Raw genomic sequence first — 57,671 nt, forward strand, 5'->3', positions numbered from 1 at the left:
ACGCAGATCCGTATCTGCCGTTATCGCCCTTTTCCCAGCAACGATCGCGCTGATGCGCTGCGGCGGCACCCCGATTTCCCGTGAGAGCCGGTACTGTGAGATCCCCATGGGTTCAAGGAACTCATCGCGCAGAAGTTCGCCAGGGGTTACAGGCTTCAAGCGCTTCATATATCGCCTCCACCACTCAGCGGTGGTAGTCCACAATCTCGACGTCTTCAGGCCCAGCGTCAGTCCATCGAAAACAGATCCGGAACTGGAGGTTGATTCGGATGCTGTACTGACCTTCACGGTCTCCTTTCAGTTTTTCCAAACGGTTCGCTGGCGGAATCCTCAGGTCATCCAGGCACTCGGCCACCTCCAACTGACGAAGCTTACGAAGAGCCACGCGTTCAAGATTCGCGAACCGATTGACCCGGCGCCGATTCGCCAGCGCCTCCGTGTCCGCGCACTTGAATGACCGAATCATGGTTGCATGATAACGCGATGCGTTATGCACGCAATGCGTTATAGGTTGGTCATAATGGACGTATAAGGTCCATCCTGCGTAAGACGACAACTGGCGGTCTGCTCCCGGCGCGTGCAAGGTCACGGGGTGCGTAGCCGCGACACTCCACGCCCCGCAGGAGAGCGGCGCAATCTGCGACCATACCCCCGGATCCCCGGCGCAACATGCCCTCACCAAGGCTATTCCTCGCACCTGACCCACCCTGGCCACGGAAATGTGAACCCGTTCACACCGCCACTCATTCCGGGTGTCTGCTGTAACGGTTATCTATACAATACCGGTACGTCATGTGGGAGCACCCCTCGCTGCATGATCATACAACCCGGTCTGCACAGCGGTGCAGCGTTTTTGCGAGGTGAATCATGGAAGTAGTGCAGTTCGGCAACGACAACATCGAGAACACCCTGGCCAACATGAAAGACGGCGACCTGGATCAGCTTGCCTTCGGCGCCATCCAGCTCGACGGCAGCGGCAAGATCCTTCAGTACAACGCCGCCGAGGGCGACATCACCGGCCGTAACCCGAATTCGGTTATCGGCAAGAACTTCTTCACGGACGTCGCGCCCTGCACGGACTCCAAGGAATTCCGCGGCCGCTTCGAGGAAGGCGTCAAGAGCGGCGAAATGAACACCATGTTCGAGTACGTGTTCGACTATCAAATGAAGCCCACCAAGGTGAAGGTGCACATGAAGAAGGCACTGGTGGGCAACAGTTTCTGGATCTTCGTCAAGCGCGTTTGAGAAGTCTCTGACGGTGGCCGGCCGTGACCCGCGGCCGGTCTGCCGCAAGCAGGTGCCCCTTGGAACTCGATCATAATTTCCTCCAGCCCGCGATCTGCAGCCTGATCGCGGAGGAGCTCGCGGAGCTGCGCGGCATCAGTCTGCTGGACCTGGATGCAACCCGCTGGGACGGCGAAACCGTCATCGGCAGCGACGCACTGCCGGTGGACTCCATCGAGCTGGTCTCCCTGGCCACCAACTGCGCCGAGCGCTTCGGACTGCAGGACATGGGCGCGGGGGACTACCTCCTGCGCCACCGGCGCATCATCGACTGGGCCGATCTTGCCGCCACCGGCATGCGGGAGACCGGTACGGTCACGTTCCGGACGTCCGGGACCACCGGCCAACCCAAGCGCGTCACCCACCGGCTCGAGGATCTCGAGCAGGAGATCGCGGTGCTGGCCGATTTGCTGGCCGATGCGCGTCGCATCGTCTCCCTGGTGCCGGCCCACCACATTTACGGTTTTCTGTTCACGGTGCTGCTGCCCATGCACCGGAACCTGCCCCTGTCCCGGGCGGGCAGCATCTCCGGCATGCCGCCCGCCGATCTGCAGGCCGGCGACTGGCTTATCGGGTTTCCGTTGCGCTGGCGGCAGATGAGCCGCCTGGGGCGTCCACTGCCCGCCGGCGTCTCGGCGGTCACCTCCACCTCGCCCTGCCCGCCGGAGCTGATCCGCGACATGACCGCGCTGGGGCTGGAGCGGATGCTGTCCATCTACGGCTCCACGGAAACCGCCGGCGTCGGCTTCCGCTTCAATGCCGATGAACCGTACACCCTCTTCGACTACTGGCGCTGGGACGGACATGCTCTGGAACGGCGGCGCCCGGTCAGCGGCGCGACTGTCCGCATCGAGCCGGAGGACATCCTGGAGTTCAGCGATGACCGCCGCTTCCGGCCCACGGGGCGCAAGGACGCCGTTGTGCAGGTGGCGGGGCGCAATGTGCGGCCGGCCCATGTCGCAACCCGCATCGCCGGCCACCCGCTGGTGGAGCGCTGCAGCGTGCAACTGGATGACGGCGGCGAGGAACCACGCCTTAGCGCCGCCATCGTGCTGGCTGCGGGCACCGAAGAGACTGCGGCCGAAGCCGCACTGCGTGACTGGGCGGGCAACGAGCTCGCCAGCGCCGAACGGCCGGCGCGCTGGCGCTTCGTCAACGAACTCCACTTCACCACGACGGGCAAACCCCACGGCTGGGAGGCCTCCACTTGAGCACCATCCACATCAGAGGCGAGCCGCTGGACGGCAGCGACATCGAGCGGATCGCCCTGGGCGCAGGCGTGGTGCTGGATGCGGATGTTCTGCGGGCCGCCGAACGGGGACGGCAACAGCTCGATCACCTCATCGACGAGCGCCGGCTGATCTACGGCGTCACCACCGGCTACGGCCCGCTGGCCGGGCGCCATATCGACCCATCCAAGGCCGGCGAACTGCAACGCAACCTCATCTACCACCTGGCCAGCGGCACCGGGCCGGAACTGGAGCGAACCTCCGTGCGCGCCATCATGGCGGTCCGCCTGAACACCCTGGCCCAGGGCCACTCCGCGGTGCGCCCGGAAACGCTGGACCGCCTGGCACAGTGGCTCAACGCCGACCTCGTGCCCATCGTGCCCTGCCGCGGCACCGTAGGTGCCAGCGGTGATCTGACGCCCCTTGCGCACATCGCACTGGCACTGATGGGAGAGGCCGAGGTCTGCGACAACGGAACCCGAAAGCCCTCGGCAACGGCACTGGCCGAGCGAGGCTGGACACCACTGACCCCCGAAGCGAAGGACGCCCTGGCGCTGGTCAACGGCACCGCAGCGATGACCGGCATCGCCGCCCTGAACGGCCAGGCGGCGCTGCGCAGCGTGGACACCGCCCTGCGCTGCACCGTCGCCTATGCCGAATGCCTGCACGGCCGCCTCGAGGCATGGCAGTCAACGCTCGGAGCCGTGCGCCCGCACCCCGGGCAGCAGGAGGCGCACCGCCGGCTGCTGGCATTGTCGGAAGGCAGCGAGCGGCTGATCCCTGCGCAGCCTCAGTACCTGCCCAAGCAAGTGGACGACGCCGCACCGGTGCACGACAGCCACGCCGTACTGCAGGACCCCTACACCATCCGCTGCGCACCCCAACTCTTCGGCGCGATCCTGGATGTCATCGACTTCCACAACACCACCGTCAACCGCGAGATCAACGCAGTCACGGACAACCCCATCTTCGACCCGGACGAGGACGCGGTGCTCCATGGCGGCAACTTCTACGGTCAGCACATCGCATTCGCGGCGGACAGTCTGAGCAACGCAGTCATCAAGCTCGCCGTGCATACCGAGCGCATGATCGCCCGAATTACGGACGAACGACAGAACGGAGGGCTGCCGGCATTCCTGCAGGGCACCGACACGGGGCTGCACAGCGGACTCATGGGCGCCCAGGTATCGGCCTCCGCCATCGTGGCGGAACTGCGCAGCCTTGCGCACCCGGCCTCAATCCAGTCCGTGCCCACCAACGCCAACAACCAGGACGTTGTCACCATGGGCACCATCGCCGCCCGCAAGACTGCCGATGCGCTCGTCCAGTTGCACGAGCTGCAGGCCATCGGCGCGCTGACCATGGCCCAGGGGATGGATCTTCTCGGCAACGACGGCTTCAGCCCGGCGTCGGTTGCACTGCGTGACTGGGTGCGGGAGCTCTCACCACCGATCACCACCGACCGGCCGCTTTACAAGGACATCCACCGCGTCGCGCAGGCGTTGCGGGGTGGTAGCAGGCAAACGCCGATGGCCGAACGCAGGAGCGACGTCAGTCGCGATATCCCAGCCTGACCAGCCTGCGTAGGGCGGACCTTCAGGTCCGCCGTTCCCGCGACTTGGGAACCCCTATGGCCGGATCCGGGCGGCCGAATGATCCGCTGAGACGGTAGATCTGAAGGTCTACCCTACGGAGTGCGTGCTTGGGTGAGCGGTTGTTTGGCGGACCTGAAGGTCCGCCCTACGGTCCTACGCTAAACGCCAATCCTCATGACACCTTCTGGGCCTGGTGCTTGGACTGCACGAAATCCACGAGGGTGCCCACGGTCTCGAAGGTCTCGGCGGTGATGTCGTCATCGTCGACGACGATGCCGAAGCGCTCTTCCATGGCGGCGATCAGCGAGACCACGGCCATGGAGTCAAATTCCGGAACGCCGCCCAGCAGTTCGGTATCCCGGTCGAATTCCAGCGCGCGGCCTTCCAGCGCCAGCGCTTCATCGAGAATGCTTTTGACTTCTTCCTGCGTGGGCATGCGTGAATAGTCCCCTCGACGCTGCGCATTCAGCCACCGGTTCGCAAAGCGCTTCACAGGGCGACACTGTCGCCGATTCAAGACGCGTCCGGATTATCAACGGCGCGCCGGTGAAGATCAACGCGCCGGGTGGGCATGTTACCGTTCCCCCCGCAGGGCAACCCGTCGACCCCGTCGCAAATCAGGAACGTCGACGCCGGTTGCAAGAACGACGGGCAGGACGTGACGGCGCGGTACGCTTGATGATCACACTCTTCCACGACATCCCGCTGGCATCGGCACGGCGCACACCCGATGTCACCGCGCTGGAGACGCGGCGCGGACACTGGTCCTACGCCGAACTGGCGGATTACCTGCTGCGCGCCGGCCGCAGGCTGCACGAGCGCGGGCTGGCCCCGGGCGAGCGCGTCGCGGTGTACCTGGACAAACGCCCGGAAACCGTGGCGGCGCTGTTCGCCGTCACCCTGGCCGGCGGCATCGCAGTGCCCGTCAACCCCGCACTGAAACCCCACCAGGTGGCACATGTGCTCCGGGACTGCAGCGCGCAGGGGCTGATCACTTCCCGGCAGCGCTTGAAACTCCTGCAAGACGGTGACGCCATCCCGGAGAGCGTCGCCGACCAACTCACGATTGCCGTCGACTGTGAGACGGCCGGCTGGCAGGCACTCACCGACACGCCGCCAACGGCGCCCCTGCCCCGCCGCGTGGAGACTGACCCGGCGCTGATCCTCTACACCTCCGGCAGCACCGGCCCGCCCAAGGGCGTGGTGCTGAGCCACCGCAACCTGGTGGCCGGCGTGGAGAGCGTGGTGGCGTACCTGGCCAATACCGCCGATGACCGGATCCTGGCCGCCCTGCCGCTGAGTTTCGACTACGGCCTGAACCAGGTCACCACCGCCCTGTACGCCGGCGGCACGGCGTTCCTGTACGACTACCTGTGGCCGAAGGAGCTGCTGCGGGTGATGGAGGAAGCGCGCATCACCGGCCTCGCCGGCGTGCCGCCGCTGTGGAACCAGCTCGTACAGAGCAAGTGGCCCGCCGGTATCGCGGCACATCTGCGTTACATCACCAACTCCGGCGGCAAACTCCCCCGCACCACGCTGGACCGGCTGCGCAGCACGCTGCCGGAGACCCGCGTGTTCCTGATGTACGGGCTCACCGAGGCGTTCCGCTCCACCTACCTGCCGCCGGAGGAACTGGACCGCCGGCCGGATTCCATGGGCCAGCCCATCCCCAATGCCCGCATCCAGGTCGTACACCCGGACGGCGCCCTCTGTGGCCCGGGCGAAACCGGCGAGCTGGTACACGGGGGCCCGCTGGTGGCCCTGGGCTACTGGAATGCCCCGGAACGCACCGCCCAGCGGTTCCGTCCCGCACCGGCACCTGCGCCCGAACTGCCGCTGGAGCAAACCGCCGTGTGGTCCGGGGATCTCGTGCAACAGGACGAAGACGGCTTCCTCTATTTCATGGGCCGCCGGGACGACATGATCAAGAGCTCCGGCTACCGCATCAGCCCCACGGAAGTCGAGGAAATCCTCCACGGGACCGGCCTGGTGGAGGATGCCGCCGTGGTGGGCGTCCCGCACCCGGTTCTCGGTGAAGGCATCCTCGCCATCACCACGGGCACTGACGACATCAACGCCCTGCGCAAGGCCTGCCAGAAGGAGCTGCCGGCCTTCATGGTGCCCGGCGATTTCGTACCCGTGGAGGGCTCCCTGCCCCGCGGCCCCAATGGCAAAATCGATCGAGCCGCGCTGCGCCAGCGCCACATCCACCACTTCACAGCGGAAAGCGCCTGAACCATGGCCAGTCAGCCCGATACCGCGCGCATTCCCCCGGCGTTCGCCAGTACCGACGCGGTGCTGCACATCGGCGGCCGGAGCGTTGAAGCGCTCGCGGAGCGCCACGGTACCCCGCTCTACGCCTACGACGGCGCCGTGATCGCGGATCGGCTGGACCAGCTGCGCCATCACCTGCCGGAACGAGCGCGGCTGACCTACGCCATCAAGGCCAACCCCATGCCGGAGCTGCTCGCCTGGCTCACGCCGCGAGTGGAAGGCCTGGACGTGGCCTCCGGAGGCGAGATTGAACGGGCTCTCGCCGCGGGCGCCGCCCCTGCGGACATCTCCTTCGCCGGTCCCGGCAAGACCAGAGACGAAATCGCCCGGGCCATCGAGGCGGGCATCACCATCGGCCTGGAATCCCGAACCCAACTGGACACCGTTGCGGAGCTGGCCGCAAAAGCCGGGAGTCCCCCACGCGTGTGCCTGCGCCTGAACCCGGATTTCCAGGTCAAAGGCTCCGGCATGCGCATGGGCGGCGGTGCGCAGCCCTTCGGTGTGGACACCGAGCGGGCGCCGGAACTGCTCCGGGCCATCCACGACCAAGGCCTGGAACTCGCCGGGCTGCACATCTTCGCCGGCTCCCAGAACCTGAACGCCGAGGTCATCGCCGAGGCTCAGCAGCGGAGCATGGACCTGGCCCTGGAGCTGTTGCGCGACGCCCCGCGGGCACCGGAATTCATCAACCTGGGGGGCGGGTTCGGCATCCCCTATTTCCCGGGCGACAAGCCGCTGGACCTGGCCGCCGTTGCCGGGCGACTGCACAGCCTGGATCAGAAACTCGCCGCCGCCCTGCCGGGCACCCACATGGTCATCGAACTGGGCCGGTATATCGTTGGCGAGGCAGGCGTCTACGTCACCCGGATCGTGGATCGCAAGATTTCCCGCGGGCACACCTACCTCATCACCGACGGTGGCATGAATCACCACCTGGCGGCTTCCGGCAACCTGGGTCAGGTGCTGCGCAAGAACTACCCCGTGGCCATTGCCAACCGGCTGCGGGAGCCGGAGGCGGAGCCCGTTACCGTGAGCGGGCCCCTGTGCACGCCGCTGGACGTGCTCGCGGACCGGATCGCGTTGCCGCATGCGGAGGTGGGGGATCTGGTGGCGGTGTTTCAGTCCGGAGCGTACGGGCTCAGCGCCAGTCCGGTGGGTTTTCTCGGGCATCCGGCGCCGGAGGAGGTGTTTCTGCCGGGTGAGGGGCGTCCGGAACCGGTTGATCGCGGCTGAAGCCGCTCCCACGGCGGGCACGGCCCGGGCGTGGGGTGCACCTTGATGCACCGAAAACCGGCTCGATGCACCTTCCCCCGACACGTCGGCCGAGGCGGGTTTCCGGAGGCCATTGGCGGTGCATCAGGACGCCCCCTGATCCATTTCGCGCTTGCCCAAACCGGCCGATGGCGGCAGGCTCGGGAACATCCGTGCTGAAACAAGGACACCCGGCGCAACGTGTCTCACCGCTTCTACTACTATCTGGCACTCGCTGTCGTCGCCGGCATCGTCCCGCTGTTCTTCATTGATCTCGGGCCGTACCGGCGCATTTTCGCGCCGGAGGTGCACGCCTTCGGTCATCTCTTTTTCTTCGCCGTCCTGGCCTGGGTGGGGCTGCAACTGCCGCCGGTGCGCCGATACTCATACGCGGTGCGTGCGGCCATCGTGCTTGTGGGCGCGTTTGTGCTGGGCGGCATGATCGAGCTGATCCAGCCCTATTTCGGGCGCTCCGCCGCCTTCAGGGACGTCTGGCAGAACGTGCTCGGTGCGTCCATCACCGTGGCGCTGGCCGCGCCCGGCGGGGCGCCGCGGCGCATCCTGGTCACCGTCGTGGCCATTGTCCTGTTCCTGGAGATGCGCAACCCCGTGATCTCCCTGTGGGACCGGGGCGTTGCCCGCATCCAGTTCCCCGTGCTCTCGGATTTCAGCACCGCCTTCGAAGACCGCCGCTGGTCCTCCGGCCAGACGGATGCCCGCATCGCTCGCGTCGGCGAGCGCTCCCTACGGGTCCCCCTCAAACCCTCCCGCTACGCCGGCACCACCATGCGGCGCTCCTTCGGTAACTGGAGCGGCTACAAGACCCTGGAGTTCAGCATCTACGTCCCGGACGGCTCCCTCGCCATCACCGTCTCCATCCGCGACCATGAGCACTTCGACCGCGGGGGCGCCTACGTCGACCGTTTCAACCGCCGCTTCCTGCTGCAGCCCGGGTGGAACGATATCACCATCCCCGTCGCCGACATCCGGGATGCACCGGCAGAGCGGCAGCAGGATGTCAGCGACATCGCCGAGTTCGCGATCTTCACCTCCAACCTGGAAGAGGAGAAGACGTTCTACCTGGATCGAGTGCAGTTGCGGGAGTGAGGGCAGGTGGGTCGCGGCTTGCGCCGCTCCTACGGCCGCGGGATCCAGCCCCGTAAGAGCGGCGCAAGCCGCGACCCCTGGAACCCGTTCACAGAACCCGGCATACCCCCTGGCACCAAACGGCGACAGTGTGCACACTTGCATCGCCTGACCGTAAGGTCGCGTAGTCGTGTCGGCGAGTGCGGACGGTGCATCAAGATGCACCCTACGGCGGCGTGGCCTGTAGGGCGGACCTTCAGGTCCGCCGACCGGGCCTTGATGAGATTGTAGGGTGCATCTTGATGCACCGCCTACCACCACCCACAAACAGCACGGCCCAAACAACAACGGCCACATTATCGGCCTCTGGACCAGACACCATGTACGAGGAGTTCTACAACCTCACCGGCAAACCCTTCCAGCTCAGCCCCGATCCGTCCTTCTTCTTCGGCAGCCGTGGCCACAAGCGGGCCATGGCCTATCTGGAGTACGGGGTCGAGCAGGCTGAAGGGTTCATCGTCATTACCGGTGAGGTGGGTGCCGGCAAGACCACCCTCGTCCGCAACCTCTTCGAAGGCCTGAACCGCAATGAGGTCATCGCGGCGCAGCTCGTCAGCACCCAACTGGAAGCCGACGACATGCTGCGCGCCGTGTGTTCCGCCTTCGGCCTGGAGTTTCGCGGCAACAAGGCCGAACGCCTGCTGGCACTGGAGTCCTTCCTGCTGGAGTGCCAGCGCAAGGGCAAGCGCTGCCTGCTGGTGGTGGACGAAGCCCAGAACCTGCCCCCCGCCGCCGTGGAAGAGCTGCGCATGCTCTCCAACTTCCAGACCTCCAGCGGCTCGCTGCTGCAGAGCTTCCTGGTGGGCCAGCCGGAATTCCGCAGCACCCTGCAGAGCCCGTCCATGCGGCAATTGCGCCAGCGTGTCATCGCGACGTATCACCTCGGCCCGCTGGACGAGGAAGAGACCCGCGACTACATCAAGCACCGGCTGCAGCGGGTTGGCTGGCAGAACGATCCGGAGTTCAGCAACGAGGCCTTCGAGGCCCTGCACGAATACGCCGGCGGCGTGCCGCGGCGGATCAACACCGTCTGCGATCGCCTGCTGCTCATGGCATTCCTCGAGGAACTCCACTTCATCGACAGCGATACGGTACAGGAGGTCATCAACGAACTGGATCAGGATTTCGGCGTCCGCGGAGACGAAGACGACACCGCCCTTCAAACAACCGTCAACGAAGGCGGCCAGGGCAGCAGCGGCGTCATGGATGACGAGACCGCATCCAATATCCACGCCCGCATCGAGAAACTCGGGGCACGAGTTTCCCGCCTGGAACGCTACGTGGTGTACACCTCGAAGCTTTCGCGCCAGATCCTGACGCACGTCAACAAGAAAAAAACGGATTGATCCCGAAGAACCGCTAAGAAAGAACCGTCTTTGCGAAGATCTTCCCAATCAACGGGTTGCGCTCGGTGGCACCGGGCCGGATCGGTCCTTGAACGGTTGATTCACCCGTACTGTGAACTCCGTCACACGCATTGTGCGACGGCCGGCACATCGTCGGTCCGGGCAAGTGCATAGCATCACACCCATCGAGATTCCTCGTGACGATGACACGGTCAGGAGCATGTCGTGCTGAAGCACTACAGCAATGGAAAAACTTTGCCCATGAATCGGCGGCTGCTTGCCCTGCTGGTTCTGGCACTGGCCGTTCTCCTCGCAGGCTGCATCGAGGATTCGGATTCCAGCGACTCGGAGAGCCTGATCGGCGACGGCTCCGGCAACGGCACCGATACCAGCGGCGAGGTGACCCTCTCCTGGGAACCGCCGGCCACCCGTGAAGACGGCGAAGAGTTCTCCCCCAGCGAGGTGGATCGGTACATCGTGCAGTACCGCTCCGAGGACGGCGAGTTCCAGACCGTCGACTCCCCCCCTGAAATCCGTGATACCAGCGTGGCCATCAATACACTGACCCCCGGGGAAAAGTACTATTTCCGCGTGCAGGTCCGGGACACCAACGGCCTGGCCAGCGACTTCTCCGAGGAAGTATCCACGGTGGTCAACTAAACCACCCATCAAGCCCCAGCCCACCTTACGTAGGGCGGACCTTCAGGTCCGCCGTCAAAAGACATGCAAGCCGAGGCGGCCCATCGAGGCCGAATCGGCGGACGTAAACGTCCGCCCTACGGTCCCGTGGGACCGACGTCCGCTCCTCCCCCTCCAAAAACCCGTTGGCCTCAAACTGTGAACTACGTCACACTAGAGGCATCTAACCCGTCCGAGTCACACAAAAATCCGACCGGGCGGCACAGGGTGCGGTCGGGGCTTGTCTACGCCTCCCAATGGCAGGATGATGAACAATCGGTGATGGCTGCAGGGCCATGACAAGCCGCTGGCGCAACGAGCATTTCTGACAGGGAGTACGACGATGGGGTGGGTACAACGCGCGATGCTTCTGCTGGCCGTGCTGGCGGCGGCAATCCTGGCCGGCTGTGGCAGCACCGGCACCCCGATCGAGGACATGGACCGCCCCGAGATGGGCGACTACGTCATCGGCCCAGGGGACGCACTGCAGATCCACGTCCGGGACAACCCGGACCTCTCCGTGAGCCTCCCGGTACGTCCGGACGGAAAAGTGTCCGTGCCCATGGTGCGCGACGTCAGAGCTGCCGGAAAAACCACGTCGGAGCTGGCAGACACCCTGGAAGAACAGCTCTCCGAGTTCATCCGGGACCCCATGGTCACGGTCATGGTCACGAGCTTCGTCGGCACCTACTCCGACCAGGTCCGCATCATCGGCCAGGCGGTGCAGCCCCAGGCCATTCCCTACCGGGAGGGCATGACGGTGCTGGACGCCATCATCCAGGTGGGCGGGCTCACCCAGTTCGCCGCCGGCAACAGAACCCAGCTCGTGCGCGGTACCGGGGAGGACGCCCAGAAATACCGAATTCGCCTGAATGATCTGCTCAACGACGGCGACGTGAGCCAGAACCGGCCCCTGCGGCCCGGCGATATCCTGGTGATCCCGGAGGCATTCTTCTGACGCCCGCCGGGCCCGCGGGCTGCGGCGGCGTATAACGCTCGATGAAAGACATTCTTCAAGGAAGACCGCTTCACCATGCATGAACTCTATCAATTCATCCTCGGCGAACTCCGCGGTGCCTGGCGCTTCCGCTGGTATGCCCTGGGTGTGGCCTGGCTCGTGGGCCTGGCCGGCGCCTTCGTCGTGCTCACCATGCCCGACGAATACCGGGTGGAGAGCCGCGTTCAAGTCAACACGGAATCCATGCTGCAGCCGCTGCTGGCGGATCTGGCCATTGAGCCCAACCTGCAGACGCGGCTCCAGGTGATGACGGCCACACTGCTCAGCCGCGAGAACCTGGAACGCATCGCCAACGAGAACGATCTGCTGGTCCGCGCCCGCACGGCGGCGGACGAGGATCGCATCATCCGCAACCTTGGCAACAGCATCAGCATCAACCAGGGCCGGCGTGACCAGGTTTACCGCATCTCCTACCAGTCCGATGACCCGAACCGCTCCCGGGGGGTGGTGCAGTCGGTGCTGGATCTGCTCATGGAAGAAGCGGCGGGCATGACCATGCAGGACGCCACCAGCGCCACGGAGTTCCTGGAGCGGCAGGTGGAAGACTACGAGCGCCGCCTGCAGCGGGCGGAGGAACGGCTCGCCGAGTTCAAGCGCGAGAACGTGGGCATGCTGCCGGACCAGGGTGGTCGTGATTACTACCAGCGCCTGCGCGCCACGGAAGACCAGCTCGAGCAACTCGAATCCCAGAAGCGCACCGCAGAGCGGCGCGTCAACAGCATCGAGGAACAGCTCACCGCCCTGCGCACCGGTCAGGAACAACCGGACCCGGCAGCCAACCCCCAGGTCCAGGCCCTGGATGAGCAGATCCGCGAGGACCGCGACCGGCTGGACGAACTCCTGCTGCGCTACACCGAGCAACACCCGGACGTCCGCAACCTGGAAGCGCAGATCGAGCGCCGGGAAGAGCGGCGCGAACAGCTCGTTGCCGAGGCCGGGGAAGGCAGCGAGAACCGCGCCATCGAGACCAACCCGGTGTTCCAGGAGCTGCAGATCCGCCTCAACGACTGGCAGGGCGAGATCGCCGCCCTGGAGAGCCAGATCGAAGAGCAGAGGGATCGCAAGGAACGGCTACTGAGTCAGGTGGACGAGATCACCGAGGTAGAGACTCGACTCAACGACCTCACCCGGAACTACAACGTCACGCGGGAACGCTACCAGACCCTGCTCGGGCGTCTGAGCACCGCGGAGATGACCGCGGAAGCGGACTCCGGGGGCGGCATGAACATGCGCCTGGTGGACCCGCCTCGTACGCCACAGGAGCCGGATGGCCCGCCACGCGACCTCTACATGGTGGCGCTGCTGCCGGTGTCCTTCGGCGTGGGTGGCGGCTTCGCGTTCCTGCTCCACCAGATTCGCCCGGTGTTCCAGCGCCGCGATATGCTCGCCGAGATCACCGGCCGCCCCGTCCTCGGCTCCGTCAGCCTGGTGATGACACGCCGGCAGAAGAGCATGAAGCTCGGCGCCATCACCGTCTTCGGCCTGGCTGCCATGACCCTGGTGGCCGCCGCCGCGGGTGCCGCCATGTTCGCGGATGGGGGTGCCGAGTACGCTCAGCAGTTGGCAAGGAGGTTGCCGTTTTGAGCACGATTGAACGGGCACTGAGCCGCAAGAAAAAGCGGGAACGCGACCAGCCTCACCAGGAGCGGGACGGCGCCGACGACAGCGGCGCCATGGGGCCGCCGAATGCGCCCCCCACCGGTGCGCCACCGACCAGCGACCGCAAGGACCTCATCGGTGTGGGCTTCGAGCCCCGCGGGCCGCTCCTGAAGGTGGACATCAACCAGCTTCGCCGGCAGAGCATGTACCCCACCGTGGCCATGGAAGACCGCATCGGCAACGAATACCGCCGCATCAAGCGGCCGCTGCTGGGCAACGCCACCGGCCGCGGCGTCATGCCGGTGGACCGCGGCAACCTCATCATGGTCACCAGCGCCATCCAGGGCGAGGGCAAGACGTTCACCTCCCTGAACCTGGCACTCAGCATCGCGCGGGATCCGGATTTCTCCGTCACACTGGTGGACGGCGACGTGGCCCGCGGCCACCTCACCCGCGTGCTGGGCGCCCAGAAGCACCACGGGCTGCTGGACCTGCTGGCCGATGAGAGCCTGAACCCCATGGATCTCATCATGCCCACCAACATCGAGTCCCTTTCCGTACTCACCGCCGGCAGCCGCCACGCGCTCAGCGAGGAGCTGCTCTCCAGCGAGCGCATGGGCCGGCTGGTGTCGCAACTAGCGGATCCGACGCCGCGACACATCATCCTGTTCGATTCCCCGCCCGTTCTGGCGGCGCCGGACGCGGTCACCCTCTCCCACCACATGGGCCAGGTGGTGGTGGTGGTTAAGTCCTCGTCCACCCTGCGCCACCAGGTCACCACGGCCTTGGATCAGCTGGACCCTGACAAGGCCATCAACATGGTGCTGAACCAGGCCCTGGGGGGCATGGGTGGCGACGATTACGGCGGCTACTACGGCTACGGCGACAACGAAAACTAAAGGATCCGGAGTGGCATGGGCGCCAGCGCAGCAAACAGGAGCAAGGTCTGCCGTTACGCGGCCGCCTCGGTGGCCGCCGCCGGCCTTGTCCTGGCGCTGACACAACCGGCATACACCCAGGCCCGCACCGAACTCCAGGGCGCGCTCGCCGGGGAACAGGACGTCCCCCAGACCCTGGCCGGCTGCAGCCTGCCGCTCCCCGGCGGACGGGACCGCGACAGCGGCCTCGCCGGCCAGTACATCAGTGATCGCCAGGGCCAGCCCTACCTGTTCGCCCCGTCACTCACCGCCCGGCAGACCTACAGCGACAACGTCACCCTGGCCCCGGAGGGCGAGGAAGAGTCCGACCACATCAGCCAGCTCATCCCGGCGTTCAGCTTCTGCCAGATTCGCCAACGCACGCGCACGCAGGTGGACTACCAGGCCCAGCTCCTCCACTACTGGGAGGACTCGGACCGCAACGACGTCTACCATTACGCCAATGTGGACAACACGACGACGCTGATGCAGGACTTCCTGTTCCTCGACCTGGGCGCCCGCTACGACCAGCAGCCCACAACCATCAGCGGCGTGCTCACCGGCGACAACGAACTGGTCACCGGGGACCGACAGGACACCACCACCCTGCGCGCCAGCCCCTACGCGTTCCAGAGCCTCGGCCCCGTTGGCGACTCGGTGACCCGCTACGAATTCCGGCGCACCATGTACGACGAGGACGCCCGGGACACCACACGCCACATCGGCAGCTTCAACGTGACCAGCCCCGGCGCCGCGGATCCACTCTCCTGGCAGGGCAACGTCCGCACCGAGCGCGTCACGCGGGACGACATCGACGACGCCACCTACTTCGACGACGGCTTCATCGAGCTGGGCTACCGCGCCATCGGCCGCCTCACCCTGCTCGCCCGCGGCGGGCTGGAGACGGTGAACCGCGCCGACGGCAGAGACCGCTTCGGCAACGAATACTGGGAAGCCGGTTTCCGCTGGAGCGATGAGCGCACCAGCGTGGAGGCCCGCTACGGCGAACGCTTCTTCGGCGACACCTACTTCGCCGCCATCAGCCGTCGCGGTGGGAGCTTCACAGCGCGGCTCGACTACCGCGAAACCCAGGAAATCCCGGACCGCATCGGCGCAGGCGTGCCCGATATTCCTCCGGGTCTGGAAAACTTTATCGATATACCCGAGCCCGAGCTCACGATCAGCAAACGCCTCACCGCCTCCGGCACGTACGAAACAGGCTTGTCGACCTTCCGCGTCACCGCCTTCGACGACCGCCGCGAGCTGGTGGTCTCCGGCGACGAGCGCCGCCGCTACGGCGCCGACGCCTCCTGGCGCTGGAGCTTCGCCCCCAGAACAACACTCACCCCCAGACTCACCTGGGAACGCATCGACGACCGCGACGGCCAGATCGACACCCTACGCGGCGCCCGCCTCAGCGTCGCCAGAATGCTCGACCGCCACACCCAAGCCGGCGCCACCATCCGCCGCCAGGACAGAACATCCGACATCGCTGATCAAGAATACGTAGAAAACGCCATCACCCTGGAACTAACCAGATTGTTCTAACGTAGGGTGCATCTTGATGCACCGAATGAATGTATAACCAATGTGGGAGCGGCGTAAGCCGCGATAAAACGACCCGGAAATCATGGCCACAACCCAAACCACAATCCGCCAAACCCTCCTCCGCGCCGACATCCCCATCATCGCCGCGGCCCTGGCCCTCGTGGTTGCAACGGTCTACTTCCCCGTCTCCGTCATGGTCAACCGTTGGTTCGTCTTCGACGAAGCCTACTCCCACGGCCTCTTCGTCGCCGGCGCGGCGCTTTTCCTCATGTACCGAGTCCTCCGCAGCCACCACTTCCCACTCAACCCGAGCTACCTGGGCATCGCCCTGGCCGCCCTGTCCTCCGTCGCCATCGCCATGGCCAACGTGGTCAACGTCCTCATCCTCCAACAACTGGGGGCAGTGTTCCTCTGGTGGGCCATCATCGTCGCACTGCTGGGCTGGCGCGCCGGCTGGCACCTGGCCATCCCCATCGGTTTTATCTACTACGCCGTACCCATCTGGGACTACCTCACCGACCCCCTGGTGCACCTGGCCGTGGTGGTGAATGAATTCCTGCTGGGCTTCCGAGGCATCCACTTCCAGGTGGACGGCGTGTTCATCCGCCTGCTGGACGTGGGCACCTTCGAGGTGGCCGGCGGCTGCTCCGGCCTGCGCTACCTAGTGGTGGCGCTGACCCTCTCCACCCTGTTCAGCGCCCTGAACTTCAGCCGCATCCGCGAGTGGATCGCCCTGCACGCCACGGCCATCATCATGGCCCTGCTGGTGAACTGGATCCGCATCTTCGTCATCATCCTCATGGGCTACGAGACGAACATGCAGACCGGCCTCATCGACGATCATGAGTTCTTCGGCTGGGTGCTGTTCGTCATCGCCCTGGTGCCGTTTTTCTACGTGGCGAACAGGCTGATGAACCGCTCCCCGGAGCCAACACCCAGCCAGGGCATCGTCACCGGCCGCGGCAGCGCTGGCGCGAGCAAGGCCGCCCTCGCCTCCGTCGCCACCATCGCCCTGGTCGCCGGCCCGGCCCTGTACGCAGCAGCGCCCAGCATCGCCGGCACGCAGCAAACAATCAGCCTGCCCGACACCCTCGGTGACTGGCAGCGCACCGACGAGAGCTTCCGGGTGAGTTGGGAACCCACCATGCGCCGCGCCGACCAGGTTCTCCGGGCGCCCTACCGCACCGATAGCGGCAACCCGGAAGTGGTCAATGTCGGCATCTGGCACTACCGGAACCAGACTCAGGGCAGTGAACTCGTTCAACACCAAAACCGGCTGGTTGACAACCACGAATGGCGTGTACTGGAGCGCCGACCCGCGGGCGTGGACGGCTGGCAGACAATGGTGCTAGAACACCGCCGACAAGGCGAAGTACGAGCCATCAAATACGGCTACTCGGTCGCGGGCGAATGGACCGACAGCCAAGTGATGGTCAAAGCGTTGATGCTGCGCGGTACGCTGCAGGGCCGGCGAGATGGCACGCTCGTCGCGATTGAGGTGCCATGCAGCGATATCACCTGCACGGACGCTGCTGAAAATCTAGTTTCATCTTCCCAAGAACTCTTGGCAGCGCTTGAGAAAACGCTCTGAGCGGTCAAGACCGAGCGTGTGCGTGTACGTCTTTACCTGCTCCCCTGGCAAACACGCCTTCGGTTCTGGCCGCGCCAACCATATATGACGGTTTCATATACGCAAATACTATTCAGAAGCTAACATCCATAAGCACGTCCCGCTTCAAGCGGTGTGAACAAGAGAGAGCCATTCATACATGAAACAAGATCCCATATTCATTGTTGGTACTGGCCGTTGCGGCAGCACAATGTTCCATGACGTGCTGAGTCATCACGGTGATCTGGGATGGTTATCGAATATCGTGGCAAAGAAGCCCGGTCGACCAGGGATCAATGCCATGCTGAACCGGACGCTGGATGTCCCAGGTGCTGCACGAGTCCTACGCAGGGTATTCCGACCTTCGGAGCCGTACGTCTTCTGGGAGCGCTATTGCAAGGGTTTTTCCAGGCCGTACAGGGATCTTTTCGAGCACGACGTTATACCAGGAAATATCCCTAACATCCGTGCCGCCTTTAACAGCGCCATCCCTGACACTAAGATTCCAGTCGCTAAGATCACCGGCTGGCCTCGCGTTCGCTACCTCAAAGAAATTTTTCCAGGCGCCAAGTTTGTTCACATTGTCCGTGACGGACGGGCGGTGGTGAACTCCGTACTCCAAGCCCCCTACTTCGACGGTTGGACGGGTCCGGAGCAATGGGCCCGAGGCTACTTAGATGGACGGCAGAGGCAGGCATGGCTAGATGCTGGGGAATCATTCGTTGTTCTCGCGGCGATAGGCTGGGAGAACCGCATACGGGCGTTTCAGGAAATTCGCAGGCTAATGCCGGACTCCGATTATCTGGAGTTCAGGTAAGAAGACTTCTGCGATGACCCACGGAGAGTGTCAGAACACGCCCTCAACTTTCTCGGGCTTATGGAATCGCCCAAAACGGAGGGGTTCCTATCAAGCATGGAGAAATTCCGCATCTCCAGCAAGAACGAGAAATGGCGAAGCGATATGAGCGAACAACAAAAGATTGATCTTAACCGTTATCTCGCTCCACTACTGGAAGAGTATGGGTACACCCCCGAGACGCAAGAGTAAATTGATACACATTGAGATTTTCCAAGTTGGCAATTTATCGCCCCCATTCGGCGACCCACGTCGATCAACCCATTAGGGAAAAGCGACATTATGGCTACATATGCGAAACCAACATTCCTCTGCATCGGTATCCAGAAAGCGGGTACATCTTGGCTTTATCGCATGGTCGATCAGCACCCGAAGGTCTGCACGAGTAATCCGAAGGAGCTTCACTTCTTCAACCGTCACTACCACAAGGGCGTAAACTGGTATCTATCTCATTTCTCCTGTGACGACAACACCAAGGCGGCGGGCGAGTTCACGCCTGACTATCTCTGGGTGCGCGACGAACACAAAGACGAGCGCGGGTTCGAAGCAACACCGAACATTCCGGCGCGGGTTGCCGACGTATGCCCTGACGCACATTTCATCGCGATTCTGCGGGATCCGGTCACCCGAGCCGTCTCATCCTATTTCCACCACATTGGCGCCAACCGGGTTAGCCCCAACCGACGTCTCAGCGAAGTCGGAGATCAGTGGGGCATCCTCTCCATGGGCCATTACGCTGACAACCTGGAACGCTGGTTCGAGTATTTCCCAAGAGAGCGCTTCCAGGTGCTCATCTACGAGGAGGATCTGAGCGGCGATGCCCGGCGTGAGACCCTGAAGCGGGTCTTTACACACATCGGCGTCGATTCGGAATTCCAGCCCGGCCAGCTTGACGAGCGATACAACAAGCGCCGTTCACATTTCGACTACCGGCTAGCGCGCTTATCCGGTCGGCTGCAGCGCCTGGCACGGCAGTACACCCCTGGCTTCGTTAAAGAGAGCTCATTCTGGGACATCCCCGTGTCTGAGGACGAAATAGAGGAACTACGCCGCTACTACACGCCCCACAATCGGCGCCTTGCCGAGCTTCTCAAACGAGATATGCCCTGGTAGCTCACTCGTGTGTCTGATCTGGAGGTTGGAAGCGAACAGCTATTGAGACCTTTCGAAGTCGACAGGCGATTCACTTGCTGCCTGACGCAACCGAAAGTTTTCTGCCGACAACCGATCCACCGTCTCGTTGAGTTCATCAACGGAGTCCCGGAGGTCGTGTACGGAGGAATGCGATAAGCTATAGGACTGCGCCCGTGCCACGGCAAGCAGGCGTCGGCGCATCGGGCGCGGAAACAGCACCTGCCGAAACACCTGCATGAGTCCCTTTCGCCAGCCATAAAGAGTCCGGAACAAAAAGGCGTGCCCCGGAGATTCAAGCGCCCGAAAAAAATAACGTACGTCACGGGAAATACTTCCCGGTCTCCGGAGCAAAGCATGCCCCTCGCCCCCAAGACGCTGCATAAACTTCTTCAGCTCTTCCTCCATGGCCGGCCGGTACTCAGGGGCCAGTTGGAAATAAGCACTGCGGATAAAACCCAGTGCAAACGGATACCATGCCGGCAACAGGCCTTTTGGATCTTCCAAGTCTTGGATATCCTCACGGATTGCCTCCATGACATGAATCACCTGGATGAATCTTGGCCCGATGGTGCCGGTAACGGAATTCGCGTGCACACGGTAATGATACAGGGGCTCCGGTACCACGCTCACCCACTCCGCTAGTGACATTGTCTTCCAGTGAAAGATCAAGTCCGCCTTGGTGTAGAACTCTTCACGGAACCTTAGGCCATACCGGCGCAAAAAATCCGTGCGGTAAAGCTTCATCCACACGTAGCCGTAAGCCATAGGGAAGCCGTTACTTCGCTCCCCGCGCCGCCAAGCGCGGAGATTCCATCGGCGGACGTCGGGTGACCTATAGGGACCGCTCAGGTAGTCCCAGCCCACCAGCGTAATATCCGCACTGTCTGTCTCGGCACGGTGAACAAGTCGCTCGACAAACTCAGAAGCCACCACATCGTCGCAGTCGACGGAGAGCATGTACTTACCACGTACTAGCTCCAGGCCCACATTGCGAGTAGGGTACTGTCCCCGGTTTTTCTGATGCAGCACACGAACCCGCTGATCCCTAGCTGCGTAGCGCTCAAGGATCTCGCCGGAGGCATCGGTCGAGCCATCATCGATGCAAATGAGCTCGAAATCCGTGAACGTCTGCGCCAACACGGAGTCAAGGCACGCCTGTAAGATATCCTGCACGTTGAAGACAGGCATTACGATTGAAACGAGAGGTTTCATGACGCCCTGTGCTCCCGCGGTAGCAAGCTCATAACCGCAAATGCCCCTTGGCCCTTCCGCATAGCCCGTCCCGCAAATAAGCTGCATCCGTTGAGTCCATCATCGTCCGCGCCGGACGACACATACGGCTCGCGCACGGCTCGCACTGCGCATGCAACCGATGGCCTCCTGAATCGCCGCTCGGCTGCGGCTGCCACAGACCTCGCAAGACAGTCTGCCTAGATGATGTTCATTTTATTGCACCCATGTCTCCAAGGCGAACGTGGTCGCCATCTCTGCGCGACACAGGCATAATAGAGACTAATCGATCGCAGCGAGCCTTTCCGACTAAGGTTTGCATAGGATCAGGAGAAGCCGCGACGGAGATAAATGTCGGATGTAGCTTAACCCATCACACAGTCTGAGCATACTACAAGCGCTTTCCTGAGTCAGTGGGGTCAAAAATGCTATCGCCTTCAGAGATTATTCAACGAGCACACGCCTGGAGGAAACGCCGTTTCGTCTACCGCATCGAAGAAAAGATAAATAAAGATCCGCTTAATCATTACTTGATATTAAGCGACCCAAGAGGGGGAAGCACCTGGCTCGCAGAAATAATCAATCTAATAACAGGTGCACCCATAATTTGGGAGCCTCTCCATATAAAAAATAACCCGAATTTTCGCGACTTGGGCTTCGGGATTCGGGAGTATATCCCTGAAGACCAGAAATGGAAGGAATGCGAAAAAGAATTTGAGATGCTCTTTAAGGGAAAAACCCTGAACACATGGACACTAAAACATGCTTCGCCCAAAGCCATAACGCTCTCAGATCGCTTCCTCTTTAAGTTTTGCCGTGGGAACTCACTCCTTCCTTGGCTAACTACAAACTTTTCTTTCCGACTCAAGCCCGTCCACCTTCTTAGACATCCTTTCGCCGTAATTTCCTCACAACTCAAACAAGGCGGATGGGACCAGGGCTTCGAAGATTTTTCTATACCTACTGGGCATAACCGATATATCTACACCAAGCACAAAACGTTTCTTGACTCTTTGCAAACGCGCGAAGAAACATTGACTGCTCTCTGGTGCATCTCTAATAGCGTTCCTCTTTACAAAAACAAACGAAACCATGAATGGATTACCATATTCTACGAGGATTTAGTTATAAACCCAAGGAGTCAGATAGAGACAATATTCCGCCATTGGGGCCTGGATATGCCAGAATTTAATTTTGAATTTAATAAGAACAGCCGAACTAGCCTAAAAGACACGCCTCAATCTCCAGAAATGCGGATAGGCAGATGGAAGCAAGAGATTGATGCCTGGAAGATTGAAAGAATGCAGAAAGTATTGCATTATTTTGGATTCGACCTATATGCTTGGCACACCCCTTACCCGAGAAAGATCGTGGACTGATCATCGCATTTTTTTGCCACAAGTCGAAAAAAATATGATCCCGATCAAGAGACACGATGACACCCCATCGAACATTCGTTCCATCTCTAACAAGGGTGCCTAGAGCAAAAAATGGAATGTCCTCCTGCAGTTTTCTACTGGAAACCTGAGAATGGATCAAACTTCGGCGACGCGCTGAACGCATGGATGTGGCCGCGCATCTGTCCCGAGTTAGCCGATCTACCGGATGGCAGTCGTTTCCTGGGCATTGGGACTGTGCTCACTCAGCGCACCCCCCTTGGAAACCCGACACTTGTATTCGGTAGCGGTGCCGGCCTCAAACCAACACCGTCTGTCACTGACACCTGGAATATCTACTGCGTTCGCGGTCCGAGAACGGCTAACAGGCTCGGCTTGGGTGGTGAGTTCGCAGTAACCGACCCAGCGGCTCTATTGGCCAGGATGGATTTACCCGAGGTAGCAAGCAAGCATGCCTGGGGATACATGCCGCACTGGCTTAACGCCCACGACGGCTGGAAGCGCATATGTACTCGCGCCGGTGGGGAGTACCTCGACCCACGCGAAGATGTTGAAACTGTGCTCCAGCAGCTCCAATCGGTTCGCTTGGTCGTAGCCGAAGCAATGCATGGTGCCATCGTGGCTGATGCGTTGCGCATCCCATGGATTGCCGTCAGGGCGAGCGCCACGCCCGACGACGTGAAATGGGAAGACTGGGCGAGTTCACTGGAAATTCCTCTTGAACACCACCAATTGCCAAAACTGCCGAACAGGCAATCCGCGAACCTTGCGCTCCGACTCTGGCAGCAACTCATTGAGCGGCGGGCTGCGCGCGCGCTTGACAAACTGGTGACCAGCGCAAAGCCGCAACTCAGTGATAGCAACGTTTTGGCGGACCGCTTGAATCGATTAGAAACGTTGCTGGAAAGCCTCAAGCGGGACATTAATCAGCGCCGCTTCGGATAGGCTACCGATACCGAGAAGGTTTTATAGCTTGCCGGTGAACTTAAGCCTAATGTACTGTTTGATAAGTAGCCCTCTTTGCCGCCAAGTATAGAAATCCCAGTATTTCTGCAGGTACCGGCGCCGGCCAATCGCCAAGTTGCGCGGTTGATTAAGCCGTTCCGAAGGACCATGCTCGGCGCGAAAAAGAACAAAAGCGCGCTCCGCGCGCTCAATATGCATCCCTGCCTGCGATAACTCCAAGACTAGACCTCGGTCCTCTCCCGTAACCAGTAGCGGGTCGAATCCGGCTGTCCCAAGCAAGCACTTGCACCGTACGGAAATGCAGCTACCCGAGACACCGGGATTCCCCATAAGTAACTCCTGCCGGAACCATGCCTGGTCGCGAACAGGGACCGATTTTGCCGGAACAACCTCGCGATTGTGCATCAGCTTTCTAGAACCGAGTACGACGTCAGCCCTTGTTTCCTGATACACCTCGGCAAGTTCAGCGAGATAGTCCGCCTCCCATGCGTCATCATCATCCAGAAACGCGATGTGCGAACCACTCGCCATGACTGCACCGATATTACGCGCTTGGGAGGCTCCAATTCCTGGCATCGCACGTACCACATCAATCAGCGACGAAGGTGGTAACGCACCAACTTCAACAGCACGACTACCGTTGTCAATTATCAGAACCTCGATTGGCGCCAAAGTTTGCCCAAGGACGCTCTCCACCGCATGCGCCAGTGCATCCGCGCGATTGTGGGTTGGGATAACAACTGAGAACGTTATGTCGCTCATGGGTTGCCATGCGTTGCGTTAACTAGCCAATTCACTCGAGGCATGAGTTCGTTACCCTTACTCATCCCCATGCGCCATTGAGCGGAACTTAGCGCTCTTAGAGATGAGCTCATTGAACGTACCTGAGTTTACGACTTTACCTTTCTCCAACAAGTAAATTCGGTCGCACGACTGCACTGTACTGAGCCGGTGCGCGATAATCACAATCGTCTTGCGGTGGCCGAGATCAGCGATTGCCGCCATCACCGCATTTTCTGTCACGTTGTCCAGTGCACTTGTCGCCTCGTCCAGCAGAAGCGTGTCGGGGTCACGATAAAGTGCGCGCGCAATACCGATGCGCTGACGCTGTCCCCCCGAGAGGCGCACACCGCGTTCACCCACAATTGTGTTATATCCCTGCGGCAGCTCATTCACGACGAATTCATGCAAATGCGCCATACGTGCCGCTCGTTCGACGGCTGCATGGTCGATGTGATCTTCGGGCAGTCCGAATGCGATGTTGGCTGCAATCGATTCATCCGACAGATAGATATGCTGAGGAACGTAACCAATCGAATTCTGCCAGGCGCGGACGTTGCTCGCGTCAACGGGCGCACCATCAACAAGCAACATTCCCGACTCAACACTCAACAGGCCCAGAATCACATCCATCGTGGTCGTTTTTCCTGAGCCAGTCGTTCCAACGAGCCCGACTGTATGCTTCGCAGGAATGCGAAGGTCGACGCCGTCAAGTGCCGGCTGTTCCGAGCCGGGATAAGAGTACGTAACATCCCGCAACTCTATGGCTTCCTCTGGTGTTGGCCACCGAGCGTCGGTCGCGCGAGACAATGCTCCCGCTGGCTGCAAACTATTGAGGTCGGCCACCAACGAATCCAGTGCGGGTCTCGACACACGCAACATCGAAGCCTGGCGATAAATGGTCTGTAGGGCCGGCATCATCCGGTAGCCTGCGAAGGCGAAGGTCGCAAAAACGGGCAGCGCTTCTCCTAGGGAACCATAAACCGCCATGAGGTATAGCAAGATCAAAATCATGCCCCCGTATATCAAGCCCTGGATGCCGAAATTCGGGATTTGGGCCAAGACTTGGGCCAAGATTTCCTGTCGAGCCATCCGCTTCGACGGGCTCGCATAGCGGTCCGCCATCGTCTCTTCCATTCCGTAGATTTTAACCTCCTTTACGCCTCCGAACGTTTCATGCGTAACGCGAAAACGTCGTCTATTCGCTTCGAGGCGGATGGCACCAATACGGGTCAGCTTCTTGCGGATGAAAAGGTAGAGGCTGCCGTAAACAACGATCGCAGTGAGGCCCATGATTAACGCCAAGGAAAAGTCAACTACGAGTAACAGACCGAACAATGCGATTGCGACAAGACCATAGGCCACGATCTGCATGGCGGGAAATAGCGCCCCGGTTACAACGCGATTGACCTCGGACAAGATCGTTGTGGCAATCTTCGAACTATGCCGCCCCAGGAAGAACGAGTAAGGCTGGCCCAAGTAACGCGCCATCAAGCGACACGATAGCGAGTGAATGCGCATCTGTGCATATGAGATCTGTACCCACTGCGTTACGGCCTTAAATGTGAGGGATCCGACCAACACAAGGAACACACCTGCGCCAAGGAGGGTCAAGAACCCCTGAGTAGACTCGGCCCCACTCAACTCGTATGCTCGGCTGAGCCACACGTTACGCTCAACAATTTCGGGGTCTGATAGCACAGCCATAAAAGGCATGATAGAAGCAACACCTACCATCTCCAAGATAGCCATCCCAACCATCATCAAAAAGACAAGGAAGGCACGGTGACGCTCGCGAGGTGTGAGTATTGAGAGTAATGCTTTGAATATCCCGAGCATAAATACACATCTTTTTGAAAATCGTAAATGAAACAAAGCGTAGAGGCACCAATGGCTACCAAGCCTCCACCCGTTAATAGCCGATTAGCCTAGACCAGAGAATCGTAGACTAACAGATCTTAGAGAAAGCGTGGCGAAAAGTGGCATTAAGTCGCCCTGCCCCGCAGAGCATGTTTAGCCAGTCTCTTGATAAACCGCACAGGGATACGCGCCGAAGTACGGATTCCGGCCAAGCCGTTTTCCAAGCTGGCACGGCGTTGCAGATTGTTAGGAATATCAAAGCCAACACACTCAGCAAGCGCAACAATTTCCCGTTCAAGAGGGCCTGGCTGCCTGAGAATACTGACGATGTAACCATCTCTGGCGTCACGGTAGGCGGCAAGGTCAAAGCTGTCGGCATATGCTTCCAGCTTTCCGAGAATCTCAAGCGTAAGCAACGTTCTTAGGCATTTCGAACACTTAGAGCAGTTCTCCCCGGTTTCACTTTTCACACACACGTCAAGGTGGCGATACGAGTCAGCGAGCCCCGCAACTTTCTGCGTCTTTTCTGTGCGTATGTACTCGCTGCCCACTGCGATCATTTCGATCTGGTCGGTTCCCAGCAACGGCAGGGAAGCCGGATCACTGTACGCCATGCTATTTGCTTCGCCGATGTACATATCCTTGTACTGATAGGACGATGCATACATGTAACGTCCGATTCCCTCCTGCAAGAGAAGGGCAACCGCAGCGTTTCTCGGCGTATGCGTCATCTGGAAAGTTAACGACGCTGGATAGAAAACTTCAACGTTCGAGTTAACCTTAACGAGCGGCAAACCGATCTCATTAGTGACTCTAGAAACCTGCTCGAACCGCCGATGGAAGAGCTCCTCGCCTTTTCCTCCATGGGACCCGACATTATTGTACAAGAGGTGCGTAAGCTTGAAGCTGTCTACCGGGTCTCCGTAGTAGTAGTCCGCCAGGACGCAGTAAGAGTCGATTCCACTCGAAAATCCGCTCGCAACACCAGCGCCGCTACCGGACCTGGCCACCAGTTCCGTTCCGGTCACCGTAACGGGTCGTAAACTAGGTATAACGTCGATCAAGAGACGTTGATAGGGGCCGCTGATGGTTTGATAGAGACGTTCCGACATGGGGCCATCAACATGAATATCCTCGCCGACCGCCATGCAAGGGATCAACAAAGCCAGCACAGCCGCATCTGCCAGATGGCTAACCAAACCACCATGTTCCTCCGGCACCGTGAACCACAGCATCGGCAGATCCGTCTCGTAGAGTGGGGTGCTGTATTGTAGGGCCCCATCATGGTGGGCAGTTTGAGGTTCGCCAATGATCATCTATACGATTTCTCTATAGTCATCGTTACGGCAAAGCGAGGAGACGCTGGACGCACCAATGGCGAGCGGACTTCGAGACATCAGCGCACCGCACCTACTGTTGCAACACAGACCTTGCCCCTCAGAACACTTGGCACGTTCGGCATGCTACCGGACCAGATCAACCAGAATGCGCAACCCTGACCGCCATGCCCCCATTCGTTCCGGAGCATAGCGCACGGCGCGGAAACCTGAAACGAGTGCGGCCTTGGGTCGGCCACCGCTGGCCTCATGGCGCCCCTTGCGCCCGTACAAGCGAGAAAGCGCGTCCCGTACCTGCCGGGCATCGAGCTGATCGGCGTGTTCGCGGACAAAAGAGTGAACCAAGGCCTCGTTCGCATCTACCCGGATAATTCACCAGCAGGGTAAGAAAAGGATGACGCAGCGCCGTAATCCCTTCAAAATCAGTGTTGTGACGACATTGATCAAGAGAGGGGACGCTGCGCCATGGGTGAAACGCTATCGCTGTTCGAGCCGTCGTTCAATGGCTCCGTGCGGGTGGAGACGCGCTCGGAGCGTCTCAGTGGCGATGCCGGTTTCCTGCTGTTGCGCGAAGTCCTCGATGACACCGGCCTCATTGACCACCTCGTCGGGCGGCTGCACGACCCGCGCTGCCCGGAGCGTGTCGTGCATTCACTCCCGGAGCTGCTGCGCGAAGCCGTTGCCATGATCGCCCAGGGCTGGGGTGATCAGAGTGACGCGCAAAGGTTGCGCGACGACCCCTTGCTCGCGCTCGCCGGCAGCGACAGGCGCGGTGTGGGTGCCGCTGGCAAGACCCTTGCCTCGCAGTCGACGTTCTCGCGGTTTTTGGACTTGCTCGCGCAGCCCGCCAACCAGGCGGTGATCGATACCGCGGCGCTGGAGCTTGCCTCGCGGCGGCGGGCCGCTGCCGGTGCACCGCCGGCGCCGGTGATGACCGTCGATGTCGACGGTCTGCCGCTCACTGCCCACGGTGAACAGCCGGGCAGTGACCACAACGGCCATGTCGGTGACCGGATCCACTACCCGCTGATCGCCTCCTGTGCCGAGACGGGCGACATGCTCGCCGGGCTGCTGCGCCCCGGCAACGCCGCCCCTGGCGCGCAGGCCGCAGCGTGGATCCCGCAGCTTGTCGCCACCCTGAGCGAGCGCGGCCTGGCCCGGCAGGTGCGCTGCCGGCTCGATGCCGGGTTCACCGATGGCGCCACACTCGAGGCGCTGGACCAGGCGGGGATCGGCTACCTGGGGCGGCTGCGCGATAACGCCGCGCTGGACCGCCACTTCGACCCGCACCGCCGGCGTGGCCCTGGGCGTCCGGCCGAGCGGCCGCGGGAGTGGACCGAGGAGACGGTCTACGGCGCCGAGAGCTGGCAGCGCAAGCGCCGGGTGGTCATGGTCATCCAGGAGCACCCGGCGGAGCTCTTTCGCAGGTGCTTCTACATCGTCACCAACCTGCCCGCCTCGACCCACAGCGGCGAGCAGGTACTGGCGCTGTACCGCCGCCGTGGCAAGGCCGAGGGGCACATGGGCGAGCTCAAGGACACCATCGGCACCTCGCTGCCATGCACTTCGCGGGGCCGCGCCAGCGAGGCGGACGTCTTTGCCCGGGCGCAGGCGCTGCTGTCGCTGCGGCTGCTCGCCTATGAGCTGCTGCACGTGCTGCGCGCCCAGATGGAAGCGGCCACGGGACAAGGCTGGAGCCTGCGGCGGCTGCGTGAGCGTGTGCTCAAGGCCGCAGCCCATGTGCAGCGCCATGCACGCCGGTTGCACGTCATCCTGGAGCGCCGCGCCGCCCGACTGTGGCGCCAGCTCCTCGGGCGGCGTCACCGATGGCGACTGGCCGCATGACGACGCACCGAAGCTGCCGACGACAACCACAACACCCCACTGGGAATCCCCGGTGACGGGCAGGCTCGTCTGCATCTCGGGAAACGGGCTCTCATAACGGCTCATGTGGCCAATGAGCGGGGTCGGTCAGGCCACTTCGGCACTACCCTGACCGCTGCGTCCCCCATCAACCTGCCCAGCGGCACCATCTGGCACCGTGTGAGCATGACCTCACGCAGCCTCATGAATTACGCGGGATCTAGGCGGGTCAGCTTATCCCTGGAGATCTGATTTTCGTAAGCGCTCCACGAACCCCATCTGTTGAGTCGATTCCAGTTCCGCGACACTGAGCCTTCCAGATTGATGGGAGGCTTGGAGCATGTGGTTATCCCCGGTACGCGCCCGCTGGCTGGGTCATTTGTATCACGCCCATGCCTTGGGGTTGTCGCTGAGTGAGTATGCGCGGCGCCAGGATGTCTCGCTCGCCGAGTTGATGGACTGGGAGCGCCGGCTGCATGAGGCCGGAGTTCCGGTTCCGGAGCGTCACCGTCCCGCACGGTTCGTGGCCGTGGAGGTGGTGGCATGATCCGGCCCGGGACGGATGTGGCGGTGTATCTGTGCCGCGAGCCCGTGGACATGCGCAAGTCGATTGACGGTTTGTCGCTGCTCGTCCAGGAGGTCATGGCGTGCGATCCGTTCACCGCGGCGGTGTTCGTGTTCTGCAACCGGGCGCGGGATAAGGTGAAGATCCTGTTCTGGGAGCGCAACGGCTTTGTGGTCTGGTACAAACGCCTCGAGCAGGAGCGGTTCAAGTGGCCGGCTTGCGGTGAGCGGGAGCGGCTCACGCTCTCGGGCCAGGAGCTCAACTGGTTGCTCGACGGCATCGACATCACCCGTATGCAGCCGCACAAAGCGTTGCATTTTCAGTCGGTTGGATGAAATTTTTGCTCGCCGCACCGGTGGCGTTTTGGTACAATTACCCACATGAAACGGGCCGATACCAACACGTTGCCATCCAGTTCCGATCTCCAGCGCGAGCTCGATGAGCAGCGCGCTCTGGTCGAACGCCTCCAGGCCCAACTCGCCGAGAAGGAGGCCGCGTGGGCGGCAGAGAAGCGCTCGCTGTTCGAGCAAATCCGGCTGCTGCTGGACAACCGCTTCGGCCCCTCCACCGAGAAGTACAGCATCAAGCAGCAGGACCTGTTCTTCGACGAGGCCGAGAGCCTGGTGGAAGAGCCCGCCGAGTCAGGTGAGACTGCCGAGGCGGAAGAGGAAAACCAGCCGGCCCCCAGTGGCGGCAAGCGTCGCCGGGGTGGGCGCGCCCCACTGCCGCCGGAGCTGCCTCGCGTGGACATCGTCCACGATCTCCCCGAGGACGAACAGCAGTGTGCCTGCGGCTGCGGTGCGCTCACCCGCATCGGCGAAGAGGTCACCGAGCAGCTCGACATCATCCCGGCCCAGATCCAGGTGCTGCGCCATGTGCGCATCAAGTACGCCTGCCGGGCCTGCGAGGACGGTGTCCAGATCGCCGATCTGCCGCCGCAGCCGCTGCCGAAGAGCAACGCGAGCCCCGGACTGCTTGCCTATATCGCCACCGCCAAGTACCAGGACGCGCTGCCGCTGTACCGCCAGGAGCAGGTCTTCAAACGACTGGGCCTGGAGCTGCCACGGAACACGCTCGCCCGCTGGATGGTGGACCTGGGTGCGTTGCTCGCGCCACTGGCCGAGCGCATGCGCGCCCATTTGCACAGTGCGGAGCTCATCCACATGGATGAGACCACCGTGCAGGTGAACACCGAGCCCGGGCGGGCCGCCTCCAGCACCTCGTACATGTGGGTCCAACGCGGCGGGCCGCCCGGAGCCGAGGTGGTGCTGTTCGACTACGATCCCAGCCGCTCGGGCCAGGTCCCGCGGCGCCTGCTGGATGACTATGGTGGTATCCTGCTCACCGACGGCTACGAGGGCTATGCCCAGGTCGTGCGCGATAATGCCATCACCCATGCCGGGTGCTGGGCGCATGCGCGCCGCAAGTTCAAAGAGGCCCAGAAGGTCCAGCCCAAGGGCAAGACCGGCAAGGCCGACCGGGCGCTGGCGTCCATCGGCAAGCTCTACCGGGTGGAGCGCGAAGCCCAGGGCCTGCCCGTTGAGAAGCGTGAACGCCTGCGCGCCACGCACAGCCGGCCGCTGATCGAGGATCTGCGCCAGTGGCTTGACCAGTCCCTGGAGAAGGTGCCGCCGAAGAGCGCCATCGGCAAGGCCGTGCACTACCTCAACAGCCAATGGCCCCGGCTCATCCGCTTCCTGGAGGATGGCCGCATCCCGCTGGACAACAACCCCGCGGAGAACGCCATTCGGCCGTTCGTGGTGGGGCGCAAAAACTGGCTGTTCAGTCAGACGCCGCGGGGTGCGCACGCCAGTGCCACGATCTACAGCGTCATCGAGACGGCCAAGATCAACGGCCTGGAGCCCTACGCGTACCTGCTCGAGGTGTTAAAGAACCTGCCGGGCGCGACAACCGGCGAGGCCATCGACCGACTGCTGCCGTGGCATCAGGACGAGAGCCTATACGCGCTCAAACCCGCTGAGTAGGTGGGGTTCGCGGAGCGCTTACGGGCTTCGGTGATCCAGCCACTCCGCCTCCCCATATTGCGCATGGACAGCGTATCGCCCTCGGCATCGATGAAAATGTAATCACCGTAGACGACTCCCGCTTCGGGATGTGCCCTAAACGCTTCAAGCTGCTGTTGCAGCTTTTCCGGAACCCAGGCGTCGTCGGAGTCCAGGAAGCATACGAATTCGCCGCGGCTGTTCTCGATACCAACGTTCCGCGCAACGCTCTGCCCCTGGTTCTCCTGGCGAAAGTACCGGATGCGCTCATCATCATACGAATTGACGACATCGGAGGTGTTATCCGTGGAGCCATCATCCACGATCAGATACTCGAGGTTCGGGAAGGTCTGCGCCAGTACGCTATCGATGGCGACCGGCAGATAGCCGGCCCGGTTGAAGGTCGGCGTCACGATGCTGATGAGTGGAGCCGCTGTCATGGAATGAGTCCCGTCAAGCGATTCAGCGTTCCCAGGCACATGGTCCCTTCCTGCAGCCGACAAGGCAGCAGCTATACAGAGGAGGACTCACTGCATACTGCGCGAATTGTCACTATGCGCGATCCTTGACTGCATCACCTGGCAGCCCCTCGCGGCGCGTCCACCAGAATACGTAGTAGAGAACGCCAGGCATTCAGGCGCGTCGGCGCGTAGGCGACGGCCCGCAGTCCTGAACGGATCGCGCCGTAGCCCCGGCCTCCGTTGGCTTCGACACGGCCCTTGCGCCCATAAAACCGCGCCATTGCAGTGCACAGCTCGTTGGGGTCGAGCTCATGCGCGTGCTCCTCGACAAAACTGCGCACAAGATCCTCATTCGCATCCAGACGGGTCAGCTTGTCACTGGAAATCTGGTTCTCCATGATCCGGTAATAGGCCCAGAGCCTCGGGAGATACAGGAACGACTCGTGCAGTGACACCCGTAACCACAGGCCGTAGTCTTCCGCATAACGATCCGCCGGGTCGAATCCTCCAGCCTCGCGGAGTACGTCCGCCCGGCTCATCGTAGTATTCATGCTTACGAAGTTGTCCCCCAGCAGGGCTTCGGTGATTCGGCCACTGAATCGCAGCATGTTCCGGCCACCCAGATCGTTACCCCAGGCATCAATGAAAATGTTGTCTCCGTAAACCACTCCCACGTCGGGGTAACTCTCGAAGGCCTCGATCTGTTGTTGGAGCTTCTCCGGAACCCATGCGTTGTCAGAATCAAGAAAACAGATATAGTCGCCACGGCTCTGCTCGATGCCCACGTTACGTGCAACGCTCTGGCCCTGATTCTCCTGACGGAAATAGCGAACGCGCTCATCACCGTATTCGTCCATTAGCCTCGGCGTGGAATCTTCGGAACCGTCGTCGATGACCAGATGCTCGAAGTGCGGATACGTCTGAGCGAGCACCGAATCAATTGCTATGCGCAGGTAGTCCGCGCGGTTGTATGTCGGTGTCACGACGCTAACCAACGGACGCGACTTCATGGTTTACCGTCCTTATGCATGTACCCCGGATAATTCACCAGCAGGGTAAGAAAAGGATGACGCAGCGCCGTAATCCCTTCAAAATCAGTGTTGTGACGACATTGATCAAGAGAGGGGACGCTGCGCCATGGGTGAAACGCTATCGCTGTTCGAGCCGTCGTTCAATGGCTCCGTGCGGGTGGAGACGCGCTCGGAGCGTCTCAGTGGCGATGCCGGTTTCCTGCTGTTGCGCGAAGTCCTCGATGACACCGGCCTCATTGACCACCTCGTCGGGCGGCTGCACGACCCGCGCTGCCCGGAGCGTGTCGTGCATTCACTCCCGGAGCTGCTGCGCGAAGCCGTTGCCATGATCGCCCAGGGCTGGGGTGATCAGAGTGACGCGCAAAGGTTGCGCGACGACCCCTTGCTCGCGCTCGCCGGCAGCGACAGGCGCGGTGTGGGTGCCGCTGGCAAGACCCTTGCCTCGCAGTCGACGTTCTCGCGGTTTTTGGACTTGCTCGCGCAGCCCGCCAACCAGGCGGTGATCGATACCGCGGCGCTGGAGCTTGCCTCGCGGCGGCGGGCCGCTGCCGGTGCACCGCCGGCGCCGGTGATGACCGTCGATGTCGACGGTCTGCCGCTCACTGCCCACGGTGAACAGCCGGGCAGTGACCACAACGGCCATGTCGGTGACCGGATCCACTACCCGCTGATCGCCTCCTGTGCCGAGACGGGCGACATGCTCGCCGGGCTGCTGCGCCCCGGCAACGCCGCCCCTGGCGCGCAGGCCGCAGCGTGGATCCCGCAGCTTGTCGCCACCCTGAGCGAGCGCGGCCTGGCCCGGCAGGTGCGCTGCCGGCTCGATGCCGGGTTCACCGATGGCGCCACACTCGAGGCGCTGGACCAGGCGGGGATCGGCTACCTGGGGCGGCTGCGCGATAACGCCGCGCTGGACCGCCACTTCGACCCGCACCGCCGGCGTGGCCCTGGGCGTCCGGCCGAGCGGCCGCGGGAGTGGACCGAGGAGACGGTCTACGGCGCCGAGAGCTGGCAGCGCAAGCGCCGGGTGGTCATGGTCATCCAGGAGCACCCGGCGTAAGCGCTCCACGAACCCCATCTGTTGAGTCGATTCCAGTTCCGCGACACTGAGCCTTCCAGATTGATGGGAGGCTTGGAGCATGTGGTTATCCCCGGTACGCGCCCGCTGGCTGGGTCATTTGTATCACGCCCATGCCTTGGGGTTGTCGCTGAGTGAGTATGCGCGGCGCCAGGATGTCTCGCTCGCCGAGTTGATGGACTGGGAGCGCCGGCTGCATGAGGCCGGAGTTCCGGTTCCGGAGCGTCACCGTCCCGCACGGTTCGTGGCCGTGGAGGTGGTGGCATGATCCGGCCCGGGACGGATGTGGCGGTGTATCTGTGCCGCGAGCCCGTGGACATGCGCAAGTCGATTGACGGTTTGTCGCTGCTCGTCCAGGAGGTCATGGCGTGCGATCCGTTCACCGCGGCGGTGTTCGTGTTCTGCAACCGGGCGCGGGATAAGGTGAAGATCCTGTTCTGGGAGCGCAACGGCTTTGTGGTCTGGTACAAACGCCTCGAGCAGGAGCGGTTCAAGTGGCCGGCTTGCGGTGAGCGGGAGCGGCTCACGCTCTCGGGCCAGGAGCTCAACTGGTTGCTCGACGGCATCGACATCACCCGTATGCAGCCGCACAAAGCGTTGCATTTTCAGTCGGTTGGATGAAATTTTTGCTCGCCGCACCGGTGGCGTTTTGGTACAATTACCCACATGAAACGGGCCGATACCAACACGTTGCCATCCAGTTCCGATCTCCAGCGCGAGCTCGATGAGCAGCGCGCTCTGGTCGAACGCCTCCAGGCCCAACTCGCCGAGAAGGAGGCCGCGTGGGCGGCAGAGAAGCGCTCGCTGTTCGAGCAAATCCGGCTGCTGCTGGACAACCGCTTCGGCCCCTCCACCGAGAAGTACAGCATCAAGCAGCAGGACCTGTTCTTCGACGAGGCCGAGAGCCTGGTGGAAGAGCCCGCCGAGTCAGGTGAGACTGCCGAGGCGGAAGAGGAAAACCAGCCGGCCCCCAGTGGCGGCAAGCGTCGCCGGGGTGGGCGCGCCCCACTGCCGCCGGAGCTGCCTCGCGTGGACATCGTCCACGATCTCCCCGAGGACGAACAGCAGTGTGCCTGCGGCTGCGGTGCGCTCACCCGCATCGGCGAAGAGGTCACCGAGCAGCTCGACATCATCCCGGCCCAGATCCAGGTGCTGCGCCATGTGCGCATCAAGTACGCCTGCCGGGCCTGCGAGGACGGTGTCCAGATCGCCGATCTGCCGCCGCAGCCGCTGCCGAAGAGCAACGCGAGCCCCGGACTGCTTGCCTATATCGCCACCGCCAAGTACCAGGACGCGCTGCCGCTGTACCGCCAGGAGCAGGTCTTCAAACGACTGGGCCTGGAGCTGCCACGGAACACGCTCGCCCGCTGGATGGTGGACCTGGGTGCGTTGCTCGCGCCACTGGCCGAGCGCATGCGCGCCCATTTGCACAGTGCGGAGCTCATCCACATGGATGAGACCACCGTGCAGGTGAACACCGAGCCCGGGCGGGCCGCCTCCAGCACCTCGTACATGTGGGTCCAACGCGGCGGGCCGCCCGGAGCCGAGGTGGTGCTGTTCGACTACGATCCCAGCCGCTCGGGCCAGGTCCCGCGGCGCCTGCTGGATGACTATGGTGGTATCCTGCTCACCGACGGCTACGAGGGCTATGCCCAGGTCGTGCGCGATAATGCCATCACCCATGCCGGGTGCTGGGCGCATGCGCGCCGCAAGTTCAAAGAGGCCCAGAAGGTCCAGCCCAAGGGCAAGACCGGCAAGGCCGACCGGGCGCTGGCGTCCATCGGCAAGCTCTACCGGGTGGAGCGCGAAGCCCAGGGCCTGCCCGTTGAGAAGCGTGAACGCCTGCGCGCCACGCACAGCCGGCCGCTGATCGAGGATCTGCGCCAGTGGCTTGACCAGTCCCTGGAGAAGGTGCCGCCGAAGAGCGCCATCGGCAAGGCCGTGCACTACCTCAACAGCCAATGGCCCCGGCTCATCCGCTTCCTGGAGGATGGCCGCATCCCGCTGGACAACAACCCCGCGGAGAACGCCATTCGGCCGTTCGTGGTGGGGCGCAAAAACTGGCTGTTCAGTCAGACGCCGCGGGGTGCGCACGCCAGTGCCACGATCTACAGCGTCATCGAGACGGCCAAGATCAACGGCCTGGAGCCCTACGCGTACCTGCTCGAGGTGTTAAAGAACCTGCCGGGCGCGACAACCGGCGAGGCCATCGACCGACTGCTGCCGTGGCATCAGGACGAGAGCCTATACGCGCTCAAACCCGCTGAGTAGGTGGGGTTCGCGGAGCGCTTACCACCCGGCGGAGCTCTTTCGCAGGTGCTTCTACATCGTCACCAACCTGCCCGCCTCGACCCACAGCGGCGAGCAGGTACTGGCGCTGTACCGCCGCCGTGGCAAGGCCGAGGGGCACATGGGCGAGCTCAAGGACACCATCGGCACCTCGCTGCCATGCACTTCGCGGGGCCGCGCCAGCGAGGCGGACGTCTTTGCCCGGGCGCAGGCGCTGCTGTCGCTGCGGCTGCTCGCCTATGAGCTGCTGCACGTGCTGCGCGCCCAGATGGAAGCGGCCACGGGACAAGGCTGGAGCCTGCGGCGGCTGCGTGAGCGTGTGCTCAAGGCCGCAGCCCATGTGCAGCGCCATGCACGCCGGTTGCACGTCATCCTGGAGCGCCGCGCCGCCCGACTGTGGCGCCAGCTCCTCGGGCGGCGTCACCGATGGCGACTGGCCGCATGACGACGCACCGAAGCTGCCGACGACAACCACAACACCCCACTGGGAATCCCCGGTGACGGGCAGGCTCGTCTGCATCTCGGGAAACGGGCTCTCATAACGGCTCATGTGGCCAATGAGCGGGGTCGGTCAGGCCACTTCGGCACTACCCTGACCGCTGCGTCCCCCATCAACCTGCCCAGCGGCACCATCTGGCACCGTGTGAGCATGACCTCACGCAGCCTCATGAATTACGCGGGTGTACAGCTGAGCCGCTATAGCGGACAGAGAATCTAGGTTGTACCCGACCAACGAAGAATCGGCCGCCTTGCCTTCTCAGGCAGACAGTCGTAAAAGCGATAGGCGGCCTTCAGAAGAGAGCTCCGAACGAGATGCAACTGCCGAAATGGCACTGGGTGCCCCCGAAATCGGCCCTTGTAGTACGTCTTCTTGCCTCCACCAGCCAGTAGATCATACGCGGTAACCGCCGGCTCATGAAAAGCTCCTTCGATTGCGTAGCCCAAGTGAAGCGTCCCCAGTGACAGTTTCGGATCGAAAGACTCATCGAACCCCGCCTGGAGATTGTAAACGCGTGCACTGACACGTACGTCATACAAGACCGAGCACAACCTCCTGTTAAACCATAGCTCCGAGCATCTTGGTTCGGCATCCCCGGGAAGGCACTGCAGGAACAGTCGGTGAAACTCCAGACTAAGCCCTGAAAACGCCGGCTTACCCCATCGGGTGATGTGGAACGCGTTCAACCGCCCAAGCGCTTCCTCGGAAGATTCGGCGTGCCTCAAAGCAACGTTTCCCTGTTTCTCTAGATAGGTTCGTCGGTTATACGCTTTGAGCCGGGTATTGCGACCCAGCTCCTTCAGCCAGGCCTGGAACGATCCCGTGGTGTCCAGAACCACGCCCCAGTCCTCCTGACGAACCGAACGCATGGCATGACTCGCCTTCTCCACCTGGTCGAGATGACCGGACTCGACATGGTCGCAGACGATGAGAACGTCCCAGTGCAAGGCCTTCAATGCCCGGGCCAGCGCCTCTCGGACACCATCCTGTTGAGCGCTGTCGATAACGAAATCGCTGTACTCCGTACGCACCGTGGGCGCGATCCGCGGCGCGTTCCCGATTACATGCAGTTCCGTCGTCGTTCTTCCAAAGGGGCCGCGGCGACGGTATCGATACAGGGGAGCCAGTCCGACCAGGGCGTGACCGCAATAGACGCCCACCAGGCAGGGCTCCAAGCCCAGAGGTACGTTCCAGGTCCGCCACCAGCTCGACTGCCAGGCCCAGCCCATGAACAGCCGATCCGCATCCGAACGCTCCAGGAGATCGTGCCAGCGCTCCGGCTCCCCGAGAATCTCGTCTTCCGTAAGCCTGGCCACCTGGAGGGGGGCCTCGCCCTCTGCCCCTTCCCGGGCAACGTGGTCCCGCCCGGCCTGCAGGAACTCACCATCCGAGTCCCCGGCCATGAGAAACCAACCCGTTGCGGGGTCATCGGTTTGGTCACAGTGGACGAAGAACTGCGCTGCGCGCTTACCCGGAAAGAAGCCACGGCGTTCCAGCACACGCCCGAGGCCCGGATCACTGGTGACCACCTGCGCCACGCGGCAGAATGGGCACATGTCGAGCCAGGCATCCACCACCCGTTCCCGGGCTTCCAGGTCATCCGCACCCGCCACCAGATCAACCAGACGCGTCGTCTCCTGATCTTCACGGTAAACCGCCAACCCCCGCAGGGCACCTGCCTCCCTTACCACGAGGAACCGATAGCCATTCGCAGGGCAATCAACATAACGCCAGAGAAGGTAGGCCGCGTCTCGGCAAACGATGTTCGGATAGCCGTGCTGCACCTTCTGCCAGAGCCCGTCCAGCTCCGAGGCCGGTGGCAGTTGGGTCGTCGCCTCTACTGTCAGCAGACCGCCACGCACTGACCGCCCCCCCAGCAGGCGCCAGCGCCAGGCATTGACTGTCTGCAACGCCCGCAACGCCTGTTGCCGCCAGGAGTGCGCCCGGCGCACGAACCGGTAGTGGCGCACCTCGTAACTGGGTTGCCAACCCAACCGGGGCAGCACCCGCTGCGCCGCGGGGCTGACCCCGAAGGTCATCAGCAGATCGTGCCGCCGGTGGAGCTCTTCCTTCACACGCCGGCCGACGCCGGCGCCCTGATACGCCGGATGCACGTGGAAGTCGCAACTCCAGCAGGCATCCCTCTCCTCTCCCTGGAAGCGAACCCGCACAGGCATCACCCCGTTGAACCCGGCCACCCGCTCACCGTCGCTGATCACCACGGGCTCGAACATGTGACCACGCGGGTTGCTCTCGAACTGCCAGCTCCACAACAGCTCTCGCGCGCCACGGTTGCCCACCAGGCTCAAGACCTCATCCCGGTGAAAGGCGCTGTACGGCACCGGTTTCACGAGAAAGCGCCCGACCGCTGTTCACCCAGCCAGGCCTGGAAGCTCAGCACGCCCCAGAGCTGGGCACTATAATCGGCGCGTTGGGCCAGGTGATCGGACCACACGCGCCGCACGGTAGGCGCGTGGAAATAGCCTTCCTGGCGAAGGCGGTTCGGTTCCAGCAATGCCTCGGCCCAATCCCGCAGCTCATGCCGCAACCATCGGGCCACGGGCACGGCAAACCCCTGCTTTGGCCGGTCTACGAGCTCCCGGGGAACATGCCGATACAGCATTTGGCGCAGCACCTGCTTCCCCACCTTGCCATCCAGGTTCCACTCCACCGGCAAGGAAAGCGCGAACTCTACCACCCGGTGGTCGAGCATCGGCACGCGCGTCTCCAGGCTCACCGCCATGGCCGCCCGGTCCACCTTGGTGAGGATGTCATCCGGCAGATAGCTGTTCATGTCCAGCCACATGAGCTGCTGGGCGGGGGAGAGCTTCGCGATACTGTCAGGCAAAGGCGCCGTCAACGCATACGCCGGCTCCTCCCCACCAAGCACCACCTGAGCCGGATCCGTCCAGAAGCCGATACGCTGCCGGTAGAACTCCTGGAGGCTCGGGGCATTGCGCACCACCCGTTCCCGGCGCAGCTTGTCCGCCAGGCCTTGCCTGGAGAGGAGGCGCTGAGGCTTCGTCATTGCCCGCGCAACTGGCCCCGCCAGGGCATCCGGCATGGCCAGGGTGGCACGCTCGAGACCGGCTCGCAGGCCCGGCCGCTCGTGAAGCTTCTGCCATGCCCTTGCCATTCCCGGGTAGCGATCGTAGCCGGCGAAGAGTTCATCACCGCCGTCGCCGGAGAGCGCCACAGTGACGTGCCCCCGCGTCATGCGACTGACGAGGTACGTGGGAATCTGGGAGGAATCGGCGAAGGGCTCGTCGTACATGGTGGGTAGATCCGGGATGACATCCAGCGCATCCGCCGGATCCACGTAGAGTTCGGTGTGTTCCGTGCCCAGATGCGCCGCCACGGCGGCTGCATGTTGCGCCTCGTTGTAACCCTCTTCACGGAATCCGATGCTGAACGTCTTCACGGGCCTGGATGCACGCTGCTGCATCAGTGCAACCACGGCCGACGAATCGATACCGCCTGACAGGAAGGCCCCCAGGGGGACATCGGCGACCATCTGCTCCTGGATCACGTCCCCGAGACAACGCTCCAGATCATCCAAGACGGTGTCCTTGTCCGTGGTCATCGGACCAGAAAACGAATCTGCAAGGGACCAGTACGGGACCGGCTCGATTGGCGCGTCAGGTTGATTGACGTCAACGACCAGGCAGTGGGCGGGCGGAAGCTTTCGCGTGTCCTGATACACCGTGTACGGCGAAGGGATGTAGTTGTGCCGCAGCAGAAGAGACAGGGCGTTACGGTCCACGGAGGGGGCGTACCCCGGAAACGCCCGCAAGGCCTTCAGCTCGGAACCGAACAGGAAGTGGCCGTTCCACCAGCCATAGTAGAGCGGCTTCTCTCCCATCCGGTCACGGGCGAGCCAAAGCCTGCCCGTCTCGCGATCCCAAACGCCAAAGGCGAACATTCCCTTGAACTGCCCGAGCGCCTGTTCCACGCCATACTGCTCCATGGCGGCGAGCATGACCTCCGTGTCGGAGTGGCCACGGAAACTGTGACCTGTACCAATCAACTCAGTCCGTAGCGTGCGGAAATTGTAGATCTCGCCGTTGAAGACCATCAGGTACCGCCCGGATGCCGACTCCATGGGCTGGGCGCCCAGGGGGCTGATGTCCTGAATCGAAAGGCGGCGATGAACGAGCCCGACCCCATCCGTCTCACTGAAATAGAGGTCTCCGGCGTCGGGGCCACGGTGAACGAGACGCTGCCCCATGGAATCGAGGCTACTCCTGGCGTCCGTGGCACGATCACCTGACGCCCCGAGTATAAAACCAGCGATTCCGCACATTGATGCATTCCCTGATGTTGAAGACTTCAGACGGGGAGAGGGCCACCTAACAGCGCGCCGCCGAATCCCCCCATTAGGCGGATTCCTGCCCCGCGACCCGTGAATACAGGCGCCGCAACTCGGTACAAGGCCGCTCCAAGGCGAAGCGCTCGTGGGCTTCCGGCGCGTAGGCTTGAAACGCCGCCTTGGCGCCATCCCCAACCAGTTCCAGCAGAACGTCGGCCAGCGCCCGATGATCCATTGGTTCGACCAGAGGCGCGGGCGATCCGGCCAGCACCTCGCGCAATCCAATGCAATTGCCCCCCACGATCGGAACGCCGGCCGACAGCGCTTCCATACCGAGTAGCCCGCAGGCCTCCCAGCGCGACGGCATCGCCACCACATCCACGGCAGCCATTGCGGTCTCCGGATGATCCGTGTGGGGATGCTGGATGAATACATCCCCTAGACCGAGCTCCCGCAGGTACTCATAGTCTTCACGTATGAACCCGCCCCAGCCGAATGTCACCACGTACGCATTCTCGGGGAGCCGGCCTTCTCGCCGGAGGAGGGCGATGGCATCGACCAGTGTCCTGAAGCCCTTTTGCCCCATGAACCGCCCGAAGAACCCGATCACCTTCGCATCTTCGGGGAGACCCAGGCGACCTCGAATGTCTTCCGGGACCGCGTCTCTGAACCGCTCCACGTCAATGCCATGCAGGATTGCCGTGACCTTTCTTCTGGCAACCAGGGGAATGAATTCCTTGAAGTTACGCGCACAATCCTCGGATACGGCATGCACACCATCGAGGCGACTGTAGGTAAGGTTCAGCGCCCCCAGCGTCAGTCTCCCTTTCCAACCCCGGAACTGCGCTGACAGAAACACATCGTGAGCCGTCATCAGGTGGGGCACCTTGCGCAGTCCTTTCCGGCTCAACTCCATGAGCACTCCAGCCCGGAATCCGTGAGAATGGAGAAGATCAGGCTTCTCCGCACGGATCAGCGCCCGGAGGTCCCGTATACCCTCAACCGCACCCTTCGACAGTGTTCTGACTTCAAACCTCTCAGCCTTCGCCTTGTCGGCAAGGTACCCTTTCAGACCCTCTCCGGGAGCCGCCAAGACAACATCGATATCGGCAAATGCATCGTTCCCGTACACATAACCGAAGAACGTTGTAATCCCTCCCCCCGGACTACAGGCCGCCATGAGAACCTTCATGCTGTATGCCCGCCTTCCGAAGCACCTTTAGGAGATTGATTATTTTCCAGACTCTCCCACCAACGGTCCAATGACCTGGAAAACGCGATACAAATACCTCCGAATAAATACCAATATTCCTGGGAAAGTCCAAAATAATTAATGCTATAAACAGCATACATAACAAAGACTGCCAGCAACGCCTGGTTGAGTCGATAGTGAAACAACGAGCGCTCAACCTCTTCCTTCGGCAACGCCCGAAACCGCTTCATATTTCGACGCAGCTTGCGATAAAACTCGAACAGCATCCAGAAAAATATCAAGAACCCAATGATTCCGATTTCGATCAACACTTCCGCGTACAAGTTATGGGCGGCATTGGCCCTCCCGCCCCACGCATGAACCTTGGCTTCCTGAGTGGTCCCCAACCCATGCCCCACAACCGGGCGATTGAATCCGAGTCGCAGCTCATTGACCATCCCATCGACTCGGCCATCAGCGCTAGCCTGATAAACGTCCCCACCTCCTACCAACGACAGATAGCGGTCACGCTGAAGGTCATCGAGTTGGCCCCACCCCCATACAACTCCCACGGCAGCAACTACCGCTAAAAAGAGCTTATGCTTGCTCATAAGGAAAACAACCAGGAAGACCACAACGAACGCGATAAATCCACCGCGCGAACCTGTGAGGACTAGCGCATAAAGCATCCCTGGAAGCAAGACAAGATAGAGAATCTTAAGAAGTTTACTACCACTCCTCCAAAAGAGGAAATGAGAGAAAGCGAAGCACGTCGCGATAACAAAGCCGAGTCCGTTCGGGTTAATTACATCAGCGGGAGATCCGGATAGACGCCCGGCAAAATCCCCCTGGCCTATGTACGTCGACCCACCCATATATCCGGTTGTCAAATTTAGATAAAGAGGCTCCAGAAAACGGAACAACTGAAGGATCACAAAAATGAAAACGAAAATCTTTAGCCGCCTATCAGTATCAACAATCAAGGCCGTAAAGAATAGAAAGCAAAAAGCACGAATAAAATCATCCAAGTGATGACGAAGAACACTCCCAGGCCACTCAACCAAGGGGAAAGACAGAAACAGGTAGATAAGAAGTACGACGCCTGCCTTTAATGCAGGATCCTTGAAGTGTTCACGAACCTTGTGCGACTGAAAGAATAGAGCGACGACGAGTATAGCGAAAACGACAAGCGTCGGTCGGAATTGCCCGTATAAGCTGTTTCTGGCCGCAAATCTCGCGAAATAATCGACCATGAAGTAACAGTAGACAAAAAAGATCGCGCTGGGGAGCGTCTTATCTTGGAGAAAACGCTCCGTCGCCTGGCCACCTTTGGCGTTGGCGTTTGCGATCACGCTCATCACGCGATACCTCTACTCCGAACCCGCCATCCCAGCCACTCGACCCCGGACACGACTTTGCGGAAATGATCCCAGTCGTCCGAGCCCCCATGGCGCTTCAGGTAAAACGGGTCTTCGTGCCGCGCGCCATCGGCATAAGCCACGACAGCCCCGGTGAAGCCTGCGTTCGCTACCGCGTCGCGTACAGTGGCACCGACGTCATCCGGCTGACCGTTCGGGTAGCAAAAAGGGCGCTGTTTTGGGCCTAGCTCGGCGCTGAGGCGCTCGAGGCAGTAGGCTGTCTCCCGCGGCAAGCGGGCTTCATCCACCTTCGTCATTGATGGATGGGTGTGGGTGTGGCCTCCAACTTCAAGCCCTTCATCCTGCATGTGACGAAGCTGATCCCACGTCACACTTTTGAAGCCATCTGGCGCCTCGGATGGGAGGGGCACCTGAAGCATATCGGACAATTCCAAGATGGCACGGTGCTTCTGATCATCCGGGATGCTGAGTAGGACGTTGATCAAGGCCGACCACGCCTGTTGAAGATCTGTGGCAACGATTGACGCACCGGCCACGTTAAGCGTCTCGGGGAGTTCATCTGCTCTGGACAGGATCCAGGTTACCTGGTCCGGCCATAGCCACAGCTCTCCATCGATAAATCCGGTCGCAACAAACAGGGTCGCCGGCACCTTGTGGGCTTTTAGCACTGGCCAAGCCACATCGTGGAAATCGGCATGACCGTCGTCGACAGTAATCACCACCGTGTGCCTGGGAACCGACTCACCTGCGTTGAGCCGAGCGAGCAGATCGCCCAGCGTCACGGGATTGTAGTGCTTGGCCAAGTGCCGCACTTGGCGTTCGAACTCGCCACGGGAGACACAGCGCTCTTGGGGGTCATGAGAAAACCTGTGATACATCAATATGCGCGGATGCCTGGCACTGAGTTGGCGGCCGAGTTCATAGAGGCCGAATGGACCGGCAATACGGACGAGAGGGGAAAACGTCATCGACTGTCACTTGCCGTTGAGGATACGCCCATAAAGATCCATATGAGCGCTGACCATGACCTCCGTGGAGTAGCGCTCCACGGCCTCTTCCCTGGCAAGCGCACCCATGCGTAAGCGCTTCTCCCTATGCAGCAAAATCGCCTCCAAGCCCTGACTCAATGCCTCCACATCGCCCACAGGATACAGGAATCCTGTCTCACCGTGGCGTACTGCTTCGAGGTTACCGCCTGCATCGGTGCAGACGACAGGAAGCCCGGCACGCATATACTCGAGCAGGGTGTTCGAGAATCCTTCCGATTCGCTGCAAAGGGCCCCTACATGGAAGTGCTGCAGACATGCGGCCACATCTGACCGTCCACCGAGGAAGTGGACACGCTCACCGACGCCCGTAGCTCTCGCGCGATCCCTTAGTGGCTCGGGATCTCCGGACCCGACGATGGCCGCATGAACATCCAAACCCTGGCAAGAAAGCAGAGCAACAGCGTCCACGAGATCCTCAATACGCTTTATCGGGCGTATGTTGGCGACCAGGCCGACAATCATGGCTCCGGACTCCTGGAGCGACAGCAGCTCCGGCACGGGCGGGGATGAACCGCTAAGCACGGGCAACGCGTTGTAGATAACATGACAACGATCCGCCGAAACTCCCTCTGCTTCCCGCGTCCCCCGCGCCACGGCCTCGCTGTTGCAAACATAACCTGCCGCTACTCGGCTGGTTCTCCGCAGCACAGCGCGGTAAGCAGGCGTGTACCAATAGCCGAGGTCCCGGCGCGACACCAGTGTACGGATACCCGATAGGCGGAACATTGGGGGGGCCACGACCGACGCATCAATCATGAACGTCTGAGCGACCCGCACACCCCCTCGCGCTAGGTCACGCCCTACGCGCCAGAGTGCTACCCAGGTGGCTAGCTCTGCAGTCTTCCCGCAACCAAGTATCCTGACGGGGCAAGGAACATCACCTCGCTCCAAGTACGTGGACGACTGCAAGGAAACAAGTTCGCAAGAGATGCCGTTTTCCTGAAGCCCTTCGATCAGATGAAGCAGCTGCCCCTCTGTGCCTGCAAAAGGGTTGCTAACCCCATCGACCACGAAGGCGACTTTGTACATCATACACGGGGCCTCTAATTGCCCGCAGCGCTCTTAACGGCGCGACCCAAGGCAAGGTACCATCATTCACTTGGCGCTGGGGAGAGCGGGCTACGGCGAAGCCGTACCAGCGTTCGGCCACACGCACTCGCAGCCCCACAGTTTCGTTCTCCTTCGGTAACAGCGGTATCCCTGCGGCAGCATCGACATACTAACGGAAACGACACGACACCACGATAAACAGGGTCAGACAATGCCAGAGAGTCCGCGATTCGTTGGCGTAATGCAAAATATCCCCTTTCAACACCGAAAAGGGTCCGCTTTTTACAATCTGCTAACTCAACTCGAGCATACAGGGCTGTCATCCGGCATCTTGGATGTAGATATGCCCCTCACCCTCAAACGCGCCTTCACGCTTATGAACGCATCATACTCGCAGGACATTTGGAAGTTTAAGAACCAGCTTGACATCCGGCGCCGCTACTTCGGAAGTTTTTGGGCCCAACGACGAATCGCACAAACAACATTGAACTTCAACGCGATCCTTCAGATAGGATCCACGTTCGATCTTTCCCCCTACGCGAGAAGACACGACATCCCCTGCTTCTCCTATCATGACAACAACATTTACGGTTACCTGGCGGGCAAGAATAACCTCCCAGAACGTCCTCGCCTAATCCGCAAAGCAGTCAATTTCGAAAAGACCGTTTACCAGAACCTCACCGGTGTATTCACCATGAGCCGAACACTCCGTAATCGATTCATAGACGACTTCCGGCTACCTGAGGACAAGGTTTTTTATGCAGGTTTCGGATGTCCGTTTGCAGGCCTTCATCTCCCAGTGAAAGACTATACAAGAAAAACGATTCTTTTTGTGGCCTCTCACAGCTTCTCGCAAAAAGGGGGCGAAATACTTCTCGAAGCTTTCCGCAAGGTTCGAAAAACCCACCCTGATGCGCGCCTAATCTTGGCGGGCCAAACACTCTCAATCGACCAACCAGGAGTCGAATGTGTTGGCTTTCTCGACAAGAGATCCAAAGAAGGCCTTATTCATTACAGCCAACTCTATCAGGACGCGACGCTATTCGTTCTACCCTCGTATAACGAGGCTTTCGGGGAGGTTTTCTTGGAAGCCATGGCGCATAAGGTTCCGTGCATCGGCACTGACTGTTGCGCGATGCCAGAGATTATTTGCCAAAACAACTCGGGCAGCGTAATCCCTCCAGGCGACTCGTCCGTACTCGCCGACGAAATTCTCCAGTATTTCGAAAACCCAAATACGCTGGAACAGTTGGGCAGGCATGCTTACGAGGTGATCAATACTGAGTACACATGGGAAAACGTCATAGACCGAATCCGCCAACACGCATCTGAGCGCATGCTTTCTTAAAGCGCACACCAAAACAGCTGATCCTTATTCTTTTTTAGGCTACTCACATAGCTCGCGCTTTAAGACATCGGACCTCGACAACATTGACAAGAAAAGTCTCGTATACCTCCCGTCAAGAGATTCTTTTCTCGGAAAATAATCAGCAGCCACCAACGCGATCGACATTGCCATCAGGGCTTTCCTTGTCTCGCTTGTTACTGTCCAATTCTGTCCAGCTTTTTTGATCATTTCATCAATCTCATCATCGTATTTCCCGTCAAAGTAAGATTCAATTAAATACTCCAGATTGCCTATACTCCCCGAAGGCCTATACCACAAAAATGCCATTGCGTCGCGGTAACATGGATTCCACCTCATAGGGAAAACATCGATAACGTTTGCACAGTCTTTATCATCAACAATGATATTGTTAATATGAGGATCCGCAATAGAAATAGACAAAGGGAGATCCCGCACTCTCCTGATCCACTCTTTATCGGTAAAATGCCTTCTTATACTCTCAGGAATGAGTTCGACATTTCCATTTGGCATTATCCTTTCGATTGCCTCTTCGCTATCCCCCATCGACTCGGCCATTAACTCTCTATGGTAATAAAAAACTTGCTTCATAACGAGAAACTGATCTCTCTTATCAAGGTCAGTTATCCGACGCCCGTCAATCAGCTGCTCCTTCATGAACGCCCCATCACCACTAGCTTCAAAATATGGTGATGCAACATACTTTGCCCAGCGCCGCCTCAACTCTATTTGCTTTCCAGTAAAGCCTTTGCCGTCACTTGTATGCAAGACTCTCCCCCCCGCAGGATCCACAAGAAGGCAACCCGAAAAGTTTTTATTCTGAGATGCTTTTTTAATGATTATTGAGTAGCCGGCATCACTCCTGCCTCTTGAAAAAAATAAATACGGGGGAACACCCCTGATTATTAGCCTTATAATACTCTTCACACTCAGCGCGCGCCTCCGACCAGATTTCGTCAAAACCAAGTGCGCAGGGATTTTTGATTTCCAATGCACCCATATATTATCTCCATGGCGCCAATACAAACCAGGAACTAGGAGATCTCGGAACCTTCTAGCTTTCCGAAACCCCTTAATTGGCCAATCGATATCTTGAATAATCACTGTCCATTTACTTTCGCGTGCAGCCTCTTTTCTGAAAAACATATTTTTCACCGTTTACCGTGAATGACTCATCGTCAGGGTAGGAAAAGGATGACGCAGCACCCGAATCCCTTGCAATCCAGCTAACCCGCAGCGGACGATTCTTCCGGGCTGAGTGACTATTATATGCTGAGGGCTTTGGTTGAGACAGAATACGGCGGATTCGAGGGTGGCGACCCAGAAGGAGGCTTGCATGCGCGAATCGGATCAAGGGGGGTGCTCGAAGTCTGTTGGTCACGCTCAGGAAACCTCCCCCAAGTGCCGACGTGTTTCCGCTTGTCAGCGATGGCTGTCCGCGTCGATCCTGGGGGGGGGCTGCCATCAGCCGGCAAAGATGTAGCGCCACTTCGGTCATCCGACAAAACGTCGAGGCGCGACGCGGCAGAGACCGTGCATCCGTCACAGAACACCTGCTGGCATCTGCTATCCTCTCAAACATTGGAGTATATTTACGAACGATTGAGGTGTAATTGTGTACCGGACATTTTTTTGTGCTGCTGGTTCTGTCTTGATGCTCGGCTTCCTATTCCCTGGTGCGGCTCTTGGTGCGCCAGAAGTCACCGGCGTCACAGCGAGCGAAGACAACGTGGGCAACGAAAATGAGTCGACTCTTACTATCTACGGATCAGGTTTTGGCGATAAGGAGCATGGATCAGCCGTTCTGCACGATTTCGCTACCCACGACTACGAGCGCGGAGTTCTCAACGACTTACATAGCAGCCTTGGTGACCTTGCGGAAATTCCCAGCGGTCAGGATGTCGGTGAAGGTAACGCGCGGTGGGGAGATACAGGCGGAACCGGCGTACATATGGTGCGCAACAGAGAGAAGCGCCATGATGGTTCTGATGGCCATTATTACGGACACCGCGGCGGTTCTCGACTGAGTTGGCCTGTCGCGCATGGTGGTCGGCAGAACAGGGACGAATGGGCAGGTGACCGTCACATTTATTACGCATTCTGGTTGCGTACTTGGCATAACGTAGCCTACAGGTGGCGGATCGAAACGTCGTCAAAGGTTTTCCGCGAATTCAACTACACCGTTGCTGATCGTCGAGACGTGGCTCCTGGGCGGAATCCGCAGGAGGGTGAGGCCATCACGGTTGGTGACCAAAAAGGCGTCTTAGTGGGGGTAGAGGAAGGTACCGATATTGATGTTGTCACCTTGGCGATACCTGGCAACCATAACGCCAACAGGCTACGGGGCGAAACTATAACTGGTCTGGATTCCGGCGCCACAGCTGTTTTTCCAGATTCAAGAAACGACGATCCCGGTTACACAGAGCCGAGAATCTCAACGAGTCGCGTATGGCAAACCCCTAGCAGAAGCGGCTATAGCTCTTACTCTTGGGGCCGATCAGGGCCTTCGCCTGTATCATCCAGCGACAATGTTCGCCCGTTGATGAGCGGCGGTGAATGGCATTTGTATGAATGGGAAATGACCCTGGCAGAAGAAACCGAAGATATAGAAATCGTTGCAAGACTTGATGGAAAGGAGATTGCACGCGGCGCGCCGACACCACGCCTCGACTACAAGAATTGGGATCCTACGTTCGGCGGACCGACGATTGCCCAGGTTGGTCCAAACATTGGTGGCAATCTAAACTACTGGGAGATCGATGAAATCTACCTTGACAACAGCCGCCAGAGAGTTGTTTTGGCCGATGCAGAGACGCTGACTGAAGCGAGCCGCTACGAAATTCAAACACCGGTTACTTGGCGAGATGATGAGATTAAAGTACTTCTAAATTACGGTACATTGTCATCCGACAATGAATTGTTTGTCTTCGTTTTCGATGAAACCGGGACACCTTCGGAGAAGGGAAAGCGTTTGTGTAGCAATGACTGCAGCGCACGGCCAGAGGCACCAAGAACACTAGAGTTTTCTCAAACTGCCCGGTGAGCCGTTTGGTGCCGGTGGTCTGCCACCACTTGCCTGAGCGCATCCGCTGGCTTGTTATGAGTCGCCTCCTGGCGTTCCTGCTGCACCGCGAGTACTGCGCTCACCAATTGATGTCCCGGACATACCGATAGCCAGCGACTGACATACGGCATCCAGAGCCGACGTCCGTGAACCCAATTCAGCCGGGCAAGGTCATCGGCCCCGTATTTTAACTACTGCGAAGGCAGTTAGATCAGCGTTTCCTTAAGTCCTGTTCCAACACATCGAGAGCCTCTGACACACTTTGGTTTAGAGAGTTGTAAGTCGCTGGCAACAACTGCCGGAGCCGCGAGGATTCACTGCAAGCCACTCGTATCGCTCGTGCGATTGATCTCTTCTGATTAGTCGTAAAAACCGCCCCTGGAGCAAACGCTCCTCTCAAAGCAGTGGTGTCGGACAGGATCGGGGGAACACCCGACGCAACCGCCTCGTAAGCACCGCAATTCAGGCAACTCTGACGAGTTGTAAGAACAATCACAGAAAGGGCGCCCACCATAAGGGCATCATAATCTGGATCGGGGACGAATCCAAGAAATCTCACGTTAGCGGGACGGCCATTCGCCAAAGCACTCGGTTTTGGGTGGCCTGTGAATAAGAGATCCACGCCTAGATCCACAACCAGTTCCGCTGCCGCCAAGATCTCTTCATAGGGCTCATCCTCTGACCAACTGCACACGACCAAAATGTAAGGACGTTCGCTTTCAATACGACGTCTGGCGTCTTCAGTAACTGGGTCGGTTCCCGGAACCGGGAGAGGATCAGGGCAGACGACTGCGTGCCCCCCATGAGATTGGACGTCTTCAACCAACTCACGATTAGAAACGATTGAAATTGTTGCTCTACGCTTTACGAAATTCGCCATTCGCTGCAGAAGCACGGAGCGACCGTCTAAAGGTTGAATGCCCGCGTTGTGCTGATCGACTACTAACTGATAACGAAAAAAAGGCTTTAAGACAACGGCAAGAACCGCCAATACGATCGAGGGGTTCTGGCAAAAGAGGACATTTGGACGTCGCTGGACTAAAAGCCGTACTGTCCGAGCGCCAAGCTCGAGGTACCTGATAAGTCTTGGGCGGTTGACGGTTAATACATGCAATTCCGCACCGACCAGCTCTGCCATGCCGACATTCCGACGCTGTTTTACCCACGTTATCCAGAGTCTTCTCATGAAAAGAGCGCTCTCTCATAGAGCTGTGTGTACTCGCAACAAACCCGGGGAGGCGCGAACTTTGTCAGACATTGCCTTACAACATCACTCGGCGCATACTTCGGCCCATTGAGCGCGTCCAAGATCGATTTCTCCAGTCCATGAGAATTTCCTGGTTCCGCCATGTACGAGGGCTCATACCCTTCCAGCATATATTCGATTGCTCCAACACGGGTCGCTATAATCGGTAGGCCAAGAAACATCGCCTCAAGGACGGTCATAGGCATACGCTCTGAGCGTGACGGCAGAATATAGGCATCGGCACTCTTCATTGCGGCGACCGGATGGTCCGTGAACCCTTTCATATTAACGACTTCCGCCAACCCCTGAGAGTCAATCCATCTGCGGAAGTCTTGGCCAAGCTCACCTTCCCCGTAAAGATCGAGTCGAACAGCTACGCCACTACGGTGCAACCGCCCCAAAGCAGTCAACAACTCTTCTACGCCCTTTTCTGCCGACAGGCGGGCCAAAGCGACGAGCTTAAACGGTGACGTGCTTGGGCCGCGGCGCTCTGCCCATCCTTCATCTTCTTGGTACAAATCTCCAGGCAAAGGATTCGGTATAAAAACCTTGTTCTTCTTCGAATTTAAACAAGCATCCGAATCCGTAGGAACGAGGCTTGCCGCATAATAACGAGTCCGAACAAGAAATTGATCGACAGAACGCCTAAGATTGAAAGTCGGTGCGAGCATAGGTGCAGTGTAGCCATGGCAGGTGCACACGCGCGCGGCACCTTTGAACTGGCTCTTAGGCCACACCCCTAGAAGTATATTGAACTTGTAACCGTGCGAATGAAGAACTTGGATGCGGTGCCGCTTGGCCCATCGCAGTATCCGGTAGGCCTCAGAAAGATTCAGGCCCGGCTTCATGCGCCACGGCAAAACCGACACCCCGATGCGCCGTGCCTCCCTTTCCAAGGGTTTTTCAACGGTTTCTGGATCACCCGCGCTGAGAATAGTTGGCTCAAGACCTTGTTTGATCTGCTCCTCGGCCAACGCCAAGAGCATCCGCTCGGCCCCATATAGCCCACCACTGTCGATCAGATGGAGAACACGCAGGCCCATGGCTCAGCCTTTCTCCTTGCCCATAGCAACAGCCAGTCCGCGCTGCGGATCAAGCACGCCAGCCAGTAGGAGATGCGGCAACGCCTTCGACGTGCGCCCCTGGGACCGGAACACCTGGGACATGCGGTAGTGGAGCACGGCCCGGCGCCGGCGGACGACTGACTTTGGGTACGGGTAGCGCTCGGCCGCTCGCCTGAGGATCTCGAAGCCCGTTTTCCAGCGCACATCCTGCCGGCGCGCGCTGATGGACTCTCCGTGACGGCGATAATAGAAGAGATATTTCGGAATATAGGCCATGGTAGTGATTTCCGCGACGCGCAACAGCATGTCGTGGTCTTGAGCAGAGCGGAAGCTCTCTTCGAAGCGACCGGCTTGGTCAAAGACGGCCTTGCGCACCATGGCGTTCTGCGGCAGCAGGAAGTAGCAGTCGAGCAGGAGTCGGCCGGGGTCGTTTTCTTCCCGGTGATCCTCTGGGAGCATCTTGTAGAGGATGTTGTCGTTCTCGTCCACCGCGTGGCCGTTGGAATAGACGAGCCCGATCTCCGGGTGGCGTTCCAGATAGTCCACCTGCACAGCGAGTTTGTTGAGGACGAACATGTCGTCGCTGTCTAGCACGCAGATATATTCACCCTGCGCCTGGTCCAGGGCGCAATTGAGGGTGGCGGACTGGCCTTTGTTGGCGCGCTCCGGATGGGTGAGGAGCGTGAGTTTTCCTTCACTCTCGTACCGCTGAAGAATCTCGTACGTGCCGTCGGTTGAGCCGTCATCGCCCACGATCAACTCGACGTGCGGGTATGTTTGCCCCAGCACGGAGTCCACCGTCCGCTCGATGTAGGCGGCCCGGTTGTAGGCGGGAATGACGACGCTGACAAGTTTCTCTTTCACTGCGTTTGCCCTTGCTGTTCCGTACCTGCGGATGCGCCGTTGGTGGTCATTACCCCTTCCTCGGTGTCCACACCACTTTCCGCTCCCCTTTCCAATACGCCATGGCGGCACGGGCGCAGGCAACGTTCAATAGAGTGAAGTAGTAGGGCACGGTTTTCCAGGCCGGGGCGTCGCTGACGTCAGTGGCGCGGTAGCCCTGCAGGGCCATGGTGTAGAAGGCGATCTGGGCGATGCCGGCCATGGCGTAGAGGGCGCCATCGTTGATGAGGATGAGGTTGGTGACGGCGACCACGATGAGCGGGATGAACGCCAGGTAGCGCAGCAGCTTGTGGGAGATAAGCTGGAACGCGAACAAGCCGTAGCGGGCCGGGTTCATGAGGTGCGCCATGTCCTTGAGCGCCCACAGGGCGCGCAGCGTGACGCGCACGCGCATGGCGAACTCGCTGTCGTTGTCCTGGAGTGACGGTTCCTTTAACAGTGCCTCGGGCTCGTAGATGACGCGGCTCCCCTGCTCCACCACCTTCAGGGGCTGGACGAAGTCCGGGAGTTGTTCGGGGCGCAGGGGCTGGTAGAGGCTGCGGCGCATGGCGTCGATGCCGCCGTCCACGCCGACGATGGAGCCCATACGCGTCTCCTGCTCGCGGAGCCAGTTCTCGTATTTCATGTAGGCGCTGCAGCCGTCGCCCACCAGGGAGCCGTCTTCGTGGGTGTAGACCATCTTGCCGGTGACGTAGCCCACGTCCGGGTCGCTGAAGTTGCGGACGAGCTTGGCCAGGGCGTCCTTGGCCCAGAGGGAGTTGGCGTCGGCGAAGGCGAGGACATCGCCTGTGGCCATATCCGCCAGGGTGTTGATGCCTGCGGTCTTGCCCTGGCGGGGGGACTGGCGGTGCAGGCGGATGGGCACCGGGCTGTCCTGGGCGATGCGTTGGACGATTTCGTCAGTGCCATCAATGGATTCATCGGAGACGACGAGGATCTCGAGCCGGTCCCGCGGGTAGTCCTGCGCGAGCTTGTTGCGCAGGGTGGCCTCGATGACATCCGCCTCGTTGTGGGCTGGGATGAGGATGCTCACGGTGGGGTGGTGGTCCTCGGCCCAGGCGATGGGTCGGCCCCACTGGCCCAGCAACCGGACCAGGGCCGGGTAGCCAAGATAGATGTAGATGAGGACCAGCAGGGCCAGCCAGAAGACGAACTCGAACACGCTTCTTTTCCTTGAACTTACGCGGCCGCGCCGCAGCATGCTCGCAGGGGGCGCCCACCGCGCGCGCGTAAAAACATCAGGATACTACGGCTGAATCATGGATGCGGGCAAACGCCATTGCCCGCCGGTTCCGGCCCAGCAATACCTGAGCCGGAACATCACCAGTCAAGGCGCTGCGCACCGTGCCTGGCGGCGTGCCAGCAAAAAAAACGGCAGCCAAGGGCTGCCGTTCAGGAGTATTACCGTCTTACTCAGCTTCTCGTGATCGCGCCTCGGTTAAGCACGCTTACGCAGACGGGTCGCAAGACCCAAGCCGAGGAGGCCGACGCCAAGAAGACCAAGCGCACCCGGCGCGGGAACATCCGCGCTGACAGAGTCCAAGGATACATCGAGCGCAGAGGTCTTTGTGCCGTCGATTTCCAGGCGTGCCCCTGTGATGCCCTCAAGCAGATCCAGGTCGGAGAACAGATTGAACGACTGCCTGACAGGATCCCCGCCACCCACGTCTGCAACCTCGTCGATCATCCCGCCGTCGGACGCCACCTCAGTAGAGGTTCCACCATCGTTAAAGAGGGTGAACGTGAAAGGCGTGGCGTCTTCACTCTGGTTAATCGCGAACACCAGACGTAACGGGGTGGAGAAGTCCATCTCGTCGAAGGTCCATGTCGTCCAGCTTCTCGCGAACGTCTGAGCATCTTGGCTGTGACTCAACGAACCGTTCATAGAACCGTTCATAACCCGAATCGTCGCGTCGCCGCCGCTGTTTTCCAGGTTTTTTATTTCCAAGCCACGTTGCGCGTTCGTCAGGTCCGTGTCAGAGATCGCGATCTCATCAGACTGAACAGTCTCACCTAAACTTGCAGTCGCCTCCTGCCTATCTTCTTCGGGGTCACTAAACCCATCGAAGAGCAGAGTCGCCTGAGCTGGCGCAGTCAACGCCAGGCCACTGACAATTGACATTCCAAGTATCCAAGTCTTTTTCATATCGTACTTCCTCCACCCTTCGGGGCGATTGACCACCACCATGACTGGCGGTGGAGTGTTTCAAATCACGTATTTTTCTTCCATATACTGGGAAGCAAGCTTCGGGCCAGATCTATTAAAACCTTTTTTATCATGCCTTTACGAATACAGCGTGAACGAGCGGCAATGCATGCGTAAAGATGTCTGACAGTGGCGTGGGCGCTGATGGTGTGGGCGCTAGCAATTTTGCGGATCAGCACGCCCCAACCAACCGAACCAGAAGTAACAAGAAACGCCCATTGCTCAGGAGACTATGCCCGCAATGCAAGCCGTGCACCGCCGGTCACCGGTAGCCAGCGTCAGTGCTGTAAAGTGAATCGACAAACTTGGAAGCGTCCGGTGAGCACCGCCTTCCTGTTGTATCGGTGATTGCCGATGATCGCGTCTCCATGGGTGAAGTGGGCGCCGGATAGGTGTCCACCTGGAGGCGAAGTGGACACCAACGAAGAACACACTCGGGCCGCTGGCGGCGACAGGCGCCGGCGTTTCACGCTCGGCTACAAGAGGCGAGTGGTGGAGGAGACGCTGGCCGACGGCGGCTCAGTGTCGGTGGTCGCCCGCCGCCACGACGTCCACGCCAACCAGCTCTTCAAGTGGCGCAAGCTCTACCGGGAGGGTCTGCTGAAGGAGACGACGGGCACGAGCGCGGCGGCACTTGTGCCCATCCACGTGGCCGAGGCGCCTGCCGCTGCGGCGGCCGAGCGGCAGCGGTCCCCGAGGCCGGGTGATGGGGAGTTGGAGATCACCTTGAGCGGCGGCCATCGGGTGGTCGTGCGGGGCGACGCCGACGGTGCGGCGCTGCGCGTGGCCCTGGAGGTGCTGAGCCGATGATGGCGCCACCGACCGGCACGCGCATCTACCTGGTCGCCGGTTTCACGGACATGCGCAAGGGCTTCGACGGGCTCGCGGCGATGGTCGCGCACCGGTTGAGCAAGGATCCGTTCTCGGGGCAGATCTTTGTCTTCCGCGGCCGGCGCGGGGACCGCATCAAGGTGCTGTGGTGGGACGGCCAGGGGCTGTGCCTGTATGCCAAGCGCCTGGAGCGAGGCCGGTTTGTGTGGCCACGCCATGAACACGGTGCGGTTCACCTCACCTGGTTCACCGACAAGCTTCAGCGCGTCTCGGCGAATTCGACCTTCGCGGTGGCGGTGCGCTATGCGCTTGAGCGCTGGTCGGCACTGACACGCTACCGCGACGACGGCCGGGTGGAGATCGACAACAACGCCGCCGAGCGGGCGCTGCGCACTGTCGCGCTTGGCCGCAAGAACTACCTCTTCGCCGGCTACGACCGGGGCGGGGATAGTGCGGCGCTGATCTACAGCCTCATCGGCACCGCCCGGCTGAATGGCGTCGATCCCTACGCCTCCCTCAGGGCGGTGCTCGAGCGTATCGGTGCACATCCGATCAACCGCATCGACGAGCTGCTGCCCTGGAACATGGCTCTGGGCACCGAGCGGGGCCACGCGCAGGCGGCCTGATCCGCCAGGGGGATCTATGGCGCACATCACTGACCTTGATCTACCGAATATCGAGGAGCTGCTCGCCGGTGAGGGCAGCATCGATATCGGGTACAAATACCCGATCGGCGAGGTCGCGGTGGCAACCGACCAACATCAGGCGCTCGCCGTGCTCCGGCGCCGCGACACCGAATCCCTCGCCGAGACCCTCCTGCGGCTTGATGCGGCCGTGGCGACCGCTATGGAACACGGCGAGTTCACCGACGAGATCAACCGCTGAGCCCCTAAACCCTCTGACCGCAAGACGGTCATCACCGGGTGCTTACGCCGCAGCTACGTCGTCTCACTCTTGGTGTTCTGTGAAGTGTCCGCTCTTTTCAGCGGCGCACATCTGTTACACCGGGGCAATCAATAACAAGCAATGAACTGAGGGCGAGAGCCGATGCAACGGAGCGGCTTCACGTGGACGAAACTGGGCGGTGTGGCACTGACCATTTTCGCCCTACTCCTGATGGCGGGCTGCTTCAGTAGCGGAAGCGGCGGCGGAGGGAGTTCGGGCGGTGACGA

Annotated in this window: 53 protein-coding genes and 3 pseudogenes (2 of these 56 running past the window's edge); 34 read left to right on the forward strand and 22 right to left on the reverse strand. The window is 60.7% G+C overall.

Annotation, left to right across the window (positions count from 1 at the left end):
* Together KU884_RS15880 and KU884_RS15885 are read right to left on the reverse strand one after the other, a co-directional pair.
* A protein-coding gene (locus KU884_RS15880) for a HigA family addiction module antitoxin (protein ID WP_167783534.1) crosses the window boundary here: on the reverse strand, positions 1 to 168 show its 5' portion. 126 nt of this gene lie to the left of the window's left edge; the window shows 168 of its 294 coding nt (coding positions 1-168); the start codon lies at positions 166 to 168; its stop codon lies off the left edge, out of view.
* Positions 169 to 184: 16 nt separating this feature from the next.
* Positions 185 to 466 carry a type II toxin-antitoxin system RelE/ParE family toxin gene (locus tag KU884_RS15885; protein WP_167783535.1) on the reverse strand — a complete coding sequence of 94 codons (282 nt, stop codon included), beginning with the start codon at positions 464 to 466 and terminating at the stop codon, positions 185 to 187.
* Between the two features lie 401 nt (positions 467 to 867).
* Here KU884_RS15885 and pyp point away from each other — a divergent pair, with 401 nt between their 5' ends.
* The 3 genes from pyp to hutH are packed head-to-tail and all read left to right on the forward strand — an operon-like array spanning position 868 to position 4,087.
* On the forward strand, positions 868 to 1,245 hold the full coding sequence (gene pyp / locus KU884_RS15890) for a photoactive yellow protein (RefSeq protein ID WP_167783536.1): 378 nt from the start codon (positions 868 to 870) through the stop codon (positions 1,243 to 1,245).
* 59 nt (positions 1,246 to 1,304) lie between these two features.
* On the forward strand, positions 1,305 to 2,495 hold the full coding sequence (locus KU884_RS15895; RefSeq protein WP_167783537.1) for an AMP-binding protein: 1,191 nt from the start codon (positions 1,305 to 1,307) through the stop codon (positions 2,493 to 2,495).
* Positions 2,492 to 4,087, forward strand: a complete 1,596-nt coding sequence (gene hutH / locus KU884_RS15900; protein WP_254432081.1) for a histidine ammonia-lyase — start codon at positions 2,492 to 2,494, stop codon at positions 4,085 to 4,087. Before KU884_RS15895 ends, hutH begins: the two co-directional genes overlap by 4 nt.
* Before the next feature lie 193 nt (positions 4,088 to 4,280).
* On the opposite strand, the gene KU884_RS15905 is transcribed toward hutH, so the two are convergent.
* Entirely contained in the window at positions 4,281 to 4,544 is a 264-nt protein-coding gene (locus tag KU884_RS15905) for an acyl carrier protein (protein WP_167783538.1), read from the reverse strand.
* 242 nt (positions 4,545 to 4,786) lie between these two features.
* On the opposite strand from KU884_RS15905, the gene KU884_RS15910 reads away from it, so the two are divergent.
* The 12 genes from KU884_RS15910 to KU884_RS15965 all read left to right on the forward strand — a co-directional run bounded on the left by KU884_RS15910 (position 4,787) and on the right by KU884_RS15965 (position 19,463).
* Positions 4,787 to 6,343: an acyl-CoA ligase (AMP-forming), exosortase A system-associated gene (locus KU884_RS15910; protein WP_167783539.1), complete on the forward strand. Its 1,557-nt coding sequence runs from the start codon at positions 4,787 to 4,789 to the stop codon at positions 6,341 to 6,343.
* A gap of 3 nt (positions 6,344 to 6,346) precedes the next feature.
* Positions 6,347 to 7,615, forward strand: a complete 1,269-nt coding sequence (locus KU884_RS15915) for a pyridoxal-dependent decarboxylase, exosortase A system-associated (RefSeq protein ID WP_167783540.1) — start codon at positions 6,347 to 6,349, stop codon at positions 7,613 to 7,615.
* Positions 7,616 to 7,834: 219 nt separating this feature from the next.
* Positions 7,835 to 8,740, forward strand: a complete 906-nt coding sequence (locus KU884_RS15920; RefSeq protein ID WP_167783541.1) for a hypothetical protein — start codon at positions 7,835 to 7,837, stop codon at positions 8,738 to 8,740.
* A gap of 359 nt (positions 8,741 to 9,099) precedes the next feature.
* Positions 9,100 to 10,125: an XrtA/PEP-CTERM system-associated ATPase gene (locus KU884_RS15925; protein ID WP_167783542.1), complete on the forward strand. Its 1,026-nt coding sequence runs from the start codon at positions 9,100 to 9,102 to the stop codon at positions 10,123 to 10,125.
* A gap of 261 nt (positions 10,126 to 10,386) precedes the next feature.
* On the forward strand, positions 10,387 to 10,785 hold the full coding sequence (locus KU884_RS15930; RefSeq protein WP_167783543.1) for a fibronectin type III domain-containing protein: 399 nt from the start codon (positions 10,387 to 10,389) through the stop codon (positions 10,783 to 10,785).
* Positions 10,786 to 11,146: 361 nt separating this feature from the next.
* Positions 11,147 to 11,761, forward strand: a complete 615-nt coding sequence (locus KU884_RS15935; RefSeq protein WP_167783544.1) for an XrtA/PEP-CTERM system exopolysaccharide export protein — start codon at positions 11,147 to 11,149, stop codon at positions 11,759 to 11,761.
* A gap of 75 nt (positions 11,762 to 11,836) precedes the next feature.
* A complete protein-coding gene (locus KU884_RS15940) occupies positions 11,837 to 13,405 on the forward strand; it encodes an XrtA system polysaccharide chain length determinant (protein WP_167783545.1) in 1,569 nt (522 codons plus the stop codon).
* Positions 13,402 to 14,319: a hypothetical protein gene (locus KU884_RS15945; RefSeq protein ID WP_167783546.1), complete on the forward strand. Its 918-nt coding sequence runs from the start codon at positions 13,402 to 13,404 to the stop codon at positions 14,317 to 14,319. Before KU884_RS15940 ends, KU884_RS15945 begins: the two co-directional genes overlap by 4 nt.
* A 15-nt stretch (positions 14,320 to 14,334) precedes the next feature.
* Positions 14,335 to 15,885: a TIGR03016 family PEP-CTERM system-associated outer membrane protein gene (locus tag KU884_RS15950; RefSeq protein WP_167783547.1), complete on the forward strand. Its 1,551-nt coding sequence runs from the start codon at positions 14,335 to 14,337 to the stop codon at positions 15,883 to 15,885.
* A gap of 82 nt (positions 15,886 to 15,967) precedes the next feature.
* Positions 15,968 to 17,476: an exosortase C-terminal domain/associated protein EpsI gene (locus KU884_RS15955; protein ID WP_167783548.1), complete on the forward strand. Its 1,509-nt coding sequence runs from the start codon at positions 15,968 to 15,970 to the stop codon at positions 17,474 to 17,476.
* A gap of 178 nt (positions 17,477 to 17,654) precedes the next feature.
* Entirely contained in the window at positions 17,655 to 18,311 is a 657-nt protein-coding gene (locus KU884_RS15960) for a sulfotransferase (RefSeq protein ID WP_167783549.1), read from the forward strand.
* A gap of 393 nt (positions 18,312 to 18,704) precedes the next feature.
* On the forward strand, positions 18,705 to 19,463 hold the full coding sequence (locus KU884_RS15965; protein ID WP_254432082.1) for a sulfotransferase domain-containing protein: 759 nt from the start codon (positions 18,705 to 18,707) through the stop codon (positions 19,461 to 19,463).
* 39 nt (positions 19,464 to 19,502) lie between these two features.
* On the opposite strand, the gene KU884_RS15970 is transcribed toward KU884_RS15965, so the two are convergent.
* On the reverse strand, positions 19,503 to 20,696 hold the full coding sequence (locus KU884_RS15970; RefSeq protein WP_167783551.1) for a glycosyltransferase: 1,194 nt from the start codon (positions 20,694 to 20,696) through the stop codon (positions 19,503 to 19,505).
* A 443-nt stretch (positions 20,697 to 21,139) separates the two neighbouring features.
* Between KU884_RS15970 and KU884_RS15975 the strand changes: the two genes are divergently transcribed.
* On the forward strand, positions 21,140 to 22,093 hold the full coding sequence (locus KU884_RS15975; RefSeq protein ID WP_167783552.1) for a sulfotransferase domain-containing protein: 954 nt from the start codon (positions 21,140 to 21,142) through the stop codon (positions 22,091 to 22,093).
* A 483-nt stretch (positions 22,094 to 22,576) separates the two neighbouring features.
* Positions 22,577 to 23,056: a hypothetical protein gene (locus tag KU884_RS15980; RefSeq protein ID WP_167783553.1), complete on the forward strand. Its 480-nt coding sequence runs from the start codon at positions 22,577 to 22,579 to the stop codon at positions 23,054 to 23,056.
* Positions 23,057 to 23,077: 21 nt separating this feature from the next.
* On the opposite strand, the gene KU884_RS15985 is transcribed toward KU884_RS15980, so the two are convergent.
* The 3 genes from KU884_RS15985 to KU884_RS15995 form a co-directional block, all read right to left on the reverse strand.
* The gene (locus KU884_RS15985; protein ID WP_167783554.1) at positions 23,078 to 23,839 is read right to left on the reverse strand and encodes a glycosyltransferase family 2 protein; all 762 of its coding nucleotides are present in this window, start codon (positions 23,837 to 23,839) and stop codon (positions 23,078 to 23,080) included.
* Between the two features lie 57 nt (positions 23,840 to 23,896).
* On the reverse strand, positions 23,897 to 25,696 hold the full coding sequence (locus KU884_RS15990) for an ABC transporter ATP-binding protein (protein ID WP_174813750.1): 1,800 nt from the start codon (positions 25,694 to 25,696) through the stop codon (positions 23,897 to 23,899).
* Between the two features lie 146 nt (positions 25,697 to 25,842).
* Positions 25,843 to 27,033: a hypothetical protein gene (locus KU884_RS15995; RefSeq protein WP_167783555.1), complete on the reverse strand. Its 1,191-nt coding sequence runs from the start codon at positions 27,031 to 27,033 to the stop codon at positions 25,843 to 25,845.
* A 486-nt stretch (positions 27,034 to 27,519) separates the two neighbouring features.
* Between KU884_RS15995 and KU884_RS16000 the strand changes: the two genes are divergently transcribed.
* From KU884_RS16000 to KU884_RS16015, 4 genes are all read left to right on the forward strand, one after another.
* Positions 27,520 to 28,899: an IS1380 family transposase gene (locus tag KU884_RS16000; RefSeq protein ID WP_167783556.1), complete on the forward strand. Its 1,380-nt coding sequence runs from the start codon at positions 27,520 to 27,522 to the stop codon at positions 28,897 to 28,899.
* 358 nt (positions 28,900 to 29,257) lie between these two features.
* Positions 29,258 to 29,464, forward strand: a complete 207-nt coding sequence (locus KU884_RS16005; protein WP_167780922.1) for a hypothetical protein — start codon at positions 29,258 to 29,260, stop codon at positions 29,462 to 29,464.
* A complete protein-coding gene (gene tnpB, locus KU884_RS16010; RefSeq protein WP_167780921.1) occupies positions 29,461 to 29,817 on the forward strand; it encodes an IS66 family insertion sequence element accessory protein TnpB in 357 nt (118 codons plus the stop codon). Before KU884_RS16005 ends, tnpB (KU884_RS16010) begins: the two co-directional genes overlap by 4 nt.
* Before the next feature lie 45 nt (positions 29,818 to 29,862).
* Positions 29,863 to 31,467, forward strand: a complete 1,605-nt coding sequence (locus KU884_RS16015) for an IS66 family transposase (protein ID WP_254432083.1) — start codon at positions 29,863 to 29,865, stop codon at positions 31,465 to 31,467.
* Here the strand turns inward: KU884_RS16015 and KU884_RS16020 are convergent.
* Both KU884_RS16020 and KU884_RS16025 read right to left on the reverse strand, forming a co-directional pair.
* Positions 31,428 to 31,925, reverse strand: coding sequence for a glycosyltransferase family A protein (locus tag KU884_RS16020; RefSeq protein WP_167783557.1), 498 nt, complete (start codon positions 31,923 to 31,925; stop codon positions 31,428 to 31,430). The two genes, KU884_RS16015 and KU884_RS16020, sit on opposite strands and share 40 nt — an antisense overlap.
* Before the next feature lie 134 nt (positions 31,926 to 32,059).
* Complete coding sequence (locus KU884_RS16025) at positions 32,060 to 32,956, reverse strand: glycosyltransferase (protein ID WP_167783558.1); 897 nt, start codon at positions 32,954 to 32,956, stop codon at positions 32,060 to 32,062.
* A gap of 127 nt (positions 32,957 to 33,083) precedes the next feature.
* On the opposite strand from KU884_RS16025, the gene KU884_RS16030 reads away from it, so the two are divergent.
* The 5 genes from KU884_RS16030 to KU884_RS16050 all read left to right on the forward strand — a co-directional run bounded on the left by KU884_RS16030 (position 33,084) and on the right by KU884_RS16050 (position 36,786).
* Positions 33,084 to 34,034 carry an IS1380 family transposase gene (locus tag KU884_RS16030; protein WP_167783559.1) on the forward strand — a complete coding sequence of 317 codons (951 nt, stop codon included), beginning with the start codon at positions 33,084 to 33,086 and terminating at the stop codon, positions 34,032 to 34,034.
* Positions 34,035 to 34,113: 79 nt separating this feature from the next.
* Positions 34,114 to 34,320: a hypothetical protein gene (locus KU884_RS16035; protein WP_167780922.1), complete on the forward strand. Its 207-nt coding sequence runs from the start codon at positions 34,114 to 34,116 to the stop codon at positions 34,318 to 34,320.
* Positions 34,317 to 34,673 (forward strand): IS66 family insertion sequence element accessory protein TnpB, encoded by a 357-nt coding sequence (gene tnpB / locus KU884_RS16040; RefSeq protein WP_167780921.1) that lies wholly within the window; start codon positions 34,317 to 34,319, stop codon positions 34,671 to 34,673. Before KU884_RS16035 ends, tnpB (KU884_RS16040) begins: the two co-directional genes overlap by 4 nt.
* Positions 34,674 to 34,718: 45 nt before the next feature.
* Complete coding sequence (locus KU884_RS16045; protein WP_254432083.1) at positions 34,719 to 36,323, forward strand: IS66 family transposase; 1,605 nt, start codon at positions 34,719 to 34,721, stop codon at positions 36,321 to 36,323.
* Positions 36,324 to 36,390: 67 nt separating this feature from the next.
* On the forward strand, positions 36,391 to 36,786 hold the full coding sequence (locus KU884_RS16050; RefSeq protein ID WP_371807964.1) for a transposase: 396 nt from the start codon (positions 36,391 to 36,393) through the stop codon (positions 36,784 to 36,786).
* A 269-nt stretch (positions 36,787 to 37,055) separates the two neighbouring features.
* On the opposite strand, the gene KU884_RS16055 is transcribed toward KU884_RS16050, so the two are convergent.
* From KU884_RS16055 to KU884_RS19300, 7 genes and pseudogenes are all read right to left on the reverse strand, one after another.
* Positions 37,056 to 39,191, reverse strand: coding sequence for a GNAT family N-acetyltransferase (locus tag KU884_RS16055; RefSeq protein WP_217351387.1), 2,136 nt, complete (start codon positions 39,189 to 39,191; stop codon positions 37,056 to 37,058).
* Positions 39,188 to 41,143, reverse strand: a complete 1,956-nt coding sequence (gene asnB / locus KU884_RS16060; RefSeq protein WP_167783560.1) for an asparagine synthase (glutamine-hydrolyzing) — start codon at positions 41,141 to 41,143, stop codon at positions 39,188 to 39,190. The genes KU884_RS16055 and asnB overlap by 4 nt, the downstream gene beginning before the upstream one ends.
* A 73-nt stretch (positions 41,144 to 41,216) precedes the next feature.
* The gene (locus KU884_RS16065) at positions 41,217 to 42,341 is read right to left on the reverse strand and encodes a glycosyltransferase family 4 protein (RefSeq protein WP_167783561.1); all 1,125 of its coding nucleotides are present in this window, start codon (positions 42,339 to 42,341) and stop codon (positions 41,217 to 41,219) included.
* Complete coding sequence (locus tag KU884_RS16070; RefSeq protein ID WP_167783562.1) at positions 42,338 to 43,699, reverse strand: O-antigen ligase; 1,362 nt, start codon at positions 43,697 to 43,699, stop codon at positions 42,338 to 42,340. The genes KU884_RS16065 and KU884_RS16070 overlap by 4 nt, the downstream gene beginning before the upstream one ends.
* The gene (locus KU884_RS16075; RefSeq protein WP_167783563.1) at positions 43,699 to 44,688 is read right to left on the reverse strand and encodes a polysaccharide deacetylase family protein; all 990 of its coding nucleotides are present in this window, start codon (positions 44,686 to 44,688) and stop codon (positions 43,699 to 43,701) included. Before KU884_RS16075 ends, KU884_RS16070 begins: the two co-directional genes overlap by 1 nt.
* 6 nt (positions 44,689 to 44,694) lie before the next feature.
* Entirely contained in the window at positions 44,695 to 45,231 is a 537-nt protein-coding gene (locus KU884_RS19055; RefSeq protein ID WP_254432084.1) for a glycosyltransferase, read from the reverse strand.
* Between the two features lie 126 nt (positions 45,232 to 45,357).
* Positions 45,358 to 45,801: pseudogene (locus KU884_RS19300) on the reverse strand (hypothetical protein); the annotation flags it as partial.
* Between the two features lie 361 nt (positions 45,802 to 46,162).
* Here KU884_RS19300 and KU884_RS16085 point away from each other — a divergent pair.
* The gene (locus KU884_RS16085) at positions 46,163 to 47,167 is read left to right on the forward strand and encodes a glycosyltransferase family 4 protein (RefSeq protein WP_167783565.1); all 1,005 of its coding nucleotides are present in this window, start codon (positions 46,163 to 46,165) and stop codon (positions 47,165 to 47,167) included.
* A 39-nt stretch (positions 47,168 to 47,206) separates the two neighbouring features.
* Here the strand turns inward: KU884_RS16085 and KU884_RS16090 are convergent, their stop codons facing one another.
* Positions 47,207 to 48,112 carry a hypothetical protein gene (locus KU884_RS16090; RefSeq protein WP_167783566.1) on the reverse strand — a complete coding sequence of 302 codons (906 nt, stop codon included), beginning with the start codon at positions 48,110 to 48,112 and terminating at the stop codon, positions 47,207 to 47,209.
* Between the two features lie 688 nt (positions 48,113 to 48,800).
* On the opposite strand from KU884_RS16090, the gene KU884_RS16095 reads away from it, so the two are divergent.
* Complete coding sequence (locus KU884_RS16095) at positions 48,801 to 50,228, forward strand: hypothetical protein (protein WP_167783567.1); 1,428 nt, start codon at positions 48,801 to 48,803, stop codon at positions 50,226 to 50,228.
* Positions 50,229 to 50,460: 232 nt separating this feature from the next.
* On the opposite strand, the gene KU884_RS16100 is transcribed toward KU884_RS16095, so the two are convergent.
* The 4 genes from KU884_RS16100 to KU884_RS16115 are packed head-to-tail and all read right to left on the reverse strand — an operon-like array spanning position 50,461 to position 54,624.
* On the reverse strand, positions 50,461 to 51,387 hold the full coding sequence (locus tag KU884_RS16100; protein ID WP_167783568.1) for a glycosyltransferase: 927 nt from the start codon (positions 51,385 to 51,387) through the stop codon (positions 50,461 to 50,463).
* Between the two features lie 44 nt (positions 51,388 to 51,431).
* The gene (locus tag KU884_RS16105; protein ID WP_167783569.1) at positions 51,432 to 52,538 is read right to left on the reverse strand and encodes a glycosyltransferase; all 1,107 of its coding nucleotides are present in this window, start codon (positions 52,536 to 52,538) and stop codon (positions 51,432 to 51,434) included.
* A 3-nt stretch (positions 52,539 to 52,541) separates the two neighbouring features.
* Positions 52,542 to 53,423, reverse strand: a complete 882-nt coding sequence (locus tag KU884_RS16110; protein ID WP_167783570.1) for a glycosyltransferase — start codon at positions 53,421 to 53,423, stop codon at positions 52,542 to 52,544.
* Positions 53,424 to 53,472: 49 nt separating this feature from the next.
* A complete protein-coding gene (locus KU884_RS16115) occupies positions 53,473 to 54,624 on the reverse strand; it encodes a glycosyltransferase family 2 protein (RefSeq protein WP_217351388.1) in 1,152 nt (383 codons plus the stop codon).
* A 97-nt stretch (positions 54,625 to 54,721) separates the two neighbouring features.
* Between KU884_RS16115 and KU884_RS16120 the strand changes: the two genes are divergently transcribed.
* Positions 54,722 to 54,889, forward strand: coding sequence for a hypothetical protein (locus KU884_RS16120; protein WP_167783572.1), 168 nt, complete (start codon positions 54,722 to 54,724; stop codon positions 54,887 to 54,889).
* 11 nt (positions 54,890 to 54,900) lie between these two features.
* On the opposite strand, the gene KU884_RS16125 is transcribed toward KU884_RS16120, so the two are convergent.
* Complete coding sequence (locus KU884_RS16125) at positions 54,901 to 55,608, reverse strand: PEP-CTERM sorting domain-containing protein (protein WP_167783573.1); 708 nt, start codon at positions 55,606 to 55,608, stop codon at positions 54,901 to 54,903.
* Between the two features lie 471 nt (positions 55,609 to 56,079).
* Between KU884_RS16125 and KU884_RS19305 the strand changes: the two genes are divergently transcribed.
* The 5 genes and pseudogenes from KU884_RS19305 to KU884_RS16150 all read left to right on the forward strand — a co-directional run.
* Positions 56,080 to 56,478 (forward strand): transposase, encoded by a 399-nt coding sequence (locus KU884_RS19305; RefSeq protein WP_167783574.1) that lies wholly within the window; start codon positions 56,080 to 56,082, stop codon positions 56,476 to 56,478.
* Positions 56,479 to 56,558: 80 nt separating this feature from the next.
* Positions 56,559 to 56,684, forward strand: a pseudogene (gene tnpB / locus KU884_RS19310) (IS66 family insertion sequence element accessory protein TnpB); the annotation flags it as partial.
* Between the two features lie 108 nt (positions 56,685 to 56,792).
* Positions 56,793 to 57,125: pseudogene (locus KU884_RS16140) on the forward strand (transposase); the annotation flags it as partial.
* A gap of 16 nt (positions 57,126 to 57,141) precedes the next feature.
* Positions 57,142 to 57,384 (forward strand): hypothetical protein, encoded by a 243-nt coding sequence (locus KU884_RS16145; protein ID WP_167783576.1) that lies wholly within the window; start codon positions 57,142 to 57,144, stop codon positions 57,382 to 57,384.
* A gap of 162 nt (positions 57,385 to 57,546) precedes the next feature.
* Positions 57,547 to 57,671, forward strand: partial view of an Ig-like domain-containing protein gene (locus tag KU884_RS16150; protein WP_167783577.1) — the 5' end (the start) only. Its footprint extends 1,582 nt past the window's final position; only the first 125 of its 1,707 coding nucleotides appear in the window; it begins with the start codon at positions 57,547 to 57,549; the stop codon falls past the right edge of the window.

Origin of the sequence: Aquisalimonas sp. 2447 (genome assembly GCF_012044895.1) — a bacterium.
Taxonomy (GTDB): Bacteria; Pseudomonadota; Gammaproteobacteria; order Nitrococcales; family Aquisalimonadaceae; genus Aquisalimonas.

Coding starts and splice junctions, on each gene's coding strand:
- KU884_RS16105 (WP_167783569.1), bottom strand. CDS start 52,538: ATGGGCCTGCGTGTTCTCCATCTGATCGACAGTGGTGGGCTATATGGG.
- KU884_RS16065 (WP_167783561.1), bottom strand. CDS start 42,341: ATGAAGGTTCTCATGGCGGCCTGTAGTCCGGGGGGAGGGATTACAACG.
- KU884_RS16020 (WP_167783557.1), bottom strand. CDS start 31,925: ATGACAGCGGCTCCACTCATCAGCATCGTGACGCCGACCTTCAACCGG.
- KU884_RS16025 (WP_167783558.1), bottom strand. CDS start 32,956: ATGAAGTCGCGTCCGTTGGTTAGCGTCGTGACACCGACATACAACCGC.
- KU884_RS15930 (WP_167783543.1), top strand. CDS start 10,387: ATGAATCGGCGGCTGCTTGCCCTGCTGGTTCTGGCACTGGCCGTTCTC.
- pyp (WP_167783536.1), top strand. CDS start 868: ATGGAAGTAGTGCAGTTCGGCAACGACAACATCGAGAACACCCTGGCC.
- KU884_RS15995 (WP_167783555.1), bottom strand. CDS start 27,033: ATGATCATTGGCGAACCTCAAACTGCCCACCATGATGGGGCCCTACAA.
- KU884_RS16005 (WP_167780922.1), top strand. CDS start 29,258: ATGTGGTTATCCCCGGTACGCGCCCGCTGGCTGGGTCATTTGTATCAC.
- KU884_RS19055 (WP_254432084.1), bottom strand. CDS start 45,231: ATGATTGTCGGCCTGGTCGCCAACATACGCCCGATAAAGCGTATTGAG.
- KU884_RS15955 (WP_167783548.1), top strand. CDS start 15,968: ATGGCCACAACCCAAACCACAATCCGCCAAACCCTCCTCCGCGCCGAC.
- KU884_RS16145 (WP_167783576.1), top strand. CDS start 57,142: ATGGCGCACATCACTGACCTTGATCTACCGAATATCGAGGAGCTGCTC.
- KU884_RS15885 (WP_167783535.1), bottom strand. CDS start 466: ATGATTCGGTCATTCAAGTGCGCGGACACGGAGGCGCTGGCGAATCGG.
- KU884_RS15980 (WP_167783553.1), top strand. CDS start 22,577: ATGCCGCACTGGCTTAACGCCCACGACGGCTGGAAGCGCATATGTACT.
- KU884_RS15990 (WP_174813750.1), bottom strand. CDS start 25,696: ATGCTCGGGATATTCAAAGCATTACTCTCAATACTCACACCTCGCGAG.
- KU884_RS15905 (WP_167783538.1), bottom strand. CDS start 4,544: ATGCCCACGCAGGAAGAAGTCAAAAGCATTCTCGATGAAGCGCTGGCG.
- KU884_RS16125 (WP_167783573.1), bottom strand. CDS start 55,608: ATGAAAAAGACTTGGATACTTGGAATGTCAATTGTCAGTGGCCTGGCG.
- KU884_RS15970 (WP_167783551.1), bottom strand. CDS start 20,696: ATGAAACCTCTCGTTTCAATCGTAATGCCTGTCTTCAACGTGCAGGAT.
- KU884_RS15960 (WP_167783549.1), top strand. CDS start 17,655: ATGAAACAAGATCCCATATTCATTGTTGGTACTGGCCGTTGCGGCAGC.
- KU884_RS16085 (WP_167783565.1), top strand. CDS start 46,163: ATGCCCCTCACCCTCAAACGCGCCTTCACGCTTATGAACGCATCATAC.
- KU884_RS16035 (WP_167780922.1), top strand. CDS start 34,114: ATGTGGTTATCCCCGGTACGCGCCCGCTGGCTGGGTCATTTGTATCAC.
- KU884_RS16070 (WP_167783562.1), bottom strand. CDS start 43,699: ATGAGCGTGATCGCAAACGCCAACGCCAAAGGTGGCCAGGCGACGGAG.
- KU884_RS16120 (WP_167783572.1), top strand. CDS start 54,722: ATGGATGCGGGCAAACGCCATTGCCCGCCGGTTCCGGCCCAGCAATAC.
- KU884_RS15940 (WP_167783545.1), top strand. CDS start 11,837: ATGCATGAACTCTATCAATTCATCCTCGGCGAACTCCGCGGTGCCTGG.
- KU884_RS16100 (WP_167783568.1), bottom strand. CDS start 51,387: ATGGCAGAGCTGGTCGGTGCGGAATTGCATGTATTAACCGTCAACCGC.
- KU884_RS16075 (WP_167783563.1), bottom strand. CDS start 44,688: ATGACGTTTTCCCCTCTCGTCCGTATTGCCGGTCCATTCGGCCTCTAT.
- KU884_RS15975 (WP_167783552.1), top strand. CDS start 21,140: ATGCTATCGCCTTCAGAGATTATTCAACGAGCACACGCCTGGAGGAAA.
- KU884_RS15965 (WP_254432082.1), top strand. CDS start 18,705: ATGGTCGATCAGCACCCGAAGGTCTGCACGAGTAATCCGAAGGAGCTT.
- KU884_RS15935 (WP_167783544.1), top strand. CDS start 11,147: ATGGGGTGGGTACAACGCGCGATGCTTCTGCTGGCCGTGCTGGCGGCG.
- tnpB (WP_167780921.1), top strand. CDS start 34,317: ATGATCCGGCCCGGGACGGATGTGGCGGTGTATCTGTGCCGCGAGCCC.
- KU884_RS15950 (WP_167783547.1), top strand. CDS start 14,335: ATGGGCGCCAGCGCAGCAAACAGGAGCAAGGTCTGCCGTTACGCGGCC.
- KU884_RS16000 (WP_167783556.1), top strand. CDS start 27,520: ATGGGTGAAACGCTATCGCTGTTCGAGCCGTCGTTCAATGGCTCCGTG.
- tnpB (WP_167780921.1), top strand. CDS start 29,461: ATGATCCGGCCCGGGACGGATGTGGCGGTGTATCTGTGCCGCGAGCCC.
- KU884_RS16015 (WP_254432083.1), top strand. CDS start 29,863: ATGAAACGGGCCGATACCAACACGTTGCCATCCAGTTCCGATCTCCAG.
- KU884_RS15925 (WP_167783542.1), top strand. CDS start 9,100: ATGTACGAGGAGTTCTACAACCTCACCGGCAAACCCTTCCAGCTCAGC.
- KU884_RS15915 (WP_167783540.1), top strand. CDS start 6,347: ATGGCCAGTCAGCCCGATACCGCGCGCATTCCCCCGGCGTTCGCCAGT.
- KU884_RS16030 (WP_167783559.1), top strand. CDS start 33,084: ATGGGTGAAACGCTATCGCTGTTCGAGCCGTCGTTCAATGGCTCCGTG.
- KU884_RS15910 (WP_167783539.1), top strand. CDS start 4,787: ATGATCACACTCTTCCACGACATCCCGCTGGCATCGGCACGGCGCACA.
- KU884_RS16045 (WP_254432083.1), top strand. CDS start 34,719: ATGAAACGGGCCGATACCAACACGTTGCCATCCAGTTCCGATCTCCAG.
- asnB (WP_167783560.1), bottom strand. CDS start 41,143: ATGTGCGGAATCGCTGGTTTTATACTCGGGGCGTCAGGTGATCGTGCC.
- KU884_RS15985 (WP_167783554.1), bottom strand. CDS start 23,839: ATGAGCGACATAACGTTCTCAGTTGTTATCCCAACCCACAATCGCGCG.